At 46.2% G+C, this 55845-nt stretch carries 67 protein-coding genes (2 of these 67 running past the window's edge); 50 read left to right on the top strand and 17 right to left on the bottom strand.

Features of this window, described 5'->3' with window-relative positions:
• From MST20_RS06715 to MST20_RS06680, 8 genes are all read left to right on the top strand, one after another.
• A protein-coding gene (locus MST20_RS06715) for a conserved virulence factor C family protein (RefSeq protein WP_243940977.1) crosses the window boundary here: on the top strand, positions 1-98 show its 3' portion. The gene continues 1039 nt to the left of window position 1, outside the view; 98 of the gene's 1137 nt are visible here — the last part of the coding sequence; its start codon lies beyond the left edge, outside the window; it ends in the stop codon at positions 96-98.
• Between the two features lie 343 nt (positions 99-441).
• A complete protein-coding gene (gene ilvD / locus MST20_RS06710; RefSeq protein WP_243940975.1) occupies positions 442-2118 on the top strand; it encodes a dihydroxy-acid dehydratase in 1677 nt (558 codons plus the stop codon).
• Positions 2119-2206: 88 nt separating this feature from the next.
• Entirely contained in the window at positions 2207-2641 is a 435-nt protein-coding gene (locus MST20_RS06705) for a BrxA/BrxB family bacilliredoxin (protein WP_065643820.1), read from the top strand.
• A gap of 36 nt (positions 2642-2677) precedes the next feature.
• A complete protein-coding gene (locus MST20_RS06700; RefSeq protein WP_243940973.1) occupies positions 2678-3448 on the top strand; it encodes a class I SAM-dependent methyltransferase in 771 nt (256 codons plus the stop codon).
• A gap of 271 nt (positions 3449-3719) precedes the next feature.
• Positions 3720-4322, top strand: a complete 603-nt coding sequence (locus MST20_RS06695; RefSeq protein ID WP_243940971.1) for a YpjP family protein — start codon at positions 3720-3722, stop codon at positions 4320-4322.
• 15 nt (positions 4323-4337) lie between these two features.
• The gene (locus MST20_RS06690; RefSeq protein ID WP_243940969.1) at positions 4338-4886 is read left to right on the top strand and encodes a phosphatidylglycerophosphatase A family protein; all 549 of its coding nucleotides are present in this window, start codon (positions 4338-4340) and stop codon (positions 4884-4886) included.
• 363 nt (positions 4887-5249) lie between these two features.
• Positions 5250-5738: a dihydrofolate reductase gene (locus MST20_RS06685; RefSeq protein ID WP_075754175.1), complete on the top strand. Its 489-nt coding sequence runs from the start codon at positions 5250-5252 to the stop codon at positions 5736-5738.
• Positions 5739-5753: 15 nt separating this feature from the next.
• Positions 5754-6377: a 1-acyl-sn-glycerol-3-phosphate acyltransferase gene (locus tag MST20_RS06680; RefSeq protein WP_243940967.1), complete on the top strand. Its 624-nt coding sequence runs from the start codon at positions 5754-5756 to the stop codon at positions 6375-6377.
• Between the two features lie 40 nt (positions 6378-6417).
• On the opposite strand, the gene trhA is transcribed toward MST20_RS06680, so the two are convergent.
• Both trhA and MST20_RS06670 read right to left on the bottom strand, forming a co-directional pair.
• Positions 6418-7059, bottom strand: a complete 642-nt coding sequence (trhA, locus tag MST20_RS06675) for a PAQR family membrane homeostasis protein TrhA (RefSeq protein WP_065643827.1) — start codon at positions 7057-7059, stop codon at positions 6418-6420.
• Between the two features lie 15 nt (positions 7060-7074).
• Positions 7075-8076 carry a sigma 54-interacting transcriptional regulator gene (locus MST20_RS06670; protein ID WP_243940965.1) on the bottom strand — a complete coding sequence of 334 codons (1002 nt, stop codon included), beginning with the start codon at positions 8074-8076 and terminating at the stop codon, positions 7075-7077.
• Between the two features lie 232 nt (positions 8077-8308).
• Here MST20_RS06670 and ilvA point away from each other — a divergent pair, with 232 nt between their 5' ends.
• The 7 genes from ilvA to ypmT all read left to right on the top strand — a co-directional run bounded on the left by ilvA (position 8309) and on the right by ypmT (position 13221).
• On the top strand, positions 8309-9577 hold the full coding sequence (gene ilvA / locus MST20_RS06665) for a threonine ammonia-lyase IlvA (RefSeq protein WP_243940963.1): 1269 nt from the start codon (positions 8309-8311) through the stop codon (positions 9575-9577).
• Between the two features lie 92 nt (positions 9578-9669).
• Positions 9670-9921, top strand: coding sequence for a YpmP family protein (locus MST20_RS06660; RefSeq protein ID WP_243940961.1), 252 nt, complete (start codon positions 9670-9672; stop codon positions 9919-9921).
• Positions 9922-10070: 149 nt separating this feature from the next.
• Positions 10071-10913 (top strand): DegV family protein, encoded by an 843-nt coding sequence (locus MST20_RS06655; RefSeq protein ID WP_065643831.1) that lies wholly within the window; start codon positions 10071-10073, stop codon positions 10911-10913.
• 8 nt (positions 10914-10921) lie between these two features.
• A complete protein-coding gene (locus tag MST20_RS06650; protein ID WP_279599915.1) occupies positions 10922-11512 on the top strand; it encodes an SCO family protein in 591 nt (196 codons plus the stop codon).
• Between the two features lie 142 nt (positions 11513-11654).
• Entirely contained in the window at positions 11655-12407 is a 753-nt protein-coding gene (locus MST20_RS06645; RefSeq protein WP_243940957.1) for an SGNH/GDSL hydrolase family protein, read from the top strand.
• A 9-nt stretch (positions 12408-12416) separates the two neighbouring features.
• Positions 12417-12989 carry a YpmS family protein gene (locus MST20_RS06640; RefSeq protein WP_065643833.1) on the top strand — a complete coding sequence of 191 codons (573 nt, stop codon included), beginning with the start codon at positions 12417-12419 and terminating at the stop codon, positions 12987-12989.
• Between the two features lie 31 nt (positions 12990-13020).
• Positions 13021-13221, top strand: a complete 201-nt coding sequence (ypmT, locus tag MST20_RS06635; protein WP_020451868.1) for a protein YpmT — start codon at positions 13021-13023, stop codon at positions 13219-13221.
• 95 nt (positions 13222-13316) lie between these two features.
• Here the strand turns inward: ypmT and MST20_RS06630 are convergent, their stop codons facing one another.
• Positions 13317-14021: a DUF4397 domain-containing protein gene (locus tag MST20_RS06630; protein ID WP_243940955.1), complete on the bottom strand. Its 705-nt coding sequence runs from the start codon at positions 14019-14021 to the stop codon at positions 13317-13319.
• 96 nt (positions 14022-14117) lie between these two features.
• Between MST20_RS06630 and MST20_RS06625 the strand changes: the two genes are divergently transcribed.
• Both MST20_RS06625 and MST20_RS06620 read left to right on the top strand, forming a co-directional pair.
• Entirely contained in the window at positions 14118-15449 is a 1332-nt protein-coding gene (locus tag MST20_RS06625) for an MATE family efflux transporter (protein ID WP_243940954.1), read from the top strand.
• 120 nt (positions 15450-15569) lie between these two features.
• A complete protein-coding gene (locus MST20_RS06620) occupies positions 15570-16658 on the top strand; it encodes a GGDEF domain-containing protein (protein ID WP_243940952.1) in 1089 nt (362 codons plus the stop codon).
• 49 nt (positions 16659-16707) lie between these two features.
• Here MST20_RS06620 and MST20_RS06615 read toward each other — a convergent pair whose 3' ends face one another.
• Both MST20_RS06615 and MST20_RS06610 read right to left on the bottom strand, forming a co-directional pair.
• Positions 16708-16959, bottom strand: coding sequence for a DNA alkylation repair protein (locus MST20_RS06615; RefSeq protein WP_243940949.1), 252 nt, complete (start codon positions 16957-16959; stop codon positions 16708-16710).
• 64 nt (positions 16960-17023) lie between these two features.
• Complete coding sequence (locus tag MST20_RS06610; RefSeq protein WP_243940948.1) at positions 17024-17458, bottom strand: MarR family transcriptional regulator; 435 nt, start codon at positions 17456-17458, stop codon at positions 17024-17026.
• 356 nt (positions 17459-17814) lie between these two features.
• Here MST20_RS06610 and msrA point away from each other — a divergent pair, with 356 nt between their 5' ends.
• From msrA to MST20_RS06540, 14 genes are all read left to right on the top strand, one after another.
• Positions 17815-18351 (top strand): peptide-methionine (S)-S-oxide reductase MsrA, encoded by a 537-nt coding sequence (gene msrA, locus MST20_RS06605; protein WP_243940945.1) that lies wholly within the window; start codon positions 17815-17817, stop codon positions 18349-18351.
• On the top strand, positions 18348-18788 hold the full coding sequence (gene msrB / locus MST20_RS06600) for a peptide-methionine (R)-S-oxide reductase MsrB (protein ID WP_165427271.1): 441 nt from the start codon (positions 18348-18350) through the stop codon (positions 18786-18788). Before msrA ends, msrB begins: the two co-directional genes overlap by 4 nt.
• Positions 18789-19220: 432 nt before the next feature.
• On the top strand, positions 19221-19988 hold the full coding sequence (locus MST20_RS06595; protein ID WP_347880856.1) for a GNAT family N-acetyltransferase: 768 nt from the start codon (positions 19221-19223) through the stop codon (positions 19986-19988).
• A gap of 80 nt (positions 19989-20068) precedes the next feature.
• Positions 20069-20197, top strand: coding sequence for a YjcZ family sporulation protein (locus tag MST20_RS06590; protein WP_003182774.1), 129 nt, complete (start codon positions 20069-20071; stop codon positions 20195-20197).
• Between the two features lie 139 nt (positions 20198-20336).
• The gene (locus MST20_RS06585) at positions 20337-21572 is read left to right on the top strand and encodes an MFS transporter (RefSeq protein WP_243940944.1); all 1236 of its coding nucleotides are present in this window, start codon (positions 20337-20339) and stop codon (positions 21570-21572) included.
• Positions 21573-21738: 166 nt separating this feature from the next.
• Positions 21739-23079 (top strand): aspartate aminotransferase family protein, encoded by a 1341-nt coding sequence (locus tag MST20_RS06580; RefSeq protein ID WP_243940942.1) that lies wholly within the window; start codon positions 21739-21741, stop codon positions 23077-23079.
• Positions 23076-23768, top strand: a complete 693-nt coding sequence (locus tag MST20_RS06575) for a CoA transferase subunit A (protein ID WP_243940940.1) — start codon at positions 23076-23078, stop codon at positions 23766-23768. Before MST20_RS06580 ends, MST20_RS06575 begins: the two co-directional genes overlap by 4 nt.
• A complete protein-coding gene (locus MST20_RS06570; RefSeq protein ID WP_243940938.1) occupies positions 23750-24403 on the top strand; it encodes a 3-oxoacid CoA-transferase subunit B in 654 nt (217 codons plus the stop codon). Before MST20_RS06575 ends, MST20_RS06570 begins: the two co-directional genes overlap by 19 nt.
• A 13-nt stretch (positions 24404-24416) precedes the next feature.
• A complete protein-coding gene (locus MST20_RS06565) occupies positions 24417-25685 on the top strand; it encodes a peptidase (RefSeq protein WP_243940936.1) in 1269 nt (422 codons plus the stop codon).
• 27 nt (positions 25686-25712) lie between these two features.
• On the top strand, positions 25713-26546 hold the full coding sequence (gene ablB / locus MST20_RS06560) for a putative beta-lysine N-acetyltransferase (RefSeq protein WP_243940934.1): 834 nt from the start codon (positions 25713-25715) through the stop codon (positions 26544-26546).
• A gap of 98 nt (positions 26547-26644) precedes the next feature.
• A complete protein-coding gene (gene kamA / locus MST20_RS06555) occupies positions 26645-28054 on the top strand; it encodes a lysine 2,3-aminomutase (protein WP_243940932.1) in 1410 nt (469 codons plus the stop codon).
• The gene (locus MST20_RS06550) at positions 28051-28332 is read left to right on the top strand and encodes a YokU family protein (RefSeq protein WP_243940930.1); all 282 of its coding nucleotides are present in this window, start codon (positions 28051-28053) and stop codon (positions 28330-28332) included. The genes kamA and MST20_RS06550 overlap by 4 nt, the downstream gene beginning before the upstream one ends.
• Positions 28333-28417: 85 nt before the next feature.
• Entirely contained in the window at positions 28418-28639 is a 222-nt protein-coding gene (locus MST20_RS06545) for a YozE family protein (RefSeq protein WP_020451849.1), read from the top strand.
• Between the two features lie 164 nt (positions 28640-28803).
• Positions 28804-29484 carry a hypothetical protein gene (locus MST20_RS06540; protein WP_243940928.1) on the top strand — a complete coding sequence of 227 codons (681 nt, stop codon included), beginning with the start codon at positions 28804-28806 and terminating at the stop codon, positions 29482-29484.
• Here MST20_RS06540 and MST20_RS06535 read toward each other — a convergent pair.
• Positions 29477-29611 (bottom strand): hypothetical protein, encoded by a 135-nt coding sequence (locus MST20_RS06535; RefSeq protein WP_243940926.1) that lies wholly within the window; start codon positions 29609-29611, stop codon positions 29477-29479. The two genes, MST20_RS06540 and MST20_RS06535, sit on opposite strands and share 8 nt — an antisense overlap.
• A gap of 121 nt (positions 29612-29732) precedes the next feature.
• Between MST20_RS06535 and MST20_RS06530 the strand changes: the two genes are divergently transcribed.
• From MST20_RS06530 to MST20_RS06520, 3 genes are all read left to right on the top strand, one after another.
• Positions 29733-29903 carry a YozD family protein gene (locus MST20_RS06530; RefSeq protein ID WP_020451846.1) on the top strand — a complete coding sequence of 57 codons (171 nt, stop codon included), beginning with the start codon at positions 29733-29735 and terminating at the stop codon, positions 29901-29903.
• A 110-nt stretch (positions 29904-30013) separates the two neighbouring features.
• Positions 30014-30625 carry a phosphatase PAP2 family protein gene (locus tag MST20_RS06525; RefSeq protein ID WP_243940924.1) on the top strand — a complete coding sequence of 204 codons (612 nt, stop codon included), beginning with the start codon at positions 30014-30016 and terminating at the stop codon, positions 30623-30625.
• A gap of 63 nt (positions 30626-30688) precedes the next feature.
• Entirely contained in the window at positions 30689-31000 is a 312-nt protein-coding gene (locus tag MST20_RS06520) for a YodL domain-containing protein (RefSeq protein ID WP_243941189.1), read from the top strand.
• Between the two features lie 36 nt (positions 31001-31036).
• Here the strand turns inward: MST20_RS06520 and MST20_RS06515 are convergent, their stop codons facing one another.
• From MST20_RS06515 to MST20_RS06505, 3 genes are all read right to left on the bottom strand, one after another.
• Positions 31037-31168: a hypothetical protein gene (locus MST20_RS06515; RefSeq protein WP_023857374.1), complete on the bottom strand. Its 132-nt coding sequence runs from the start codon at positions 31166-31168 to the stop codon at positions 31037-31039.
• Between the two features lie 70 nt (positions 31169-31238).
• Positions 31239-32111, bottom strand: a complete 873-nt coding sequence (locus MST20_RS06510; RefSeq protein WP_243940922.1) for a TIGR03943 family putative permease subunit — start codon at positions 32109-32111, stop codon at positions 31239-31241.
• A gap of 16 nt (positions 32112-32127) precedes the next feature.
• Entirely contained in the window at positions 32128-33135 is a 1008-nt protein-coding gene (locus tag MST20_RS06505; protein ID WP_243940920.1) for a permease, read from the bottom strand.
• A 208-nt stretch (positions 33136-33343) separates the two neighbouring features.
• On the opposite strand from MST20_RS06505, the gene deoD reads away from it, so the two are divergent.
• Positions 33344-34042 (top strand): purine-nucleoside phosphorylase, encoded by a 699-nt coding sequence (gene deoD / locus MST20_RS06500; RefSeq protein WP_003182742.1) that lies wholly within the window; start codon positions 33344-33346, stop codon positions 34040-34042.
• A gap of 33 nt (positions 34043-34075) precedes the next feature.
• The gene (locus tag MST20_RS06495) at positions 34076-34897 is read left to right on the top strand and encodes a M15 family metallopeptidase (RefSeq protein ID WP_243940918.1); all 822 of its coding nucleotides are present in this window, start codon (positions 34076-34078) and stop codon (positions 34895-34897) included.
• A 35-nt stretch (positions 34898-34932) separates the two neighbouring features.
• On the opposite strand, the gene MST20_RS06490 is transcribed toward MST20_RS06495, so the two are convergent.
• On the bottom strand, positions 34933-35187 hold the full coding sequence (locus MST20_RS06490; protein ID WP_243940916.1) for a hypothetical protein: 255 nt from the start codon (positions 35185-35187) through the stop codon (positions 34933-34935).
• A gap of 94 nt (positions 35188-35281) precedes the next feature.
• Complete coding sequence (locus tag MST20_RS06485; RefSeq protein WP_243940915.1) at positions 35282-35992, bottom strand: class I SAM-dependent methyltransferase; 711 nt, start codon at positions 35990-35992, stop codon at positions 35282-35284.
• A 159-nt stretch (positions 35993-36151) separates the two neighbouring features.
• Here MST20_RS06485 and MST20_RS06480 point away from each other — a divergent pair, with 159 nt between their 5' ends.
• The gene (locus tag MST20_RS06480) at positions 36152-37549 is read left to right on the top strand and encodes a S41 family peptidase (protein WP_243940913.1); all 1398 of its coding nucleotides are present in this window, start codon (positions 36152-36154) and stop codon (positions 37547-37549) included.
• Between the two features lie 45 nt (positions 37550-37594).
• Here the strand turns inward: MST20_RS06480 and MST20_RS06475 are convergent, their stop codons facing one another.
• A complete protein-coding gene (locus MST20_RS06475) occupies positions 37595-39076 on the bottom strand; it encodes a sodium:solute symporter family protein (protein WP_243940911.1) in 1482 nt (493 codons plus the stop codon).
• On the bottom strand, positions 39076-39279 hold the full coding sequence (locus MST20_RS06470; RefSeq protein ID WP_020451835.1) for a DUF3311 domain-containing protein: 204 nt from the start codon (positions 39277-39279) through the stop codon (positions 39076-39078). The genes MST20_RS06475 and MST20_RS06470 overlap by 1 nt, the downstream gene beginning before the upstream one ends.
• A gap of 290 nt (positions 39280-39569) precedes the next feature.
• Here MST20_RS06470 and MST20_RS06465 point away from each other — a divergent pair, with 290 nt between their 5' ends.
• Positions 39570-40175, top strand: coding sequence for an alpha/beta hydrolase (locus tag MST20_RS06465; RefSeq protein ID WP_243940909.1), 606 nt, complete (start codon positions 39570-39572; stop codon positions 40173-40175).
• A 44-nt stretch (positions 40176-40219) separates the two neighbouring features.
• Here the strand turns inward: MST20_RS06465 and MST20_RS06460 are convergent, their stop codons facing one another.
• Positions 40220-40840: a nitroreductase family protein gene (locus tag MST20_RS06460; protein ID WP_065643847.1), complete on the bottom strand. Its 621-nt coding sequence runs from the start codon at positions 40838-40840 to the stop codon at positions 40220-40222.
• A 134-nt stretch (positions 40841-40974) separates the two neighbouring features.
• Between MST20_RS06460 and yodB the strand changes: the two genes are divergently transcribed.
• The 3 genes from yodB (at position 40975) to MST20_RS06445 (ending at position 42391) form a co-directional block, all read left to right on the top strand.
• The gene (gene yodB, locus MST20_RS06455) at positions 40975-41295 is read left to right on the top strand and encodes a transcriptional regulator YodB (RefSeq protein ID WP_243940907.1); all 321 of its coding nucleotides are present in this window, start codon (positions 40975-40977) and stop codon (positions 41293-41295) included.
• A gap of 5 nt (positions 41296-41300) precedes the next feature.
• A complete protein-coding gene (locus tag MST20_RS06450) occupies positions 41301-42047 on the top strand; it encodes an SDR family oxidoreductase (protein ID WP_243940905.1) in 747 nt (248 codons plus the stop codon).
• Between the two features lie 65 nt (positions 42048-42112).
• Entirely contained in the window at positions 42113-42391 is a 279-nt protein-coding gene (locus tag MST20_RS06445) for a hypothetical protein (RefSeq protein WP_065643850.1), read from the top strand.
• A gap of 112 nt (positions 42392-42503) precedes the next feature.
• Here MST20_RS06445 and exlX read toward each other — a convergent pair whose 3' ends face one another.
• On the bottom strand, positions 42504-43202 hold the full coding sequence (gene exlX, locus MST20_RS06440; RefSeq protein WP_243940903.1) for an expansin ExlX: 699 nt from the start codon (positions 43200-43202) through the stop codon (positions 42504-42506).
• A gap of 229 nt (positions 43203-43431) precedes the next feature.
• Positions 43432-43884, bottom strand: a complete 453-nt coding sequence (locus MST20_RS06435; protein WP_065643852.1) for a spore gernimation protein GerT — start codon at positions 43882-43884, stop codon at positions 43432-43434.
• Between the two features lie 81 nt (positions 43885-43965).
• Between MST20_RS06435 and rarD the strand changes: the two genes are divergently transcribed.
• From rarD to bshB2, 4 genes are all read left to right on the top strand, one after another.
• On the top strand, positions 43966-44898 hold the full coding sequence (rarD, locus tag MST20_RS06430; RefSeq protein WP_243940901.1) for an EamA family transporter RarD: 933 nt from the start codon (positions 43966-43968) through the stop codon (positions 44896-44898).
• 74 nt (positions 44899-44972) lie between these two features.
• The gene (locus tag MST20_RS06425; protein WP_243940899.1) at positions 44973-45248 is read left to right on the top strand and encodes a hypothetical protein; all 276 of its coding nucleotides are present in this window, start codon (positions 44973-44975) and stop codon (positions 45246-45248) included.
• 1 nt (position 45249) lies between these two features.
• Complete coding sequence (locus MST20_RS06420) at positions 45250-45600, top strand: YojF family protein (protein ID WP_020451827.1); 351 nt, start codon at positions 45250-45252, stop codon at positions 45598-45600.
• Positions 45601-45616: 16 nt separating this feature from the next.
• Positions 45617-46282 (top strand): bacillithiol biosynthesis deacetylase BshB2, encoded by a 666-nt coding sequence (gene bshB2 / locus MST20_RS06415; RefSeq protein WP_243940897.1) that lies wholly within the window; start codon positions 45617-45619, stop codon positions 46280-46282.
• A 42-nt stretch (positions 46283-46324) separates the two neighbouring features.
• Here bshB2 and MST20_RS06410 read toward each other — a convergent pair whose 3' ends face one another.
• Positions 46325-47683, bottom strand: coding sequence for an MATE family efflux transporter (locus tag MST20_RS06410; RefSeq protein ID WP_243940895.1), 1359 nt, complete (start codon positions 47681-47683; stop codon positions 46325-46327).
• A 1133-nt stretch (positions 47684-48816) separates the two neighbouring features.
• On the opposite strand from MST20_RS06410, the gene MST20_RS06405 reads away from it, so the two are divergent.
• From MST20_RS06405 to sucA, 5 genes are all read left to right on the top strand, one after another.
• Positions 48817-50130, top strand: coding sequence for a C40 family peptidase (locus MST20_RS06405; RefSeq protein WP_243940892.1), 1314 nt, complete (start codon positions 48817-48819; stop codon positions 50128-50130).
• Positions 50131-50270: 140 nt separating this feature from the next.
• Entirely contained in the window at positions 50271-50831 is a 561-nt protein-coding gene (locus tag MST20_RS06400; RefSeq protein ID WP_409365404.1) for a superoxide dismutase family protein, read from the top strand.
• Between the two features lie 94 nt (positions 50832-50925).
• Positions 50926-51816: an ATP-binding protein gene (locus MST20_RS06395; protein ID WP_243940889.1), complete on the top strand. Its 891-nt coding sequence runs from the start codon at positions 50926-50928 to the stop codon at positions 51814-51816.
• Between the two features lie 9 nt (positions 51817-51825).
• Positions 51826-53739, top strand: a complete 1914-nt coding sequence (locus MST20_RS06390; protein ID WP_243940887.1) for a nitric oxide reductase activation protein NorD — start codon at positions 51826-51828, stop codon at positions 53737-53739.
• A gap of 384 nt (positions 53740-54123) precedes the next feature.
• Positions 54124-55845 carry the 5' portion of a 2-oxoglutarate dehydrogenase E1 component gene (gene sucA, locus MST20_RS06385; protein WP_243940885.1) on the top strand. It continues 1113 nt past the right edge of the window, so 1722 of the gene's 2835 nt are visible here — the first part of the coding sequence; its start codon is at positions 54124-54126; the stop codon falls past the right edge of the window.

Raw genomic sequence — 55845 nt, 5'->3', positions numbered from 1 at the left:
TTCAAGTCAAAATGGCGATCGAACGGATCGAATACGGTGAAGAAGCGAAAGGCTCCGTATGGAAGCAAATGACGGAAAGCCGCAAAAAAGACGGCTGACAAGGACGCTGGAAACAGCGTCTCTTTTTTTGGCCTCAAGCCCTCCGCTCCGAAGCGGCGATCCATCCGGGAATTTTGAAAAAAGTCACGCATCTTGTTATAAAATATCACTTTTTCTATAAAAATATTTCGAATATTGTTGAAAAACACGCTGAAAATATATATAGTAGTTAGCAATCATATGGAATGTGGAGGTTCTGATTCATGGGGAATGATTTACAGATGAAGATCAAACCAGCCGTCATCTTGCGGATCAGTCCGGCAAGCGGTTAACAGACAGTTTTTAAAACTGAATATTCAGAAAATATACAATGCAAATACGAAGATGTTTAGGAGGATCACGATGACAGGTTTACGCAGTGACATGATTACAAAAGGGATCGACAGAGCGCCGCACCGCAGTTTGCTGCGCGCGGCAGGAGTAAAAGAAGAGGACTTCGGCAAACCGTTTATTGCCGTATGTAACTCATATATCGATATCGTACCGGGTCATGTCCATTTGCAGGAGTTCGGAAAAATCGTCAAAGAGGCGATCAGAGAGGCCGGCGGTGTTCCGTTTGAATTTAATACAATCGGGGTCGACGACGGAATTGCGATGGGGCACATCGGAATGAGATATTCTCTTCCGAGCCGCGAAATCATCGCCGATTCAGTGGAAACGGTTGTATCAGCGCACTGGTTTGACGGAATGGTGTGTATTCCAAACTGCGATAAAATCACGCCGGGCATGATCATGGCAGCAATGCGGATCAATATTCCGACCGTGTTTGTTAGCGGGGGACCGATGGAAGCGGGAAGAACAAGCGACGGACGGAAAATCTCGCTTTCCTCTGTATTTGAAGGCGTTGGCGCTTATCAATCAGGCAAGATCGATGAGAAAGGGCTTGAGGAGCTTGAACAGTTTGGCTGTCCGACATGCGGATCATGCTCGGGCATGTTCACGGCCAACTCGATGAACTGCCTTTCTGAAGCTCTTGGCATCGCCATGCCGGGTAACGGCACCATTTTGGCGACATCGCCCGACCGCAGGGAATTTGCCAAACAGTCGGCCCGCCAGCTGATGGAGCTGATCAAGTCGGATATCAAACCGCGCGACATCGTGACCGAAAAAGCGATCGACAACGCGTTCGCTTTAGACATGGCGCTCGGCGGATCGACGAATACGATCCTCCACACGCTTGCGATCGCCAATGAAGCGGGGGTAGACTACTCGCTTGAACGGATCAATGAGGTAGCGGCAAGGGTTCCGCATTTATCAAAGCTTGCGCCGGCTTCCGATGTGTTTATTGAAGATTTGCATGAAGCTGGAGGCGTATCAGCAGTCTTAAACGAGCTGTCGAAAAAAGAAGGCGCGCTTCACTTGGATACGCTGACCGTAACGGGAAAAATGCTTGGCGAAAATATTGCCGGTCGCGAAGTGACGGATTACGAGGTCATTCATCCGATCGATCAGCCGTTTTCAGAGCAAGGCGGACTAGCCGTCCTGTTCGGCAACCTGGCGCCTGACGGTGCGATCATTAAAACCGGCGGCGTCCAAGACGGGATTACCCGCCATGAAGGACCTGCGGTTGTCTTTGACTCACAGGAAGAAGCGCTTGACGGTATCATCAACCGTAAAGTAAAAGCGGGAGATGTCGTCATCATCCGCTATGAAGGTCCTAAAGGCGGACCGGGAATGCCTGAAATGCTTGCACCGACTTCGCAGATCGTCGGAATGGGCCTCGGTCCGAAAGTCGCCTTAATTACCGACGGCCGCTTTTCCGGAGCCTCCCGCGGTCTTTCGATCGGCCACGTTTCGCCAGAAGCAGCCGAAGGCGGCCCGCTTGCTTTCGTAGAAAACGGCGACCATATCATTGTCGATATCGAAAAGCGGATTTTAAACATCGAAATCTCAGATGAAGAATGGGAAAAAAGAAAAGCAAACTGGCCCGGATTTGAACCGAAAGTGAAAACCGGCTATCTCGCCCGGTATTCAAAGCTGGTGACATCTGCCAATACCGGAGGCATTATGAAAATCTAGCGGTTTTTTCGCCCGGTGTTTGAAATTCAGCCCCCGCTGTAGTATCCTTGACATCAGTAGTCAAGGTTTATAGAGGGGGCTTTTTAATATGTCAACAGCTTATGAAGAATACATGCGCCAGCTCGTTCTTCCGATGCGTCAGGAATTGGTGCAGGCCGGCTTTAAAGAGTTATCGACTGCGGAAGAAGTTGAGACTTTCATGGAAGGTGCAGAAGGCACGACTTTCGTCGTCATCAATTCAGTCTGCGGATGTGCCGCCGGACTGGCGAGACCGGCAGCCGTTCAGGCCGTCTCCGGAAGCGAAAACGGGCCTGACGAGACCGTTACAGTTTTTGCCGGACAGGACCGCGAAGCAACGGCAAAAATGCGGGAATACTTCGAAGGATATGAACCGTCTTCACCTTCAATGGCACTGCTGAAAGGCAAAGAAGTCGTTCATTTCATTCCGCGTGAACAGATTGAAGGCCGTGAAATGACGGAGATTATGAAAAACATTACAGATGCTTTTGAAAAACATTGCTAAAATGCCCTTTGAAGGGCATTTTTTACGGAGAAAAACATGATTGTCACAACAAGCTACAGACCGACTGAAAGCACGGTTTTAACGGCGGAAAAAATCAGCCGGACGCTCGGCGCCCGCTTTTCCGAACGGAGAAAACGGCCGATTCGCCAGATCCGGCAAACAGAGCAGGATGATGTTCTCGTGGTTGGAAAAGAGCGCTTTGAGCTGTATCATTCAGAGGGTGAAAAGTTCTTTTTCCATCCGAACTCTGCAATGTTCCGGGCGAAGCGCATGTTAAGGGGCGAAGCGGACCCTTTTGTCGAAGCTGCACAAGTTGAACCGGGAGACAAGCTGCTCGATTGTACGCTCGGCCTTGGATCAGACGCGATCATTGCGAGCCTTGCCGCAGGCGAACTAGGCGAGGTGTGCGGAATTGAAAAAAGCCCGCTCCTCGCTTTTCTTGTCGAGGCGGGGCTTCAATCGTGGGAGACCGGCCTTGACGCTTTGGATCAGGCGATGAAAAGGATTCGGGTTCATTCCGGCGACAGCATTGATTATCTGCTGGAACTTGATGATGCTTCAGCAGATATCGTCTACTTCGACCCGATGTTTGATGAAGGAATCAAAGAATCAGACGGCATCGCCCCTTTAAGAAAGTGGGCGCATTCCGAGTTTACGCTTGACGGTGCTTTACATGAAGCTCTTCGGGTCGCCAGAAAAAGAGTGGTCCTGAAAGACCACTGGAAAAGTCCGCGCTTTGAAAAATACGGATTTTCCGTAAAAAAACGAAAAACAGCCCTGTTTCATTACGGTGTCCTCGAAAAATGAAATCCCAAGGTATATACCTTGGGATTTTTTAATCTGCGATTTCCATGACGATAAAATAAGCGAGGGTAATGAATGAAGCGGCTATAAAAAGACCTTCAACCATGAACGATCACTCCCAGTTTTGGAATTTTCATCTTTGATTGTAAACGTTTTATCGGCAAAAGAAAAGGCGTTTTGTTTTTCTGCACTGCCACTTTATGAATGACTGAAAATTCAACCTATGATAGAATAAGAGAAAATGAGAAAGCGATCAGAAGGGGACTAATCAGTCATGAAGATGTGGATGAGAAAAGCGCTTGTCGCATTATTTACAATTGCAACATTCGGCCTTGTATCTCCTCCTGCGGCATTAATGGCGGACAAGCTGCAGGAGCATCAGAGCGTGAAAGAATCCGGGTATACAGCTGTTTATCAAAAGCAGGAAGAGCCCGAACTTGAAGGAGACAGCGAATCCAAACCTTCATTTGACACTTACAAGGACGAACTGCTCAATGAAGCGGAAGATCTGTCATTCGTAAAATTCGGCAGCAGGATATCGCCGGTCATTGAAGACGAGTACAGGGAAGAAGTGCTTCCAAAGGTCGAGGAGATCATCGTCAGCCACCTCATGACAATGCAGGACAATGACGCTTACCAGGATCTCGTCATTTCCAAAACGCCGACGGCGGGGAAGTCGGAAAGAATTTTCCACGTTTACAACCGGAAAACGGGGGAAGATGTGCTGAGATTCCATGTGCGCAGGGACAAGCCGCCGCATAAAGGGTACTGGTTTAACTTTCATTATCATACTGCCGAAGACGGCTTTCAAAAACATCACGATCTCGGAAGCATTTACTGGGACCGCAATACACCGCCTAACTGGATGAGCCACTAAAGGAGATTGATGCAGATGAAGAAGTATACGATGAATGAAATGGTGCACATAACGAAAAATATGCTGAATGAGCGCGGGGTTGCGATTGAGGATATCGCGCTGATCGTACAAAAGCTGCAGGAAAAATACCATCCTGATCTGTCGCTTGAAGTATGCGTTGAGAATGTCGAAAAGGTCTTAAACAAAAGGGAAATCGTTCATGCCGTGTTAACGGGGATAGCGCTTGACCAGCTTGCCGAGAAAAAGCTATTGCCTGAACCGCTTCAATATTTGGTCGAAACGGATGAACCCCTTTACGGAATCGACGAGATTATTCCGCTTTCCATCGTAAACGTCTACGGTTCGATCGGCTTGACGAACTTCGGCTATCTGGATAAAGAAAAGTTCGGCATCATTAAAGAACTGGACGACTGTCCGGATGATGAGGTTCACACGTTCCTTGATGATATCGTCGCTGCCTTGGCGGCAGCTGCTGCAAGCCGAATTGCCCATTCGCATCAGGATCTTGAGGATGAAGTGCAGGAAGAGAGAACAGACGGACAGAGCGTTGCGAAAAGCCGCTGAAAGATCCGGCCGTCCCCGCCATCAGGCGGGGACTTTTTTATGCCGCATATTTTAAACCTTTTCTCGAAAAATATCTTGTTTTCGAAAGGTTAAACAAGATACACTACAAAAGGATGAAAAAAATGAAACATCATGCGGATATATGCCGTCATATGTTAGAGAACCGGAATTGAACAAAACGGGGAATGACACCAATGCATTCGGGCGGCCTGATCAGAATGAAAACCTCGAAGAAAGAAAGGTTTCCTCTCATCACAGCTTTAACCTCCATCTACATGCATCATGTTCACAGATGATCACACAAAGAGATGAGCATCATCCGGCTTTATTTCGCTACAAACATCATAAGGGGGCTTTAAATTAATGATTTCATTGATTACCGCCATGGACAGAAACCGCCTGATCGGCAAAGATAATGATCTGCCATGGCATCTGCCGCAGGATTTGAAGTATTTTAAAGAGGTGACGAAAGGACACGCCGTAATCATGGGGAGAAAGACGTTTGAATCCATCGGCAGACCTTTGCCTCACCGGGAGAACATCATCGTCACATCCAATAAAGAACTGGATATCCCGAATTGTCAGGTGATGCACTCGGCAGAAGAAGCGGTGCGGTTTGCGAAAAACAAAAATGAAGAATGTTTTGTCATCGGCGGTTCAACACTGTACGCGGAGATTCTGCCTTTTGCGGACAAGCTGTATGTGACAAAAATCGATGAAACCTTTGAAGGGGACCGGTATTTCCCTGAATTCAGCGAAGCCGAATGGGAAATCGTTTCGAGGCGGAAAGGCCTGAAAGATGACAAAAATCCTTATGACTACGAATTCCTCGTTTATCAAAGAAAAGGATAGAGGAGAGGGTTTTTCATGTTTCGCTATTGTTTTTTATGGGTTTATTCAGCCTATATGTTCATCAAGCATATCAAGCTCCTGCAGGCGCTGCAGACACTTGACCCGCGCCTTTCGTATGCCAATCAGATGGAAGCTGTCTTTGATAAGCCGAAAGCTTTTTTACGGGGGTGCATCGGCTTAACCGGTTCGACCGTTTCCATCCATCAGAACGAAAGATCCCCGGCGGGGCCCGTCCTTTACGTGCATCCAAAGCTCGGCCTGTCAGAGCTCGCCGTGCTGCTCGGACACCTTGATAAAACGGCTTCGTTTTTTGCTGATCCGCGCGCCTTTCGTTATCCGCTGCTCAGCGGCTGGCTCTATAAAATGGCCGCGGTCAAAAAAAGCGCCGACAAGGAAGCATCACTTGAAAAAGTGGAAGAGATCGTCAGGAAAGGCCAAAGCTTTATTCTGTCTGAAGATGACGGGCTCGATTACAAATCTTTATCCAAAAGGCTCGGCCTTCCGATCGTTGCAGTCGAAACAGCCGGTACGGAAGACATGAAGAAAGGCAAGTTGTTCAAGAGGCTGAGACCTGCTGATATCGACTTGACGATCCACCCGGCATACGTCCTGACCGAAAACAAACAGCTTCGGGCATAAAAAAACCAGGCTCCCGTAAAGGAAGCCTGGTTTTCGCCGTTTATGATACAAACGGCACCTTTGCCACATAGAAAAGCACGCAGAAAAACATGGAGGCGCTGCCGCCGAGTACGAAAGTGTGCCAAATCGCATGATGATACGGGATCTTTCTCCATAAATAAAAGATCGTTCCGACGGAATACAATATTCCCCCTAAGAGCAGCAGGGCGAATCCTTCTCCGGTCAAGGCTGTATAAAGCGGCTTGATCGCAATAATCGCCATCCAGCCCATCACAAGATACACCAGCGTGCTGACCACGATAAATCGTTTCACAAAAAAGATTTTAAATACAACTCCGCCAATCGCAAGCCCCCAGACAACCGCAAGCATTGTATAGCCGAGCGCGCCTTTCAAAGGTCCGAGGAGCAGCGGTGTGTATGTACCCGCAATCAGTACGTAGATGGCTGAGTGATCGATGATCTCAAGAATATCTTTCGTTTTTTTGTGCTGAATGCTGTGCAGAAGGGTCGAACTTAAATACAGGAACAGCATGGAAGCGCCGAAAATCGAAAAGCTGACAACATCCACCGGACTTCCGTAGCGGATCGCAAATATCACCAAAAATACGATGGCGGGTATGGAGAGGAGAACGCCGAGTCCATGGGTTATTGCATTCGCAATTTCTTCTTTAATCGTGTACATACCAAGACACCCTTTCTAATCTTGAATAATGTGATGCTTTAAAGAGCTTAAAAAGCGGAGGCCTTCAAGCGTGATTTTTGTCCCGGCTCTTCCGCGGCCCTTTGTAATAAACTCTCTTTTTTCCAAATAATCCAATCTGCTGCGCACTTGCTGGGGGGTAAGTTCCGACTTGCCGTTTTTGCTCAGTTCAGACAGAACCCTGCGGCTGGCAGGCTCTCCTTTTTCATTTAATTGTTTGACTGCATCGAGCAAAAACGCAAACTCCTCTTTTTCCATTAAAGTCAGTGATGTTGAAGCCGTTTTTTTATCTTTTGGCTTCTTCTTTTCGATTTGTTCTCTTAACGCCGGCGGAGTGTCGTAAAGCTGAATCGTTTTCCCATCTGAGACGGTTTTCATATAATCCGTCATATTTTTGAGTTCTCTGACGTTCCCTTCAAACTCATGCTGCTCTAAAGCCTTCCAAACGACCGGTTCGACATATATGTCATGATCCCCGCTTTTTACAAAATGATGCACGAGAAGGGGGATGTCGCTTCGCCGTTCAGCAAGGGGTGGTAGCGGAAGGTCGAGCACATTGAGCCTGTAGTACAAATCCTTGCGGAATTCGCTGTTTTCAATCCGTTCACCGAGCGGCACGCTTGAGGTGGCGATCAGTCTTTTTGGCATCCCTTTTTCAATCGCTGCCAAAAGCTTGCCCTGAAGAGGCAAGGAAAGCCCCCACACTTCGTCGAGAAACAAGGTTCCGGATTCATTCATCTCTGAAAGAAAAAAGTCTTCAGCCGCTTCATCTTCATTCAGCGTGCTGCAGCTTACGTGTGTGAAGGGATCATGCTTGAAAGATGATCCGGAATGAATGGCTTTGGCGAACAGCTCTTTGCCTGTGCCTGTTTCTCCATGAATCAGGATCGGATGGGAAGAGGCTGCAAATTGTATCGCTCTGTTTTTCGTTTGCAAAAAGGAATCGCATTCCCCGATCAGTTCGGAGAACCCTACGGACGGATACGTGTGTTTAATCATGGCGGATCTCCTTTTGGTTCTAATTGGTTCTATTATAACACCCAATTAGAACAAATAAAGAGTTTTTTGAAAAAAAGTGTATTTGGCTGCACATTAACAATCGAAAAGAACGCCGTATATATTGAGAAACTGTATAATATTCTGTAAATAACAAAGAATTGCCCTTTAAATTTTGAATATTCATGATATAATGGCGTATTAAATAAAGCTTTATACAGAAAGGATCTTATACATGAAACCGTTGCTTAAAGAAAACTCTCTCATCCAAGTCAAAGACATTTTAAAAGCCCATCAAAATGTAAAAGATGTTGTCATTCATACCCCCCTCCAAAAAAATGAGAGGCTCTCCGAGAGGTACGATTGCAACGTATATTTAAAAAGAGAAGACCTGCAGGTTGTCCGCTCTTTTAAACTGAGAGGCGCCTATTATAAAATGAAGCAGCTTTCCAAAGAAACGACGAAAAACGGGGTTGTCTGCGCCAGTGCAGGAAACCATGCGCAGGGGGTCGCTTTTTCCTGTAAACATCTCGGTATTCACGGAAAGATTTTTATGCCGTCGACGACTCCGAGGCAGAAAATTTCTCAAGTTGAATTGTTCGGCAAGGAATACGTCGAGATCATCCTGACAGGCGACACGTTCGATGATGCGTATCAAAGCGCAGTCGCCTGCTGCGAGGAAGAAAAACGGGCATTTATCCACCCGTTTGATGATCCTTCCGTCATGGCCGGCCAGGGAACGGTTGCGGTCGAAATCTTAAACGATATCGAAACAGAACCCCATTATTTATTCGCAAGCGTAGGCGGAGGCGGCCTGCTTTCAGGAGTGGGAACCTACATGAAAAACGTGTCCCCGGATACAAAGCTGATCGCGGTTGAGCCCAAAGGCGCGCCGGCTCTATTTGAATCAAACAAAAAAGGCGAAGTCGTCACCCTCGAGAAAATCGATAAATTTGTAGACGGAGCCGCCGTGCAAAAAATCGGCGAGGAGACATTTAAAACGCTTGAAACCGTTGTAGATGATATTTTGCTCGTTCCCGAAGGAAAGGTATGCACCGCGATTCTTGAGCTGTACAACCAATGTGCGATTGTCGCCGAGCCTGCGGGAGCGCTGCCGATCTCCGCTTTAGACCTTTACAGGGAAGAAATTAAAGGGAAAAATGTCGTATGCATTGTGAGCGGAGGAAACAACGACATCGGCAGAATGCAGGAAATCAAAGACAGATCGATGATGTATGAAGGACTCCAGCATTATTTCATCGTGAACTTCCCGCAAAGGGCGGGAGCTTTGCGCGAATTTTTGGATGAAGTGCTCGGGCCGACCGATGATATCACCAGGTTTGAATATACGAAGAAAAATAATAAAAGCAGCGGCCCTGCGCTCGTCGGCATCGAATTGAAGCAGCGCGAAGACTACGAGCCGCTGATTGCGAGAATGGACCGTAAAGGCTTCCGCTATGTCGAAGTGAATAAAGATGAAGGGCTCTTTCATTTGCTGATTTAAGAAATTTTTTTGAAAACGAGCATAAATCACAGACAACGGCTCCTGAGATTATGTATAATAAAGAAAATATCTCATAAATGAGGATTGATAGCTTGTTACTTAAAAGCCTGGAGTTCAAACGTTCGGATGGACAGAAGGTGAAGGTGACGGAAATACCCGTGCTGAAGGAGGACGACCCGCATTTTTTTATGGCCAGTCTGAGGCTCGAAATCTTTTTAAAGAAGCTCTATTGCTCAAAGCGGAAAAAAAACGTCTACTCCTTTAGGGACTACTTAAAGAGAGCATTGAAATGGCAGGATTACCTCGCCATTTATCAAGAGGAAGAATTGAAGCATAATGCATAAGAATTGATAGCATTCTTTGCCGGCCCATGAAGACAGCCAAATCCGCTTGGAAAAGGGCGGGAGACGGCATTCGGCCGGCAAAGAATTTTTCATGCCGATTTGGCCTCACTAGGAAATTCACCATTTGAACCGACAGGATGTGAAGGGAATTGCCAAGCATTAAAATTGTAACGGACTCAACAGCTGACTTGAGCGAAGAACTGCTCAGAGAATATCATATTTCCGTTCTCCCGCTTTCGATATCAATCGACGGCATTGTTTACAGAGACAGGTTCGATATTCAGCCGGACGAATTTATTGAGAAAATGGAGAGCGCCGCAGAACTCCCGAAAAGTTCACAGCCGCCTTTAGGCGCTTTTATCGAACTGTATGAAGAGCTGACCGCTGACGGAAGCGAAGTGATCAGCATCCATCTCTCAAGCCAATTGAGCGGGACATACCAGACGGCTGTAAGCGCTTCAAATATGGTCGACGGGAACATTACGGTGATTGATTCCATGTATATTTCAAAAGGGCTCGGCTTTCAGGTCTTGCGGGCCGCCTTGCTGGCCGAAGAGGGCATGACGGCCGAAGCGATTGTAAAAGACCTGGAGAACTTGCGCGACCGGACATCCCTCTATGTGACAATTGATCATTTTGATAACTTGATCAAAGGCGGCCGCATTGGGCGAGGAAAAGCGCTGATCGGCTCATTGCTCAAGGTTAAGCCGATCGCGAGGCTCGAGGACGGAATCTATACGCCTGAAAAAAATGTCCGGAGCAGCAGTCAGCTTATCCGTTATTTGACTGGTCAATTTCTTTCCGCGGTGAAGGGAAGGACGGTGCAGGCGATCGGAATCGCCCATGCCGATGCACTCGACCTCGCCCATAGGCTGAAAGACTCTTTGCTTGAACATATCCCGGGAATCGATATTGATATTGCGTACACAACGCCGATTATCTCTGTTCATACCGGAAAAGGAGCGATCGGTTTTACCTTTTACACCGATTGAAAAAGGGGATGGAAGGATTGAAAAACGCTTTTGGCATTTTCCTTGCAGGTATTCTCACAGTGTTTCTTTCGTCCTGCGGAACTAGCAAGATTGAAAATTCTTTAAACTATGACGTACAATCTTTTTCTTTTCAAAATCACGACGGGAAAACCGTGTCTCTTGAAAGTTTAAAAGGCCAGGTGTGGGTGGCCGACTTTATATTTACGAACTGTAAAACGATCTGCCCGCCGATGACTTCACATATGGCTGAACTGCAAAAACAAATGGAAGAGGAAAACCTGCAGGCCCGCATCGTCTCATTCAGCGTTGACCCCGAAAATGATACACCCGAAAAATTGAAGAAATTTGCGGCCAACTATCCGCTCAATTTTCAAAACTGGGATTTTTTAACCGGATACTCGCAGGAGGAAATCGAAAAATTTGCGCTGAAAAGCTTTAAAGCAATCGTGAAAAAACCTGAAGATGAGGATCAGGTAATTCACCAATCGTCATTTTATCTAGTCGATCAAAACGGCAAAGTCGTCAAGGATTATGACGGTGCAAAAGAAACGCCGTACGATGAAATCATCGCCGATATTAAGACGCTGGAAAACCGTTGAAAAAACGGGCGGCCTGCCGTTAAAAGCCTGTTTCCTGACCACCGGAAAACAGGCTTTTTTTTACACCTGTCAAATCATTTTCAAAAGAATCAAAACATGGTACACTTTTTTTTAGGTTATCTAGAAGGAAGGGGCATCATCATTGAACATACGGTTTATAACAGCCATGATGGCCCTCGTCTGTCTGCTTTCAGCCTGTACGGAATGGAATGCGGGCGTTGAAAAAACATCGGTCTCCCCTAAGCGCGATATCGTGATTGCAGCAGTGGGCGATTCTCTGACAGAGGGGGTAGGCGATCAAGAAAAGAAAGGCTATGTCGGCATGGTGGCCGACGAGCTTGAAAGCCGGAGCGATGTGAAGTCCGTAACGGTCAAAAATTATGCCGTTAAAGGCTCCCGGACCGATCAGCTGCTTGAAAGATTAAAAGAAAAAGAAGTACAAGAGGGCCTGAAAGATGCAGACTACATTTTATTTACAATCGGGGGCAACGACCTGATGAAAGTCGTCCGCCAAAACTTCGCGCACTTAACGCTCCCACCTTTCCGCGCTGAACAAAAACTGTTTGAAAAGCGGTTTTCGAATATTTTAGCGGAAATCAGAGAGCAAAACGCCAGCGCTGAATTGATTTATGTCAGCATGTATAATCCATTTAAGTTTACGCTGTCTGAACTGAGAGAAATTGACCAAGTCGTAGACGAATGGAATGAAGGCGCAGAAAAAAGCCTGAAAAAGGTCTCCAATACGAAAATGGCGGATATCGCTGATATTTTTGAGGAAAACAGCGATGAAAAGAAGATTGCAAAAGATGAGTTTCATCCTAATCAATACGGGTATTCTTTAATAGCGAAACGCGTTTACGAACAAATTAAAAACGAAGACCCCTCAACAGAATAAGGTGAAAAAATGAAGAAATGGAAGAGCTTATTTTTAATTTTAGCAGCAGTCAACGTCATCATACTTGCCGGGATTTTCATTCTCGTATTCATGCCCGGCGGTCAAAAGGAACCGTCGCGGCCGACTCCGAGCGAGTACCAATTGAACGTGACGAGCACGAAAGAGTCATTGGCCGCATTCATCAACACGTATTTAGAAAAGGAGTCTTCGCCGGATCTTGACTATCAAATCGAAATCGATGATGAATTCCACATCGTCGGTGCGATCCGCGCCTTTTCCTCGACAGTCGATGCGAAGGTGTCCTTTCGGCCGACAGTGGAAAAAAACGGAGATGTGGTTCTTGACGTGACGAGATTTTCGATCGGCAAGTTAAATGTTCCGATATCGATGGTGCTGAACTACATGGATCAATTTTATGATCTTCCTGATTTTGTCCACGTTCGTTCGGACGCTAAAGAAATTCAAGTCCGTCTGTCAGAGATGCCGCTTAAAAACGGAATGTATGTGAAAGCAAAAGACATTGATTTAGAAAAAGATCAAATCGAATTTGTTTATTATCAGCCTGCACAAACAGATTCATAGATCGTGCAGCGGGATTTACAGGGGTGAACATATGGAACGTATCTACACATATTTCAGCTTGCTGTCTATGTTGTTTTCGCTGTACTTCGGCGGTCTCGCCGCCTTCAGTTTCATCGATGAAAACATGGACAAGATGTATTTGAACATCGGGTATTGTGCGTTGTTTTTAAGCATTATGATCTTTACCCTAGATGCTAAAAAACATAAAAAAACTGACCATCACAATCAATAATTGCCGGCAAAATCCTAAAACATGAGACCGTTTTAGGATTTTGTTGTCCATGCTTCAGCAGACTGTAAAAGAGACATCAGGTCTCTTTTTTTTCGCTATGAAGGCGGAGCTTTGGCAGGAAACGGCGCCGCTTTTATGGTGAGAGAAGGGGAGCCGTTGACGAAACCGAGGCCATACAACGTTGCGGATTCCCCCGCGTGAAGCGTGATTTTCGGGACCTTCAGCAAGACCGCTGTTGAACCGGCGGCCTTTAGCTCCATGTCGATTTTCTGTGAACGCACCTCGATGTACCTGGTGACCGTTTGAAAGGGGACACCGGAAAACAGGACAGGTCCGTTTTGCACTGCAAAGTCAAGAGCGGGAGAGTCCGGCGATAAATGGACACATCGGATGCTGCGGCTTTCCGGATCAGCCGCAGGCCGGTCATACATTCCGACGGGAACGAGCTTTGCGGCTGTGCCAGTAACGGCAACCGTGCAGTACCCGCCGTGGATCAGGTGATACTGTACCGTCAGCATCGGACCGTGCGCCCTGCCTCTTTGGAAAACATCGATTTGAATACGGCCGGCAGGAAACCGGACATAAGAAGATAAATCTGTATAGGAGATGTTTTGAAAAACGGAGATTCCGTTTACGAATACGTCGAGATTGTCGGTGTGAGGAGCCGCATGGAGCAGTCTGATCATCGCTGCTTTTCCGCTGTTTCGAAAATAAAAGGGCGCCTCTGCAGGCGGAAGATGGCAGCAGTTCCACCGAAAACCTTCCGCCATTTGACGGGCATCATGATCTGTAGAGAACATCTTGTCACGCCCCTTTGCATGCTTTCTGACATCATATGAGGCTCTGAAGCCATCGGTCACATCGCGATCAAGATGACAGATGAAAAGGAGTAAACAATGAAAACGGATTTTACATACGGAAATGTGTTTAAACAGCTGGTCTTTTTTTCCGGCCCGATCATTTTAGCCAATCTTTTGCAGATTTCATTTCAATTCGTTGACAGCTTGTGGGTCGGAAATCTGCTCGGAGCAAAAGCTCTCGGTGCTGCGGCCGTCTCAGGGACGGTTTTCTTTACGGTGTTATCGTTCGTATTAGGCGTCAACAATGCGGCACTGACGATTCTTGCGCAGCAAAAAGGAAAAGGGGATAAGAAGGGACTTGCTTCATATGTCAACGCGTTTGTCGTTCTGATGACGGCGATGAGCGTATTGCTCGGAGTTATCGGCTATTTTTTCACAGAGCCTCTGCTTTCGCTTCTTCAAACGCCCGGCAATATGATGGATTTGGCTGTAAGCTATTTGAGCATTCATTTTATCGGGATTATATTTTTATTCGGCTATAATTTCATCAGTACCGTGTTAAGAGCGGTCGGCGACAGTCAAACACCTTTGCGTTTCGTCCTCTTGGCCGTCATCCTGAATCTGTTTATGGATCCGCTGTTTATCTCGGTATTCAACCTCGGAATTTCCGGAGCAGCCTATGCAACCGTCGTTTCCCAAGGGATTGCTTTCGTTTACGGTGTGGTCTATACGGTGAGAAAGCGGCTTGTTCCATTTTCAAAGCCGGCGCTTCCGTCGCTGGAAGAGACGTCCGTCATTTTGAAGCTCGGAGTGCCTGCCGGCTTGCAAATGATGGTGATTTCAGGCGGCTCGATGGCGATTATGAGCGTTGTCAATTCATTTGGAGAACGTGTCGTGTCAGGGTTTGGCGCGGTACAGCGGCTTGACAGCCTGCTGATTCTCCCGGCGATGGCCATCGGCACGGCTGTCAACAGTATGGCTGGCCAAACCGTCGGCAGCGGCGATATGGAGCGTACGAAAAAAATCGCTCATGACGGCGTCATTTATGTCCTGCTATTTATGGCTGCTGTCAGCACCGCGATATTTCTGACAGGCTATCATGCGGTCAGGCTGTTTATTTCGGAAGCCGATTCAGCCGGATTCGGGGAAGAGTATTTAAGAACGATTGCTTTTTTCTATCCGTTTATCGGGATTAACTTTGTGTTAAACGGTGTTGTAAGGGCAGCCGGCGCGATGGTTCAAATTTTGGTGCTGAACGTGATTTCTTTTTGGGCTTTGCGCTATCCGTTTACATACTTATTTTCAAAGTGGCTTGGCGAAAACGGCATAGCGCTTGGCATCGGAATGAGCTTTATGCTGAGCAGCCTGACCGCGTTTTTATATTACCGCTACGGGAAGTGGAAGCACCTTGTTTTATTTGAAAAATGAAAGCAAGCCCCGGAAGCGCCTCCCGCCGGGCATCTGAAGCAAACAAACAAAAATACTTTTAACGTCTTAATAATTGACGATATATACAATATAAAATGAGTTTGGTGTTGGGGGCTTGTCATGTTTTTAATCGATTTATTTTTGAATTTGTGCATTTTAATCACTTCGCTCTTTATTTACACTCAGCTAAAGTGGAATATTTTTTCCCGAAAAGCGACTAATAAACAACTTGATTGGATTGACGGCGTCATGGGAGGGTTGCTCGGAAATGTGCTCATGTTCTTTTCGATCCAGGCAACCGATGAGACGCTCGTTGATTTGCGTTATGTGCCTGTCATGATTTTGTTTTTATTTACGGGCGCCTTTCCGGCCTTTATTTGTTCTCTGCTGATTATAGGAGGAAGATTTGTTTACGGGGGGAATACATCATCGATTACGGCGCTCACAGGAATGATCGTTATATTCATAGGATATTATCTCATCCTCCGGGTCATGGATAAAGACGCTGATACTTATCGAAAGACATTTGCTTTAGTCATTTTTTCCAATGTGGCGATTTCAATCGTGATCTTGATGCTCCTCCATGATTTCCATTTAGTGAAAATTTTATTGATATGGTTCTGGATTTTATCTACTATCGGCGGATTTACATCAGTATACGTTGTATCATATTTGAAAAAATCTCATTTTCTGTTAAAAAAATATGAAGAGGAATCGTCGCTTGATTATTTAACGGGATTAAATAATGTCCGCCATTTTGATGCGATATGGAATGCTCAAATTTCAAACGCAATGGAGAAGAACGAGAAACTGTCTTTGCTTATGATCGATATCGATTATTTCAAAACGATCAATGATACATACGGACATTCAAACGGAGACGTGATTTTAAAAGAATTGGGAACGATTTTAAAAAAGACAACACGTGCGGAAGATATCGTATCAAGAAACGGCGGAGAAGAGTTTTCGGTCATATTGCCGAACAGTTCTCATTCGCAGGCCGCAGAGATCGCTGAAAGGATACGCAAGGAAGTGGAGACACACACTTTTTCAATTTCTCATTCTAAAAAGATTCATATTACCGTTTCGATAGGGGTTGCAGCATTTCCGGAGGTCAATCGCAGTACGGACGAGTTGATTGAAAAAGCCGACCAATGTTTGTACAAGGCTAAACACCTTGGGAGAAACCGGGTGTGCACATCACTTTGAGCTGAACGAAAAAGGATAGATGAAACGATGTTCATCTATCCTGTCTTTGTTAGGTACGTTTATCGAATTCCGCAAGTTTGATAAAAGTCTTTTCATCTTCAATTAATCCGCACGCGCCGCACTGCACTTTTATGGCAGGGCCGCTGTACGGCAGGTGAAATGGAGAAATCTCTTCATCTGAATACGTTTCCATGATCTCCCCTGTTGCCGGATCAATCTTGACGGATATCGGGGATTGTTCGATTAAGTTAAACCGTGTTCGGTTTGTTTTGCAGTTTGGACAAAGATAAGGAGCTGTCATAAGTCAGTACACCTCTTTTTTAATTTAAGGTGCACAGATTCGGGCCAATTTATGTAAAACCCGATTAGCGCTGTTCCTTTTTTTTGTCCAGTTTGCTGAACAGTTCAATCAGCGTTTTCAGCTCTTCATCACTGAAGCTGCTGAACCGCTTGAAATAATATTCCGTTTTCTTTTCTTCAAAATATCTGATAATCTCTTTTCCCGCGTCTGTCAGATGGATTTTGATGATCCGTCTGTCTTCTTTTGACCGGACTCTCGTGATCCAGCCTTTTTCAACCAACGCATCGGTTACAGCTGTGATATGGCTCGCAGAAACGCCTAAAATCGTTGCAAACTCCGTGACTTTCTTCGGACCTTGCTCGCTCAGCAGGCGTAGAATCATGAATTCATTGCGGGACATCTCTTTTTCGAGCAGCTCATTTATCTCATCACGTATCTGTTTAAATACTGTGCGAAGCAGTGCTTCCATATCATACATCATTTGTTCTCTAACTTTCAAAATTTCGCCCCTCCATATAAGTAGCAAATTTCAGCTTTTTTTAAAAAGGAATGACCGAATCAGCATGAATATTATTTTTCATGAACATGATATCACTATGATACCATAATTTTCGTTTTTCAAGTGTATGTTTCAGAAGATTTTTAGTTCATTTGACCATCAATTGAACAACGGTCCATGACAATGATAGATGAATACTGCTGTTTCTTAAAATATGGTGATGGCAATGACATATTATTGTCATTTTTTCTTTTTAGGCAGCGGCTGATTTTATGATGAGCGGGAGAGGGCTTAAAAATGAGCATGCTGTGATATAATGGTTCCCAACAAAAGTTGAAGAGAAGGAGGCAGAACAGATGGCTGAAAAACGAGAACTCGCCACATTTGCCGGAGGCTGCTTTTGGTGTATGGTCAAGCCTTTTGACGAACAGCCGGGCATTATAAAAGTCGAATCCGGCTATACTGGCGGCCATACGGAAAATCCGACCTATGAAGAGGTTTGCAGCAATACAACGGGACATAGGGAAGCGGTGCAAATCACGTTTGATCCCGATGTGTTTCCATACGAAAAACTGCTGGAACTCTACTGGCAGCAAATCGATCCTACTGACAGCGGAGGACAATTCGCAGACCGCGGCGAGTCTTACCGGACAGCGATTTTTTACCACAATAACAAGCAGCGGAAACTCGCTGAGGAATCGAAGAAAAAGCTTGAAGAAAGCGGCATCTTTAAAGATCCGATCGCGACCGACATTCTGGAAGCCGGGCCATTTTATCCGGCTGAAGAATATCATCAGGACTATCATAAAAAGCATCCTGAACGCTACACACAGTACCGGATCGGAAGCGGAAGAGAAGGATTTTTACAACAGCATTGGGGGCGGAAAGCATGACGAACAATAAAGAAGAACGGCTGAAGCAGCTGACCCGGATGCAGTATGAAGTGACGCAGAAAAACGGGACGGAGCCTCCATTCCAAAACGAATACTGGGATCTGCGCGAAGACGGAATCTATGTCGATATCGTGTCGGGAAAACCGCTGTTTTCATCGCTTGACAAATTTGACGCACACTGCGGCTGGCCAAGCTTTACAAAACCGGTCGATACCGGGGAGATCGAAGAAAAACTTGACACTTCACACGGCATGGTTCGGACTGAGGTGAGAAGCAAGTCTGCCGATTCCCATCTTGGACACGTGTTTCCGGACGGCCCCGGACCGGACGGCCTGCGCTATTGCATCAATTCAGCAGCCCTCCGGTTTGTGCCGAAGGATGACCTTGAAAAAGAAGGGTACGGCGAATATGTCAAGCTGTTTGAACGTGAAAAATAGGTCTTAAAGGCGCTCGTCGTGCATCTTAGTATAATAAATAACCAATGGTTTGCCCTCTTTGCTCTCACAAAGCAAAGAGGGCTTTTTCATCTCCGAATTTAGAATTGCATACTCCGAACTAAAAAGTCGAGTAGTTTCTATTGATAAAGTAAAGCGGCATGAAGACTACCGCGAGGATACCCAGCATACAATAAAAATTTGAAACATGTTACGAAAAATCCGTTAACATCCCACGAAAGACAAACAAGGAAATTGTTAATTTAAAGCGGTTTATGAACTTCCATATCATGTGGAAGAAACTCGTCTATGAAAGAATGAAAGGAATCCGGAGAAGATAATCCTTTCTTTCAAAGAGTCATCTTTTTAGAGGATTTTCTGCTCTGAAAGCGAAAAACATAATGATAGAACATCTTGAGAAAAGAGGCAGCCGTTGTGACATCCATTTCAATCACAGAAGACCGTTACTTAATGCTGACATGCAGCAAAAAAATTGAGCCGTATTATCATATATACACAGATGACCAGATCCCGCAAATGTTTTCATCTCATTTTCTGCAGCTGCAGGACGAATTTCCGCTGACAGAGCTGTACTCCCTGCTCGTTCGTGTACCCGATATTTTAAAGCGAAATTATATTCATGTGAAAAGCTCTTTTAACCGCGATCTCCCTTTCACAATGAAAAAGTCGCTCTTTGATCTTGGATACATTCTTGATGAAGAATTGTTTTATTCGATCCGGCTTGCAGATTGGAAAGGAGTTTCTCCTGTACGGGCAGAATGGGGGACGAAGAAATCGCTCATTGACGGCTGCCGCATCATGCAGGCTTATGATTCGTTATCGATCAATGAAGCGTTTGCGAAAGAAAAGCTGCTGCGCAAATATCCTTTTTACGAGGAAGGCATCATTCAGCTGTGTGTCTGCTACTCGGAAGAAGGTGAACCGATTGGATGTGCCGAGCTTTATCTCGATCAGGATGAAAACGTTGCTAAAATCGAAGAAGTCGCTATTTTGGAGCCTTACCAGCGGAAAGGCTATGGATCGGGCCTTATCAAGCAGATGCTCGCCGCTGCCAAACAATCTGGCATTGAATCGTGCTATCTTGTGACTTCGGGAAGCGATCAGGTGAAAACGTTTTATGAAAAGATGGGTTTTCAGCAGGAGGAAAAGCTCACAACGATATTTAAATATTTGTTTGAATAAAGTAGGCAGGTGCACATACCAATTGGGACTTGGCCTGCATAGGCTGGGGTGTAGACTTTATACGAAAGGATGATAAGCCTGTGCATTACTCCCATTATTGCTGTCCTACTGGAGGATACGGCTACGGGTTTCACGGCAGAAACACATTTGTGCTCATCGTTGTCCTCTTTATTTTGCTCATCATTGTCGGTGCGGCTTTCATTTGCTAGCTAAAAGCCCAACACCCGGTCGCTTGACATGCTCACAAAGCCTTCCATCCGGAAGGTTTTTTGTTTTCTGTTGTAAAATTTTACATATATATGTAATATAATTACGAGATGAAAATATCGGACAAACGGGGGAGTAACTTTGAAATATGCTTGGGTCATAAAAGGGGACTTTTTCAGACTGTGGTCTGGAACATTTTTATCGCTCTTTAGTTCGGTTCTTTTCTATTTTTCATTGGTATGGTGGTCTCTATCTGAAACCGGAAGCGCCCTTTCGGGAAGCGTCGTGATCGGCATCGGGCTGACTGTCTCAATTTTGATATCGCCGTTTACAGGCTGGCTTTCCGACAGGTTTCACAGGGGGAAATTGATTGCGGCTTCAGATATGATCATTTCAGCTGTATTTTTAATGATCGGATTTTTGGCGCTGTCAGGCATGAGTTCAGTGATGTTACTGGCGGTTGCAAGGATGATTGTATCAGCATGTTTGACTGCAATCGAACCTGCGGCAAGATCGCTCTTGCCGGATACACTGAGAAAAGAACAAATTGAAAAAGGAATCGCATTTCAAGAAGTGATCACACAGCTCATCCAAGTGATCGTTCCGCTTGTCACAGGGGTTCTGTTTTCCTTTCTGCATTTCGGCTGGTTATGGGTACTGTGCGGAAGCCTCTCCTTTCTGTCCATCTTTTTGGAGTGGAGAATCAAAGATAAAAGGGGCAGCCAAAAGCGTATTCCTTTTACAAACAAACAGTTGTTCAGCGGTTTTACAAGCTTGTTTCAAAATAAGCCGCTCAAGTATTTGTTGTATGGGACGAGCATACAGCAGCTTGTATTCAGCGGTTTTCCAATATATATCGTCATTTGGACTTCGCTATTATTAAAAGATCAGGCTTGGCTGGGCGGCGCTTTTCAATCATTTTGGGCGTGCGGGACGCTGTCTGCGGCGCTTTTCTTGTCCTTTATCGCAAAACCGGAGCACGCAAAAGCGGCTGTGCCCGCTTTAATGCTGATTTTCGGCCTGCTTTTGTCGCCTCTCGGCTGGATTGATCATGTCGTGCTCGGCGCCGCGATTTTGATCGTCATCGGAATGATCAGCGGCGTGGTCAACATCTATATTGAAGGTTACTTGCAAAGGGTAACGGAAGGTGAAAACAGAGGCAGGTCGCTGGGCGCTTTTTTTGCGGTCAACAGCTCTTTTATGCCGCTCGGCTATGCGGCCGCGGGGATGTTGTCGGATGCCGTCAGTCCCGAATATTTATTCCTCATCGTCGCACTGCCTGCGCCGTTTGCTGCGTTTTCGATGATGAGATCATTTTATTTATGGGAAAAACAGACGAAGGAAACAGTTTCTTTGCAGGACAAAACGTCAATGTGAATAAGCGCGTCTGGAAAAATAAAAGGACATGTCCTTTTATTTTTTTGTTTACAACTAACGGCGATCGCTCCGAAATCAACCATTTCCGCTTGAAAAGAGAATGCCGCCTTTTCCCCATTCATATAATGTAAAGAAAAACCTCTCATTGGGGAAGGGGGGAGTTTTTATGTCGTTTTTGATTAAGCCGGATTTGCATGGAAGTTATCCGGTCGTTCAGTATGCAAAAGGAAGCTGGATTGTCGACAATTCCGGAAAGCGGTACCTTGACGGTTGTTCAGGGGCTGTTACCTGCAATCTCGGGCACGGTGTACAAGAAGTGATTGCGACTCTCAAAGAACAGCTTGATGCCGTTTCATTTGTCTACCGTTCACAGTTTACGAGTGAACCGGCTGAACAGCTTGCCGAACTCCTCGCTGAATGGCTGCCGGGTGATCTGAATTGGTCTTTTTTTGTCAACAGCGGGTCGGAAGCTGTTGAAACCGCCATGAAAATCGCAGTTCAATACTGGCAGGAAAAAGGACAAAACGACAAAACGATTTTCCTTTCAAGATGGAACAGCTATCACGGAATTACAAACGGAGCCCTGTCGCTGTCGGGGTTTTATGAGCGCCGCTACAGGTTTACGCACATGCTGCACAAGTATCCCGCCGCTTCCGCGCCAAATTGCTACAGGTGCCGGCTTTCTCATCCCGAATGCCAGGAAGCGTGCGTGAAAGAAATCGAGCTCGCCGTTAAACGGATCGGCAAGCAATTCATCGCGGGCTTCGTGGCCGAACCCGTCATCGGGGCTGCTGGAGCAGCCATAACAGCGCCTGATGGTTATTACAAAAAAGTAAAAGAGATTTGCGAAGAAAATGAAATTCTTTTTATCGCGGATGAAGTCATGAGCGGGATGGGAAGAACCGGCCGGTTGCTGGCGATTGAACATTGGGGTGTGACCCCGGATATTGCTGTACTTGGCAAAGGGATGAGCGCAGGGTATTCACCGATTGCCGCAGCGGTCATATCCGATGACATCATGGAAACGGTCAAAAACGGCTCAGGAGTCATCATGAGCGGACATACGTACAGCGGGAACCCTTTTTCAGCCCGTGCGGCGCTCGCCGTTCTCCGCTACATGTTGAAGCACGATCTTGTCAAACAAGCCCGGATAAAAGGGGAAAAGCTGAAAAAGATGCTGAAAGAAGTCATGAAACAGTCGAGCATCATTGGCGACGTTCGGGGCAAGGGGCTTCTTCTCGGGATTGAATTTGTCGCCGATCGAAAAAGCAAAAAGACATTTCCTTCATCAATGCCGGTGTCGGCTCTCGTCATTTCCGAAGCGAAAAAAAGAGGCCTGCTTCTTTATCCGTCCCAGGCGGGTATTGACGGCGGCGGGGGAGATGCGGTCATCATTGCACCGCCCCTTACGATATCGGATCAAGAGCTGGAAGAGCTCATTCATATATTTAAACATGCCGTACACGAGACTGAAAAACAAGCAGAAAAGGTGATACGCGAAAGATGACGGTGCTGAACAAACGTATTGCTGTTGAAGATGCGATTGCTGATTTGAAAGACGAAGCGACCGTCATGTTTGGCGGATTTGGGGGAGTCGGTTCACCGCCTTCTTTCATCAGTGCGATTTTGAAAAAAGGCGTAAAAAATTTAACGGTCATATGCAATGATGCAGGCTTTCCCGGCATCGGCATCGGTCCATTAATCGTCAATAACCGCGTAAGGCGGCTGATCGCTTCCCATATCGGATCAAATCCTGTTGCGGGAAAACAAATGACTGACGGTTTTCTCGCCGTTGAATTTTCACCGCAAGGGACGCTCGCGGAAAGAATCCGTGCGGGCGGCACAGGTCTTGGCGGCATATTGACCGATATTGGGATCGATAATGACATGGTGCGTCAAGGAAAGAAGATTGTTTCTTTGAATGGTCGCGCATACCTTGCCGAAGAAGCGCTGAGTGCGGAATACGCTTTTATTTATGGGAAAACCGCCGATGAATTCGGCAATATCATTTACGACAAAACGGCGCGTAACATGAACCCGCTTATGGCAATGGCTGCTGATCGGACATTTGCCGAAGTAGAGCGGATCGTTCCCCTTGGGGATCTCGATGAAGAAGAAATTGTAACACCCGGTGTTTTTGTCGAAGGTGTCGCTGAAACGGAAGGGGTGAACTGGAAATGGGTTTGGGAGTCATAGAGCGGGAGAGAATTGCAAAACGGGCGGCCCGCGAAATCAAAAGCGGAATGATTGTCAACCTGGGCATCGGCATTCCGTCTTTAGTTCCCAACTTTTTAGACCCGGGCACTTCCGTTATGATCCAATCTGAAAACGGGCTTCTCGGCATCGGCGAGTCGCCTGAAAAAGGAAGGGAAGATGAGAATCTTTGCAATGCGGCAGGCTGGCCTGTCACCGTAGTAAAAGGCGCTTCTTATTTTGATTCAGCTCTGTCGTTCGGCATGATCAGAAAGGGCGCGATTGATGTCACGATTCTTGGTTCTCTGCAGGTCAGCCAGTCAGGGGACCTAGCCAACTGGATCGTCCCCGGCAAAAAGGTTCCTGGAATGGGAGGGGCGATGGAGCTTGCCCAAAAGGCGAAAAAAGTCATTGTCGTGATGAGCCATACCGATAAAAACGGCGCACCCAAACTTGTCGCCGACTGCACTCTGCCACTGACAGCAAAAGGCTGCGTTGACATGGTGATTACAGAAAAAGCCGTGATCACCATTGACAGCGGCGGCTTTGTATTAAAAGAGCTGATGAATGAAGAGGATCTTGATGATGTGCTGCGGCTGACGGATGGAAATGTCCGGATCGAACTGCCGCTTTCGTAAGAGGAGGAATTGGATGGAGAACATAGAGAGAAAGGTGTGCGATTGGATCGATTCGCACGAGAAAAAAGCGGTTCGCCTTTTGAAAAAACTTGTCGGAGAAAAAAGCACAATGGGCAGTGAATTTACCGCCCAAGCTGTCGTCCTGGAGAAACTGAGGCAATTCGAAGCTGAAATCGATGTCTGGGAGCCGAGCATGAAGCAATTGGAACAGCACCCGCTGTTTAAATCAGACAGAACAAGCTTTAAAGAAAGCCCGAATATTGCGGCTGTCAAAAGAGGAAAGGGCGGCGGGAAATCGCTGATCTTAAACGGACATATCGATGTCGTACCTGAAGGAAACAGAAAAGACTGGGAGACGGAGCCGTTTCAGCCGGTCATGAAGCAAGGACGGATATACGGCCGAGGCACAACTGACATGAAAGGCGGCAATACGGCTCTTTTAATCGCGATGGAAGCGCTGGAGCAATGCGGGGTTCAATTAAAAGGAGACCTGATGTTTCAAAGTGTCGTAGACGAGGAGTGTGGCGGAGCCGGGACGCTGGCGGCCGTCATGAGGGGCTACAAGGCGGACGGCGCTTTGATTCCCGAGCCGACAAATATGAAAATGTTTATTAAGCAGCAGGGATCGATGTGGTTCAGAATCACGGTCAAAGGGCTTTCTGCACACGGCGGCACAAGATATGAAGGTGTCAGCGCCATTGAAAAAAGCATGCTTGTCATCCAGTCGCTCCGCCAGCTTGAACAGGTCAGGAATAAGAGAATAACAGATTCTTTGTATGACAATATCCCGATTCCGGTTCCGATTAACATCGGCACGATCAACGGAGGCGCATGGCCTTCATCGGTCGCCGACACGGTGACACTGGAAGGAAGGTGCGGAATCGCTCCGAACGAATCTCCTGAAGCCGTCCAGTCCGAGTTTGAAAACTGGCTCAATGATCTTCAATACCATGATGAATGGTTTAAACACTACCCTGTTGACATAGAATGGTTCGGCGCCATGTGGCTCCCAAACGATTTGGCTGAAGACCATGAACTGACGAAAGTACTGAAATCCGCCTATCAAACCATCACGGCAAAAGATCCTCTAATCGAAGCTTCCCCGTGGGCGACAGACGGCGGAATATTGTCACACGCCGGAGGCACCCCTGTCATCGTCTTCGGACCGGGAGAAACGAAAATGGCTCACCAGGCAAATGAATACATTGAAAAAGAAGCTCTGATCCAGTCAGCCAAAATCATCAGCTTGTTTATTATGAATTGGTGTGATTATGAACGATGAAAAGATCAGCTGTTGTGGAGGTTAAATATGGTGGAAAAATGGAGCAATGACAGCTGTACGCTTGAAGTGGATGTCGACTTGTTCAGTAAAAGAATCAGAATCATCAATTATGAAGGCGATGTCTGTTCATTTTTTCCCGCCATATTGAAAGAAGCAAAAAAACACGGCATAGGGAAAATGATCGTTTTTACCAAAACGACTGACAGAAACGCTTTGCTTGAGCGGACGTTTGAACCGGAAGGAAAAATTGACGGATACTTTAACGGGCATGATGCTGACGTGTTCGTAAAATATGTGAAAGAAGACAGGCGAAAAACCGCTGACTGGCTTGCGCAGGATCAAATGCTGACAGAGCTGTTCAGCACTCCTCGCATCGCGGAGGCCCAAAACGCTTCCTTTCAAATCAGGCGGGCCGCCTCCAGTGATGCGCCTGGTCTCGCCGATCTCTACAACTGCGTCTTTCCTGTATACCCCGCGCCTGTTTCAGATCCGGCATATCTTAAGGAAGCGATGGGGAAAGGGGCCGTTTACTATCTCGCTTTTGACGGGGAAAAAGTGATTGCATCAGCAGGTGCAGACGTGAATCCCGTTTTGGGGAATGCGGAAATAACCGACTGCGCCGTCCTGCCGGAATACAGGGGCTTTTCATTGACGAGGCGGCTGATTGCCGCGCTCGAAACCGATTTGCAACAAGCGGGTATCTTTTACGTTTTTTCAATCGCAAGAGCGGTTTCTTTCGGGATGAACGCCAGTCTTTATCATTTATCATACTCATACAGGGGCCGGCTATTGAACAACTGCCTCATTTATCAAAGCATGGAGAACATGAACATCTGGTGCAAAAATTTAAGCCGCTCTTAAAAAGCGGTCTTCCGCCGGTTTTACATTTGAAGAGACACTTTTCATACCGGTCACATAACCTGAAAAGTATAGGGAAAATGCTGATAGGGGGATGAAAGATGGAAAACGGTCTGTTTCAGCCGAAAAGGCACTGGAAAGATATTGAGCTTTGGAAAGATGTTCCCGAAGAAAAATGGAACGACTGGATCTGGCAGCTAACCAACACCGTCAGAACGCTTGACGATTTGAAAAAAGTCGTCAATCTGACGAAAGAGGAAGAAGAAGGGGTGCGAATCTCTACAAAGACGATCCCTTTAAATATTACGCCGTATTACGCTTCACTGATGGATCCGGATGATCCGCGCTGTCCGATCAGAATGCAGTCGGTGCCGCTCGCAGAAGAAATGCACAAAACAAAATACGATCTTGAAGATCCCCTTCATGAGGATGAAGATTCGCCTGTCCCGGGCTTAACCCACCGCTATCCGGACCGGGTTTTGTTTCTCGTCACTAATCAATGCTCGATGTACTGCAGATACTGTACAAGGCGGCGTTTTTCCGGACAAATCGGCATGGGCGTGCCGAAAAAGCAGCTCGATCAGGCGATCGCATATATCCGGGATACGCCCGATGTCAGGGATGTCCTGATTTCAGGAGGGGACGGCCTTCTCATTAACGATCAAATTCTTGAATATATTTTGAAAAACCTTCGCGCCATCCCGCACGTGGAAATCATCCGGATCGGCACGAGAGCCCCGGTCGTCTTCCCGCAGCGGATTACCGACAAGCTTTGCAGCATTTTGAAAAAGTATCATCCCGTTTGGCTGAATACGCATTTCAACACGAGCATCGAAATCACGAAGGAAGCGAAGGAAGCCTGTGAGAAGCTGGTCAACGCCGGGGTGCCGGTCGGCAATCAGGCCGTGATTTTGGCCGGTATAAATGACAGCGTTCCCATTATGAAAAAGCTGATGCATGATTTGGTGAAAATCAGAGTCCGTCCGTATTATATTTATCAATGCGATTTGTCTGAAGGAATCGGCCATTTCAGAGCGCCTGTCTCCAAAGGTCTTGAAATCATTGAAGGCTTGCGCGGACACACGAGCGGCTATGCAGTGCCGACCTTTGTCGTTGACGCGCCGGGCGGGGGCGGAAAAATCGCCATACAGCCGAATTACTTGATTTCGCAAAGCCCCGATAAAGTCGTGCTCCGCAATTTTGAAGGCGTCATTACGTCTTATCCTGAGCCTGAAAACTACATTCCGGGAAGAGCGGACGACTATTTTGCCGAGATCTTCCCTGATGTAATGAAGGAAAAAGAGGAGATCGGCATATCGGCAATCTATGCAGATCAAGCTCTTTCATACACACCGGACGGCTTAAAACGGCTTGAAAGAAGGGAGAGCTATTCCGCAAGCCCCGATCATGAAACATTGAAAAGCCGCCGGGCAAAGCGCGATGAATTGAAAGAAAAGAAATTCCTTGCCCAGCAAAAAAAAGAAGGCGAAGCTGAGGGACGTGTGCAATGAAGAGGTGTGAATGGTGCAGCGAAGAAAAAGCCGGGGAAGCCCGCACGGCGGTTTATTGGGAGCTTCCTGATGGGACGAAAGCGATCGAAATCACCGATACACCTGCGGTGGAATGCAAAGGCTGCGGCATGGTCTATCAGGAGGACAATGTCACTTGGGAAATTGAAAATCAGCTGCTCTTGATCGATACAAAAAAACTGCCTTCGTCCGTTTCGTATGATGCGCTGATGAAAACAGAGCGCATATTGAAGCGCAATTACTTTGATTTTTCTTCATGAAGCCGGCTTTTTGCCGGTTTTTTTGTTTGTATTTTTTCAGACGCCCTGTATAATAGAACATCAAAAGAGGACAGGAGGGGAGACCGTGAAGTCTTTTTACCATTATTTAATGAAATACCGCCATCCGAAACCGAAGGACGCGATCAGTGAATTTGCGAACCACGCTTATCTTGATCACGGATTTCCCAAGACATCAACTCATTACGATGAAATCAGCTCTTACCTTGAGCTTAATGGGGATTATTTATCGTCAATGACGACATTTGATGAGGCTTGGGAGCAATATATTTCGGAAACAAAGCGATAAAAAATCCGCAGTTATTCAGAACTGCGGATTTTTTGCGTTCTCCCGGGCCGGCTGGGCTTTTCGGAAAACTCATCGGGCATTGGAACCTTAGCCCATGCGAATTAACAGCACTCAGCATACGATAAGCGTAACACGGAAGCTTTAAGGCAAGGGGGAATCCAAATATGAAGTCAAACGCGCCTAAATTCAAAGTCGGGGATGTTGTCGTTGTCGTGATGTACGGGACGGTCGGAACGATTACAAAAGTTCATAAAATCGATAAGCATTTTTTGTATGAAGTCAATCATAATGAAGTGCTTTATTTTGAGACTTCTCTTCAGCTCTACAAAGATTATGACGGGGTCATTGTCGATACGGAAAAGCTTGACATCGAATATGAATTTTTAATCGGGGATGTCGTCTATGTAAAAGATTACGGTAAAGAATTGTTTAAAATCACCGGGCACAGAACGGAAATTTGGAGATATGTGGAGGATGGCTGGGAAGATATCATTTACGAGCTGACCCGTTTGAAAGACGGGGAATGGCTTGAAACCGAAGAAGAAGATTTAACGCTCGTCCTCAGAACTTACGAAATGGACCAGTTCGTCCATCAGCTTCTGTTTGTTCATTATGTCGGCGAATCCGGACAAGAGCTTGATGAACCGATATCTGAAAAGGTGTTTCTGCCATTTGCGGGGGATCCCGAGGAGCAGGAACATGAGCGCAACATGGCTGTTGCTGTCGTGGATGAGCTGCTTGATATTTACAATGACTATAAAGTATTGTATGAAATGTTTCAGGATGCGGAATATAAAGAAATGATGGAGTTTGTGTTAAGCAGCCTGAAAGAATATTTCAAATGATAAACAACAAATATAAAAAGTAAGGAAAACAGCCGAACACAATCAGGCCGAACATGGCTTTCAAGACCTTCCCCAACACCAGGTCAAACCCTTCTCCGTCAATTGCTTCAAGCGTTTTTTGGATCATTTTCTTTCCCCTTCCGGCTTTTGTCTTGTTACGACATGTATATGACAGAGGACAAACATTATGACAAACCGGTTATAAAAGCGGATGCCAGCTCATACATCAGAATAAGGAGGCGATCACAATGAAAGAAATTGAACTAATGATAGATACAGAAGAAATCGCTGATTTTTTTTATCTAGAGCTGACAAGAAGAGGCTACATACCGAGCGAGGACGAACTGTTCGAAATTGCCGATATCACCTTTGATTATCTGATTGCAAAATGTATGATAGATGAGCATATAGAGGATTGAAAAAAAGGGGACCGGGGCGCAAATACCCGGTTTTTCTTATATATTTGCCCGGCGGGGGAGCCGGGTGTAAAATGTTTAAAAACAATGACAAGGAGGCACTGATTTTTTCAATGTATAAAGCACTATTTTCAGCCGCTGTCTTTGCAATCATGGCCATTCTTATCCGCATCCCGGCGGTTCAATCGTTTGATGTGAGCGTGATACAAGCTCTAGAATCTGTCAGACACCCGGTCCTCACAGCGTTTTTTAAGGCGGTGACAGAGCTTGGATCAAGCGGCTTCATGCTGCCGCTGATGCTTGCTTTAACTTTGGTACTTGCCGTCTATAAAAAAGCAGCGGCATCACTGTATCTTTATTTATTATTTTTTGTTGAGAGAACGGCCAATGAAGCTTTAAAAGGCTCGATTGCCAGAGAGCGCCCTGAGATAAACCCGCTCGTGCACGAACCGTCACACAGCTTTCCGAGCGGCCATTCAATGAATGCGGCGAGCATATATCCGTCTATCGCATATCTCCTTTTACTCTGCATTCCTTTTTTTCAACAACGCAGCCGCACACTTTACATGTGGACAGGCCTTATCGTCGGACTCATCGGTATTAGCCGCATGTATCTCGGCGTTCATTATATGACAGATGTCATCTCAGGATTTTCTCTCGGTCTGGCGCTGTTTTTCATCTTCAAAAAAATTGGCGAAAAGTACCCGCTTGTTCGACAAAAGTAGTCAAAGGGATTGAGCCGCGAAACGCCAATTGTATAAAAAAAGGAGGGATCTGTATTGCCGTTAATGTTTCAACTGTTTAAAAAGAAGCTGACACTTTATGATGTGACGATTTTTCAAACGCCTTGCTTTGGTGAAGATAAGGGATATGAAATGGTTTACAGAACGGAAATAAACGGCAGAACCCATGAAGATGTGCTGGAGCGGACATTTTCCACTTTCAATGTTTATGACACGGTGCCGAATGATTATAAGGCGAGATTCCTTGCAACAGGCGACATCGTTTTAATCGATGAAGGAAGAAAGGGAAAAACCTATTATAAACTGCTGTCTACGGGATGGAGCAAAATCAACCGCATTTTGCTGCAGTCATCGTAAGCCAGAAAAACTGCGGAAGCGCTGTCCGCAGTTTTTTTATGTTGTATTCTTTCGTTTTCTGGCGCTGAATTCCTTTTCGTGTGCATCCTCTGCCGCAATGACGTCCTTTGTCGGGATGTGGTTGTTCTTTTTCAGTCCGGTGACTCTGTTTCGCTGTTTTTTGCCCATCATTTATGACCTCCTTCCTCAAAAATAGGATGACTAAACGCCCCGCTATTTATCCAGGAGAAAGTCGTCTTTATTCTGTCATATTGATTGCGGCCGGGTAGACATACGGCTGCTCCGGCTCGCTGATCTCCTTCCATCGTTTCGTGCGGATGATCGGGATGACAGCGCCGTTATAAGATGCTTTGCCGAGCGTACCTTCCAATTCAATCCATGTATCAGGCTGCAATTGTTCTGCGCCGTTCCATTCGGCGAGAAACCCGATCAGGCTGGCGTCTGCGATGCAGTGCGTGATCATAAATCGGGACAGCACGAGCTGGCGTGCGCTCAGCCCCGCTTCCTTATGGACGAAGCCTTTGACCGTGATCTCCTTTCCAATGTAATGATCAAGACGGCTTGTCACTTCATCATAATAGTCTGCAAACATATCGTCATTCATGACAATTCGCTTTTCATGCTTAAATTGCTCCATCTTCCGGTCATACGCCGACTTCGGCATTGCTGAATCGGCGAGCCCCTGCTGAATCTCCGGTGTCATGACATGTTCCTTTTCGCCTTCGGTTTGAGGGGCGATCTCCGTTTTGGTGAGCATCGTCCCTTTATTGGCGGCGACAGACGAATTCAGTACAGCTGGGGCAAGGGTGAATCCGGTGATAAGGGGAAGAGCGATTATGCCATTATGCATCAGTCTGATGAAAAAAGGTTTTGACTCGCCATGATCATGTCCGCAGCCGCAATCTCCAGTGTGGTCATCCTTCACCGTCCAGATCCTTGTCAGCTGAATGATAAACAGAAACGCAAACACACCTGCGGCGATGAGGCTTGTGTAATCGTATTTCGGATTGATCAGCTTATCAATTTCCCCTGTGTAATGGAGCTTGAAAATCAAGACGGAAAAAGCCGCCAACACGAGGGCGCGCAAAAATTGCCGAGGCTGAAAAACCATTGGTAAAACCTCCTTTCTACAGCAAACTGACAAATTTGATACAACCATAGACAACAACTGTGATCAGAACAGACAAACAAATGACGAACTTCGGCTTAAACGCATGCAGCATCATGACCGTATTTTTTAAATCGAGCATCGGTCCGTATACGAGAAAAGCAAGGATTGATGAGGATGGAAACAAATTGGTAAAGGAAGCGCCGATAAATGCATCCGCTTCAGAGCACAGTGATAAAAAGTAAGCCAGTCCCATCATGACCAATGCCGAGTCGAGCATGCCCCCTCCGAACAGAAACAGCGATTTTAACGGGAGGTAGGTTTGCACAAGTGCGGCAACTAAAGCGCCGATAATCAGAAACCTCCCCATATCAAAGAATTCGTCAACAGCATGTTTTAGCATATCAAATAGCTTTTCCGTAAAAAGGGATTGTCTGCCGGGATGGGTGCAGTGTGCAGCTGTCTTGCGGCTTTCCGTTTTCAGCTGGCTGGAGCGGAACATCATGCTGATCGCAAAAGCGATGATGACCGCTGCGGCAAAACCGACAGCAACCCTTAAAACGGCCATTCGCAAATCATTGCCAAATGCCATATAAGTGGATAAGATGACAATCGGATTGATCAGCGGACCTGTCAACAGAAAGCCGACACCGGCGTAGATGGGAACGCCTTTTGAGACGAGCCTTCTCACGATCGGGACAATTCCGCATTCGCAAGCCGGAAAACAAGCGCCCAGCAAACAGCTGACAATGACTCCTGAAAACCTGTTTTTCGGAAAAAGCGAGCGAATGTGCTCTTCAGTCACAAAGATCTGGATGAAACCGGCGATCAATACCCCGATTAACACAAAGGGAAGAGCTTCGATTAAAATGCTGATGAAAATCGTATTCAGCTGCTGAACGGAAGCAGGAATCTGGAAGGGGAGGCCTGCGGCGAACGATCCGCCGGCTGTTACAAGGCATATCAAAACACCAATGACGACAAGCCCGGTAAAGTCGATTAAATAACTGTTAAGTGAACGAAACATCGCTTATCCTCCATCCTGAAATAGCTAATCGTAATGATTCTTTTTTAAAGGTATGCCTGTCCTTTTTTAAACATGACAACAAAAGAATGATGCCGAAGCGGAGCAGGGCTTTATTTTCTTTTTCCGCGATGTTGGTTTATAATACATATGCGAGTGGATGCTGCAATCATCATCACCAATCAGCTTTAAAAAGGCAGGAGGAATATTCATGAGCGTACATATTGGCGCAGAAAAAGGACAAATTGCAGAAACGGTGCTGCTGCCGGGGGACCCGCTGCGTGCAAAATATATCGCTGATACATACTTGGAAAACGTTGAATGTTATAACGAAGTACGGGGAATGTACGGCTTTACGGGCACTTATAAAGGAAAGCGCGTTTCCGTACAGGGGACGGGCATGGGTGTGCCGTCTATTTCAATTTATGTTAATGAACTGATCAGAAGCTATGATGTGAAAAACCTGATCCGCGTCGGCTCGTGCGGTGCGATCAGAAAAGACGTTAATGTAAGAGATGTCATTCTGGCAATGACTTCATCAACCGATTCGCAAATCAACAGAGTGGCATTCGGTTCGATCGATTTTGCGCCTTGCGCAGACTTCGGCCTGTTAAAAGCTGCTTATGACGCTGCAAGTGAGCGGAACATCCCGGTTACGGCAGGGAACGTGTTTACGGCGGATCAATTCTATAATGACGACAGCCAAATTGAGAAGCTTGCCAAACACGGAGTGCTAGCGGTCGAGATGGAAACGACGGCACTTTATACATTAGCTGCGAAATTCGGCCGAAAAGCCCTCTCCATTTTAACGGTCAGCGATCACGTTATTACCGGCGAAGAAACAACGGCGGAAGAAAGACAGACGACCTTTAATGATATGATTCTGCTGGCTCTGGATACCGCTTTGTAACCAGATACATGCACTGAAAAAGGATGGATTCGAATGAACGGAAAGTACAAATACGTGACGATTGCTTCATTGCTGAGTGCAGCGGTCCTGCTTGGCACAGGATGTACCATGACCGAACAGAAGCAAAATGACACGGCTAAAACACAGAACACTGCAAATGCAAGCAAAGATGCAAAAGACCAAAAGGCTGACAGCAACCTGGAAGATCAGGACTTCATACTCGAAAGCAAGTACTTTAATCAAATAAAAGATGTAGACGGGCTGCCGACGATTCAAAATCCGGAAAACATACTGGCGCTCGTCAATAAAGAGTACGCGCTTCCCGGCAACTATGCACCGAGCGACCTGACAGTGCCTGATGTCGCGTTTTCTTTTACCGAGGATATCGACAAGCGGTATATCAGAAAAGAAGCCGCCAAAGCACTTGAAGAGATGTTCAGCGCCGCTAAGAAAGAAGGCTATGAACTGGCTGCGGTGTCCGGCTACAGATCCTATGACAGACAAAAAGCGATCTATAACAACGAAGTCAGCCAAAAGGGAGAAGAAAAGGCGAAAGAAGCTGTGGCATATCCGGGTCAAAGCGAGCATCAGACAGGACTTGCGATGGATATTTCCAGCAAAAGCAACGGCTTCGCCTTATCAGAGGACTTCGGCAATACGAAAGACGGACAATGGGTCGAGAAGAACGCCTACAAATACGGCTATATCATCCGTTATCCGAAAAACAAAGAAGACATTACGAAATATAAGTACGAACCTTGGCATCTGCGCTATGTAGGCAAAAAAGCGGCTAAAGTCATCCAAGAACACGACTTGACGCTTGAAGAGTATTTTAAACAGGTGAAAAAGATATAAAAGGGAAAGGGCCGATATCTATCGGCCTTTTCATGTTACCAAAAAAACAAGCCTGCAAGAGCTACACCGGCAATTAGACCGAGGCCAAGTCCGTATGCAGGCCCCCAACCCCATCCGCCTCCGTAATATCCGTAGGCGAATCCGCGGCCTCCCCGTCTGATCATCGGGGCGATATACACTTTGCTTGGTGATACACGGACGATTCTTCCGACATGGACGCGGCCTCTTTTGTCGGTGATTCTCGCAACTCTGCCAACATTTTGGTGGCAAAACCTATAATATCGGTCCACTTGAATGCTCCTTCCATCTTCTAATCTATTCCTAGTCAGCTTATGACGGATTCAATAGAAAAGGTTGGACGAAAGAAGGAGGGCAAATGATGGTTTATAGATGTGATATCAAAATAATATGATCAAGAGAATCCCGGTATTTTTCCAGGTAATGCAGGTGTTTTTCCATTGTTTCATAGTTTTTGTCGGAAATCGAAGGCGATAGATCCATTTCAACGGCGTCATCGGGATCTGCTGCGTCTTCCAATAGGACAGGGATGATGTTAACCTTTGAAAATCCTTCTTCCCGCAGAACATTGACCCATTCATCCTCGGCATATAAAGCGGTGAATCCGTAAAAGTCCGTGATTTCTTTTTTTGCTTCGTCTGTCAGAGCGTTGCCTTCCTTAAGGCAGACTTCGATCGCGATCAGCGTCCCTCCGGGTTTTAAAATCCGCCGGATTTCCTGTAAAGCGGACCGGATATTTGTGAAGCTCAGTACAGATTCAGATAATACACAGGCAAAGCTTTCAGACTGAAACGGCATTTCCTCGAGGGGAGAGTGGACAACCGGAATGGATAGCTGTTCTTTTTTAAAACGCTGTCGGGCTTTATCGATCATGACCGGGTCGGCGTCAAGGGCAGTGACAGGAAACAGCAGCTGCCCCAAATAAGCGGCGGTCTGGCCGGTTCCGCAGCCTGCATCAAGAATCGGCTGCTCAGGGTCGAGGCCTGCTTTGGCGAGCACTGCCTTTGACAGGGACATCCCGCCGGGATGAGCGGATGAGACGCCGAAGCTGGCGAGCATGTCTAAATAATCGCTCAAATTGAAATCCCTCCTTTTTTGTATGCATATGCAAAAGCGGAATAATGGTTGAAAAACGATCGAATGCCAGCAGCCCGGAAAATCGGATCCTGAGTGATTCGAGTTGACGAATAAAGATTCGTCCATGATAATATGGTAAGAAGAAAAGGTGGTGTTCGTTTGAAACAGCAGTTAAAACTCTTTTTGGCTGTATTGATTACGGCTGTCGCCGCCTCCGCACTGACGCTTTATCTGGTGGGCAAAGGCAGCGGCGGTTCAGTATATTCCGCTTCAGACTCCGAGAAATTCGAAAAGCTGATGGCGGCGTACGACAAAATCAAGAGTGACTATTATCAAAATGCAGACGATGAAAAGCTGACTGACGGGGCGATTAAAGGGATGCTTGGAGCTTTGGATGATCCATATTCAACATACATGGATAAGAAAGAAGCTAAAAGCTTTGAAGAAAGCATTACCTCTTCTTTTGAAGGAATCGGCGCCCAAGTAGAAGAAAAAAATGGACAAATTCTAATCGTCGCGCCTATTAAAGGATCTCCCGCAGAAAAAGCCGGCTTAAAGCCGCATGATGAAATTCAGAAAGTGGACGGCAAAAGCGTAAAAGGCAAGACCGTCAACGAAGCGACAGCAATGATCCGCGGCAAAAAAGGCACGAATGTCAAGCTTGTTCTCAACAGGGGAGGCGTCGGCCAAATCGATGTTACGATTAAGCGGGATACGATTCCGATCGAAACCGTTTACTCCAAAATGATCGACGGTAACATCGGTGAAATCCAAATTACGTCTTTCTCTGAAAATACCGCAAAGGAACTGACGAAAGCCATTGATGACTTGACTGAAAAAGGTGCGGAACGATTCGTGCTTGACCTCAGAGGCAATCCCGGCGGCCTGATGGACCAAGCGATTATGATGAGCAACCTGTTTGTTGATAAAGGCAAAACCATTATGCAGGTTGAATCCAAAAACGGGAAAAAAGAAGTGTACAAAGCTGAGAAGGAACGAAAAGTGAACAAGCCGACCGTCGTTCTCGTCAACGGAGGAACGGCAAGCGCCGCTGAGATCATGGCCGCAGCACTTCACCAGTCTTCAGGCATCCCGATTGTGGGTGAAAATACGTTTGGAAAAGGAACGGTTCAAAATGCGGAGAGCTTCTCCGACGGATCGACCGTCAAGCTGACGATTGCCAAGTGGCTGACGCCAAATGGGGACTGGATTCACGAAAAAGGAATCAAACCTCAATATAAAGCGGAGCTCCCAAGCTATGCCAAACTGCCGTACCTGGATTCCAAAAAAGAGTATAAGGCAGGCAGCACCGGAGACGAAGTGAAAGCCGCCCAGCAAATGCTCCAAGCGCTCGGCTATAAGCTGAATGCAACAGGGGCATTCGACGCACAGACAGAGGCTGCCGTTAAGGCTTATCAAAAAGATCAAAAGCTGAAAACGACAGGCATCCTAACGGGCGAGACGACAATCAGTATGACAAGCAAGCTGCAAGATAAGCTTGCCGACAATGATACGCAGCTGGATAAAGCGATTGAGATCTTAAAAAAAGAGAAATAAAAGAAGCCCTTACGTTCACACGGAGCGTAAGGGTTTTTTTAGTGATCAAGCGCTTTTTTGCACATCCTTCTTAGCATGGAACAAATAGTTGATCACAGAATTGTGTTTTACATTTTTCACAAAAAACGGATTCAACAAGACAACAGTCAAAAGGTTGGCGGCAAGGCCCCAGAAGCCTTCGTAAATGCCGAAAGTGGCTCCTGTTAAATAAACGGTAAATGTAACGGCAAGGCCGACGAGAAGACCGATGATCGTCGCTTCCTTCGTCTGGTTTTTCCAGAACAGGCTGATGACGATGGCAGGGAATATCTGCACCATGCCTGATACACCGAGAAGCTGAAGCGTTACAAGCGCTGCCGGGAACAGCATTCCGAATAAAAGGGCCAGGCCGATGACAACGAATACCATCGAGCGGGTGATGATCGTCAGTCTTTGTCCGGAAACGCGGGGGTTGATCAAATCGCGGTATAAATTGTTAGCGAACAGGTTGGACGCCCCAATCGCCATAATCGAACACGGGATCAGACTTGCCAGGGCAATCGTTGAATAGGCGAATCCTTGCGTGACGCCGCCGTATGAACTTTGAATTAAATACAGCAATGCAAATCTCGGATTAATGTCATCAGGAAGTACGAGAAATGCGATAAAGCCTAAGAAAATGACTAAAATCAATACAATATTGTACAGCGGCAGAAACATACTGTTCTTTCTGAGTGCATCCGCGCTGTTCGCCGTGAAAACGCCTGTCGCCGCATGGGCCCACATGAACAGAGCCAACGCGGAAACGATCGATGCCGTGATGAACCAGGCGATTCCGCGAGGTCCGTCAGAAGGGATTGTCAGCATATGCGGCGCTTCATTTGCCAGCTTGTCAATCATCGGCGTCCAGCCGTTAAAATGGATGAGCGGCAGCGAAACGACCATAAACAGCATCATCACCCAAACTAAAATGTCTTTAATAATGGCGGTATATGTAGGACCTTTGATGCCGCTGAAAAACGTATAAAGCGCGACAAGGACGAACGAAATGATGACGACGACATTGACGTTAATAAACCCTGTACCCGCGACTTGAAGCGTATCCTGAATTCCGCTGAGCTGCAGGCAGATATACGGGATCAGCATTAAGACGCCGACAATCGCAACAAGCGAAGACAGGAGCTTGCTGCTGAAGCGTTCCCTTGCGTAATCAGCCAGCGTTGTGAGCTGGTGCACTTTCGCAACCTTCCAAATCTTCGGCAGAAAAAAGTAGGCGATGAAATAGGCCAAAACAGAATAAGGAATCGCGAAAAAAGCGACGCTTCCGCTTGTAAAAGCGGTGCTTGTCAAGCCTAAAAACGTGTAAGCCGTATACAAGTCGGCACCCACAAGAAACCAGACGAGCAGCCCTCCGAACCGCCTTCCGCCGACGGACCACTCTTCAACCGATTTCCGCGACTGCTTATTGCTGCCGGCGATAAACCCGATACAGACCACGGTCAAAATAATGCCGGCGGTGATGAGGAGCGCTGTTAAATTTCCCTGCATCACTCATAACCTCCGTTTCTTTTCTCAAATCTGTAAATCGCAAATGTGATCATCGGTGTCAGCACAATCCACAGCACCAGCCAAAAATGAAAAAATGGAAGTCCGAAAACGATCGGATCTATCCGGTTTACAAATGGCAGCAAGGCAAGCTGCCCGATAAAAGGGATGATGAACAGAACCCATTTAAAAAGCTGTTGATTCACCTTTTTTCCTCCTTTAGCGATTTTAATGTTCATAATCATAGCAGTTGTCAGATTTAATCACAAGATAATTATTAGAAAAAAGTGATTTTTTAAATTATTTAAACAGGCGTTCTGGCTTGCATATTCGAAAGTATAACTTTACAATAATTAATATCTTGAATTCGAGATAAAACAGAATGAAGGGGATCACCATACAGGAGAGGCGAACGGGGGCTTTTTGATTGATGAACCGCTGGAAAGACTGGCGCAATGACATCGCGGAAACAAAATGGGAAAAGGAGTGAAAGGAAATGAATCATATATACGAGAAAGGGAATTCTGATACGACCCTTTTGTTATTGCATGGAACAGGGGGAAACGAACACGATCTTCTGCCGATCGGCAGGATGATTGATTCCGATGCGAATTTGCTCGGAGTCAGGGGAAATGTGCTGGAAAACGGAATGCCACGGTTTTTCAGGCGTTTGAGAGAAGGGGTATTTGACGAGAAAGATTTGATCGACCGGACGGATGAATTAAAAACGTTTTTAGATGAAGCCGCAAATGAATTTCACTTTGACAGGAGTCGGGTGGTCGCAATCGGCTATTCAAACGGCGCCAATATCGCGGGAAGTCTCCTGTTCCGCCATGAACGTGTACTGAAAGGGGCAATTTTGCATCATCCGATGGTTCCGTTTAGAAATCGCAAGCTCCCTGATATGACAGGCCTGCCCGTGTTCATCGGAGCAGGCAAAACAGACCCACTCTGTCCGCCGCATGAATCAAGCGAACTTGCCGACTATTTCACAAACGCCGGCGCCCAAGTGCTCCTTCACTGGGAAAGCGGCGGCCATCAGCTGACACACAGCGAGATCGACCAGGCGAAAATCTGGTATGAAAAGCATATAAAAGCATAAAAATAAACCTTAGTCCTTTTTGGGGACTAAGGTTTTTAGCATATTTACAGCCATGTAGATACGTCAGACACATCAAAACGATTGCTTTTGTGTGCAGGTTTGACCGGTTTTCCGATCGAAATCAGCATGACCGGTACATAGCGTTCATCGATGTTGAATTCTTTCACGAACGCTTGCTTGTCAAAGCCGCCCATCGCGCATGTGTCATAGCCCATTGCTTTAGCCGCGATCATCAGCTGCATGGCCGCGAGCGATGCGTTTGTAAAGGCGGCGTCTCTTGCAAATCCGCTGTTTTGATAAGCGCCGTTGATTTGTCCGAGCAGCGTGTTTTTAATGTCTTCGGTCATATAACCTGCTTCTGTCAGAGGGCCGTATACGGCTTCACCGTTCAGGTTCGCTTGTAAGTCTCCAAGCACAGCTACAACCGCAGATGCCTGGCTGACTTGTTTTTGGTTGAACGCGATCGGAAGGAGCTTATCTTTTGATTCCTGACTGTGGAAGACTGTAAAATGCCAGTGCTGCAGATTCCAGGCTGACGGAGCCTTTGTTGTGACGCTCAGCAGCTTTGTCAGCTCCTCTTTGGAAATGGAAACGCTTGTGTCATATTCTTTAATCGAAGTACGCTCTTCCAGAATGTTGAGAGCGGTGTTTTCTTGTGAAGACATGTGACTTCCTCCTTTGGGCTAAACATGTTATGATAGAGTCAGACAAAAAGTTAGAAACTTACTTTTTGTAACTTTAATGAGTATTTTAATAGCACACATTATATTTGTCAACTGGATATGGAGGGGTGAGAGAATTGGGGTTTACAATGTGTCCTAGAATGGAAGCCGCCTTTTCTTTACTCGGCAAACGATGGAATGGATTGATCATCCATGTATTATTGGATGGGCCTAAACGGTTTAAAGACTTGACCGAAATGATACCGATGATTAGCCAAAAAATGCTGGCTGAACGTTTAAAAGAGCTCGAACACTGCAAAATAATCGAGCGCCAAGTGCTGCCGGAAACGCCGGTAAAAGTCATCTATCAATTGACAGACAAGGGAACGGCCCTGAAGCCTGTCCTCAAAGAGATACAAACCTGGGCTGAACATCATTGCGATCCGGAAGGGAGCTGACCGGATTGACTAGTAAAGAAACAGTCGTCATTACAGGCGGGGCCAAAGGCATCGGGAGAGACCTGGTGGCCGCCTATGCTCAAAAAGGTTTTATCGTCGTATTTGCCGATGTACTGAAAGAAGAGGGTGAACAGCTTGAAAAAGAGCTGACCGCTTCCGGAGCGCGCGTTCAGTTTGCAGTTTGTGATGTAGGATCTGAAGAAGATGTGAAACGGCTGATGCGGGAAGCTTCCCGAAACGGCCGTTCGATATCGGCGCTCATTAATAACGCGGGCAGATCAGTTTGGAAGTCCCCTTATGACTTGACGGCGGAAGAATGGGACGATGTTCTGAATACCAATTTGAAAGGCGCGTTTCTTTGCGCAAGAGCAGCCGCCAAACAAATGAAAGAAGCGAAAACAGGCGGAGCCATCGTTAATATCGCTTCGACAAGGGCGTTTATGTCCGAGCCGGACTCGGAAGCCTATGCCGCGTCAAAAGGGGGCTTAATTGCTTTGACTCACGCATTGGCCGCGTCTTTAAGTAAAGATTCGATCGTCGTCAACAGCATTTCCCCGGGATGGATCGAAACCGGGGATGATACTGCCCTGCGGCCTATTGACCACGGGCAGCATTTGTCAAACAGGGTCGGCCGCCCTCAGGATATCGTCAAAGCATGCTTTTATTTGACCGATCCGGACAATCGCTTTGTCACCGGTACAAACGTGACGGTGGACGGCGGAATGACAAAAAAAATGATTTATGAAGAATAGCCCAAACGTTTCCCGACTTTATGAATACCTTTACTATAGGCAGACATAAAGGAGGATAAAAGCCAATGAACCCTCATATGCTTTACTCGAGATCAGGTCCTGCCGGATACCCGGCCAGATTCCCGTTATTCTGGGGTTTTGGAGCGCCGCTTGTCGGCGGTTTGCTGGGCGGATTTCTCGGAAGCGCGATTTTTAACTACCCAAGGCCTTACGCTTACCCGCCGCCATACCCGGGACCTTACGGCGGCGCGCCTTATTACGGCTACGGGGCAGCTCCTGGGGCCGTTCCGTACGGAGGTGTTCCGGGCGCAGCTCCATACAGAGGGGCGGGACCGGGCTATTGATCAATAAGCCGATTGTTGCTGGCATCTAAATGCCGGATGTCCAATATGAAGCGGCGGCCAAAGCTTGCGAATCTTTTCGCCTTTGGCCGCCGTCTCATTCTTTCCGGATCGATCAGTCAGGAAACTGTACTTTTCCAGGTACGGTATATGCGCTTGACGTCCCGTTTTCCGGCAGTTTTTTTATCGTGTCTTTTACGACTTTTCCTCGGATATCTGTAATTCTGACTTTAAGCGGACTTGTCCCGAGATTGGTGCTGACGAAATGGTTGTAGTCCGTTTTCTCCATATTGATCCACTTTCCGCCTTTGTAATATTCCATTTTCATGACGGGATATTTGTGATTTCTGACTTGGATCGCCGCCCACCACTGGCTGCTGCCTTCTTTGATCCGGTAAGTGAAATTGCCGGTAATCGGCGCTTTGACTACACGCCATTTAATGTTGATTTTGCCGTCTTTCATATCGCCGATCTCGCGAAAAGCGTTCGGTGAAAGGTCAAGAGCTCCCGGCGCGCCTTCAGGATACAGATCGGTCACATAGACGGTCGTTTTTCCTTTCGGCCCTTCAACCCGCAGATAGGCGCCGGCAAGAGCTGCTTTCACTCCGCGGTAATTCATATCTGTCGGATTTAAAGCGGTGATCTTCATATTGGACGGAATCGGATCCAAAAGCAATGCACCGCCGGAGTAACCTGACCCAGTATAAGTGGCGTAGCCCTTATGCAGTGAGTTGTATGCTGCAGAAGCTTGAGGTGAAAAACAAAGGATCGTCAAAAACATCGCTGTTATCAATAGGCTGATTTTCTTTTTCATATTCATCCTCCTGTTTTATAAATTGAGAACCATTATCATTATAAGGACTAACTGACAGCAGCCGAAAGAGGAAATAGTTACAGGGACTTTTTAAGGAATAATGACTAGCGATGTCGAAATGTAAAGGCACAGCCAAATGTCAGGCAAATGAGATGATCATCCATGAGGACTAGTGTTAAGATGGTACAGGAAGAAAAAAAAACAGCCTGCTTCTCCAAGCTGGCCGTTTTCAAAACGTGATGTCGATTTCAGACAGGTTAAAGTCCTCATTTTTTAAGAACATCACTTCCAAAATGCCGTCTTTAAATATTGCTTTCGTACCCTTTCTGCGTACTAGAGAGGGGAGAACGACTTTTTCCTGCCGCCCTTTTTCAGGGTAGTTTTCTATGATCAGGGTTTGTGAAGTATGTTTAATTTTCAGAAGGTTAAGCTGTTCTTTGGTGAGCGGTACTTTAACAAATACATGGCTTGTCGTTTCAAAAATATCAATCGGATCAGATTCATCTGCCGCCGGTGTTTCTTTTGAGAGAGGGTCACGAAAAGGAAATTGAACTGCATACCCCGGTCCGAAAACGCTTTTCATCATGTGGTGGATATATTGCTCCACATCTTTCGGGTCAGCGTTTTTTAATCCGTCCTTAGAAAACTGCTGAAATGGAAAAAAGCGTTGCCAATCAAACACGATCACACTTCCTTTCACATAGACGGTACAGTATATGCAAAAAAGTGCGGAAAGTGATGAGAAGAAAGGAAAGAAACAGACATGAATCATTCATCTCAAACGAAAGGAATCATTTACACAGCGCTTTCTTATTTGCTGTGGGGGCTCCTTCCTTTATATTGGAAAGTACTTGATCAGACGGCTGCACTCGATATACTGGCGCACCGGATTATCTGGTCATTTGTTTTCATGTGCGGCGTGCTTCTCGTTTTGCGGCAGTGGAAAAACGGAGTCAAAGCATTTCGCGCGCTTTCGGGAAACCGAAAGGAATTTGTACCGCTCATTTTGTCGTCCGTTCTGATTTCGATCAATTGGTATGTCTACATATGGGCTGTCAGCAACGGCTATATTCTTGAAGCGAGCCTGGGCTACTACATCAATCCGCTCGTATCGATCGTGCTCGGAATTGTCTTTTTAAAGGAAAAGCTGACACGGATGCAGGGAGCGGCAGTTCTTCTCGCTGCTTTCGGGGTGCTTATTTCCGCTTTCCAGTACGGTTCCGTGCCGTACATCGCCCTGATACTTGCATTCAGCTTCGGGCTCTACGGACTGGCGAAAAAGCGGACATCGCTCTCAAGCGCCATAGGGCTTACCCTGGAAACGATGATGATCGCTCCGGTTGCAGCGATCTACCTGCTGTTCTTCAGCCATCCGGAAAAGGCTCAAGCCGCTTCAGGGAGCATCGGCATGATGGTGCTGCTGTTTTTGGCAGGAGTGTTGACCGCGATTCCGCTGCTTTTATTTGCGGAAGGTGCGAAAAAACTTCCGCTTTATCAAGTCGGCATTTTGCAATATATCGCTCCGACCATTACATTATGCTTAGGCGTTTTCGTCTATCATGAACCGTTCAGCAGCAGTAAGGTCTTTACATTTACCTGCATATGGGCGGCGCTGATTTTGTTTACACTTTCGCAATTTCAATGGAAGAAACCGGAGAAGGTATTTTTAAAAAGGAAAAATTCCTTTCATCCGTAAGTCCTTTTTCTTTTCAATAAGCCCTGTTTATGTATAATTAAACATTATTGAAGCAATTCGGAGGTTATTCCGTCATGGCAGACGAATTAGAGCTTTTGCGGGCGTATAAAACCCTTTGGAAAAACCGGACGATAGACGGAGAAGACAGACAGGCGCTTCATCGGGCGATTGATGATGAGTTGAACGACCTCCGTACCCATCCAAGGCTCAGAAAGACGAAGCACGAAAAATACTATCAATCAATCCGGCGCATTGTGAATTCACAATTGGAACCAGATATGAAGCTCAAGCTGATTGAATGGCATACGGAACGATTGGAGTTATTAACAAACGAAGAAAGCAGGGAGTAACATGAAAGCAATAATAAAAGAAGATGTGCAGGCTTCTTTGGAAACATTTTTAAACCAGCCTGTTTACATTCATTTGGAGACGACAACCGGATCGTATTCCGCGCATAAAGATGAGCAGAACATGACCGTGGTGGCGTATATCAGAAACGCGAAGGTGACCTGCTCCCGGGCAAAAATCACGGGCGAGGGGCCATTTCGCGCCGGTTTGAAAATCGAAGACGGCTGGATCTACGCCGAAGGCCTGACGGATTATACGGTTGATGATGAAGGGAGATTGCTTCTCGCCGGCTATTTGCCGGGCGGCAAACTTGCCATTTCGCTTCAAATCAGCAAAAAGCCATTTGCAGTCTAAAAAGAAGGTGTTATAGATGAAAAAACATTTACTCGTGATCTTGCCGCATCCTGACGATGAATCTTTCGGAGTCGCCGGCTTGATCGCCTTAAACCGAAAAGAAGATATACCTGTCACATACGCGTGCCTGACGCTGGGCGAGATGGGAAGAAATATGGGAGACCCGCTTTTTGCCAACAGGGAAACCCTTCCGCTGCTCAGAAAGCAAGAGCTGATCGACGCCTGCAAGGAAATGGATGTACAGGACTTGCGCATGCTCGGATACCGCGACAAAACGCTCGAATTCGAGGATGAAGAAAAACTGGCCGATCGAATAGAGGCTGTCATCGATGATGTAAACCCGAGCCTTGTCGTGACGTTTTATCCGGGACACGGCGTTCATCCTGACCATGATGCGTGCGGTGCCGCGGTCATCAGGGCATTATCGCGGAAAAAGAAAGAAGACCGGCCGCGCGTCTTATGCATGGCCATCACCCACCACAGGGAAGAGGTTCTTGGCAAGCCTGACGTCGTTCTTGATATCAAAGAAGCCGCAGATATTAAAATGAACGCGCTCAAAGCGCATAAATCTCAAACAGGCGGCTTTATGAAAGAAATAGAGCAAAAACTCGCCAATGGCGAGCCGGTTGTTGAGACATGGTTTGAAAAAGAAACATTTTGGACCTATCAATGGAATGATTAAAATGGTCAAAAAAGGTGTCGGGCATATGAGCCCGGCACCTTTTTATACGCTCTGAGTGTGAATATAGCGGTTTTGAATGCGTTTGAGCCTGAAGAACAGCCCGACTGCACCGGCTGCGAGCCCCGTAATCAGTCCGATCCAGTACCCGAAAGCTCCGAATGAAGTATACGTTCCGATCACAAAACCGACCGGAAGCCCGATAATCCAATACGAGACGAGAGCGGTAACAAGCGTGTAGTTGACATCTTTATATCCTCTGAGCGCTCCTTGAATCGGCGCGGCGATGGCATCTGACAGCTGAAAAAACAACGCATACAGCAAGAAGTCCTTTGTCAGAAGCAGCACATCCCGGTCAGCCGCGTACAAACCGGCGATTTGCTCTCTGAACAGTAAAATGATGAGTGCGGTGAATAATGAAAAACCGACCGCTATTGAAATGCCGAGATAGCTGTAGGTTCTTGAGTCTTTAAACCGTTTTGCTCCGGCCTCAAAGCCGACGACAATTGTCAGCGTCATCGATACGCTCAATGGAAGCATGTAAAGAAGCGAAGCGAAATTCATTGCCGCCTGATGGGAAGCGATCGTGACCGTGTCAAAATGGCTCATCAGCAAAGTGACAGCTGCGAATATACTCGTCTCAAAGAAGATGGCGAAACCGATCGGAATCCCGATCTTCAGCAGTTTCATACTTTCAGCAAAAGAAAATGAATAGAAAGTTCCAAAAATCCTAAACTGGTGAAACGGCGTTTTTTTGTGGACGATGTATAAAGAGATCAGACAAATGCACCAATATGTGATGGCGGAAGCCATACCGGCTCCTGCTCCTCCAAGCTTTGGAAAGCCGAAGTTCCCGAAAATGAACAAATAATTCAAAACAAAATTAATGGGCAGAGAACAGAGCGTAATCAGCATCGTCACCCGCGTTTTTCCGAGTGAATCAATAAAGCAGCGCATCACATTGTAAACAAACAGCGGCAATATGCCGAGCCCGATGCAGATTAAATATTGTTTTGCGATGACCGCTACCTTCTGTTCAAGATCGAGGTTCTCAAGCACCGGATCAATCAGTAAGTATCCGGAAACGATGACAGCAATGCTGATGATCCCGGCCACATAAACCGATTGAATAACAGTATAAGGGACATCCTTTTGCCGCTTGGCCCCCATCAGCTGGGCGACCATCGGTGTTACAGCCGTCAAAATGCCGGCAAGCCCTGTATAAACGGGGGTCCACAAACTCGAGCCGATTGCGACGCCGGCGAGGTCTGCGGCACTGACTTTGCCTGACATCACCGTGTCGAGAACCGTAATGAGCGACAGTCCCGCTTGCGTAACCAAAATCGGAATCAAAATCGTTAAAAACTGTCTTGTTTTCTCCCGCAAATCCTTTGTTTCCCTCATATCAGTTCCCCGTTTCTTTTGGATAACGAGAGAAATTATAACACGTTATGTATAAAATGCAATAAATGTCTGTTCAATCTTTTTTCGTCTGTTTTGTTTTTTTAAACATTTGCACATAAATAAAGGAAAGAGAAAGGATTCCTAAACACGTACATAAATATTGACATATTTTTTGAATGGCCAAGAAGATTCACCTCCATGTCTTAAAATGCGCCATAAAGATGGAAACATGCATGAAAGCGGCGGTAATAAATCAGAAGCTTTTTCATCTGTTTTCTAATAGTCTATTAAGACTATTAATATACAAAAATGAATGAGTATTAAGTTTTGTGTTTCTATTTATCGTTATATTAAGATAGGAAAAAAGAATCTATAAATGAAATAGTAAAACGCCGTTCGATCTAAATAAAAGATACTCCCAATTCCGGATGTTGGCAAAAAAAATGTATGATATAGTCAATTTATGGTTTCTTGGAGGAATTTGTGCTGAAATGTAGAAATGTATGAGTGATCCTGATCTTTGCTTTTCGATTAGGCAATAGATGAGGATTGATCGGCGATTTCCGGTAAACAAATGAATATGAATACACGGTTTTTACATCCTCAACTTGAACGCTGGCTTGTCCATCTGTTGACCGTTTGATCCGAGAGAAAAAGAAAGCGGCTGTAAAACGGTACGGAAATCCGCATGTTACGGCGTCTATTCGGGCTGTTTCGGCACATGCAGCATATCCAGTTAACTCCTTCTCGCTGTTTTTCACCATGAACCTCTGATTTTAAAACAACTGATCATCGTATTTCCGAAAAATTGAAACGCAAACCTTTGCCAAAAAAAGCATCCGACATTTCGAGCGCGCGAAAAAAGTATTGATTTTTGTCAATATGTCTATCAGTCTGTATTTTTAATGAGAAATTTGTAAAAAAACAAAAAGACTATTAAAAAAATATAAAATAGACCGATACAAATCGTGAATTGCATTTTTTGCTTAAGAATATAAAAGGGGGCTTTCGGCCAAAGGTCATACATATGGTGATCAGATCACCTGTCTGATCGGCCGGATAAAGTCTTAAGCAATAGCAAATGTAATGGCATACATAGAGAGAACGAAAATGAAACGGGAGGTTAAGAGGTTATGAAGAAGAAGATAGCAGTAGGTTTGGCGGCCTCTGCGGTAGTTGGAACTTCATTGGCGGCATCACCGGTAGAAGCCCAAACCATCAAGGTGAAAAGCGGAGACTCACTGTGGAAGCTTTCAGCTGAGTACAATACCAGTGTTTCGGCACTTCAATCAGCCAACAATCTTTCATCTACAGTTATTTATGTTGGACAAACTTTAAAAGTACCGGACGGCAAGTCAAAAAGCAGCTCACAGACAAAATCCGCTAGTTCCAGCTCAAGCTCAAGCACTGCCAAGTCAACTTACACGGTAAAATTAGGAGATTCCTTGTGGCTGATTGCCAAAGACTACAAAACAACCGTAAAAGAGATCAAAAACTTAAACGGGCTGAGCAGCGATATGATTTACCCGGGACAAAAGCTGGTCATTAAAGGAAGCGCGAAAAGCACCGGTTCCAGCTCCGGCTCGAGTTCCAGTTCGAAATCATCCAGCTCATCCTCAAGTTCGCAAAGTGCAAGCAGTTCAAGCAGCACATACAAAGTCAAATTGGGCGACTCTTTATGGAAAATTGCAAATAATTTGAATATGACAGTCGCCGAAATCAAAACGCTGAACAACTTGAAGTCGGACACGATCTACCCGAACCAGGTTCTTAAAGTGAAAGGAACGGTTTCCAGCGGAAGCAAACCATCTTCTGGTTCGTCTTCAAGTTCTTCATCAAGTAAAACGAACACAAGCAGCAGTTCAAAAACGACCACTTACACGGTTAAACCAGGCGATTCTCTGTGGAAAATTGCAAATTCGATGAAGGTGACGGTACAGAGCATCAGAGAGGCTAATCAATTAAAAACAGATGTTTTGCAAGTCGGCCAGAAGCTTAAAATTTCCGGTGCATCGACTTCCGGCTCATCTGGCAGCCCATCTTCCAGCTCGCCGAACTCTTCAGTTTCAACCGGCACTTCGACAAGTGCAAAGGTCGAACGGATGATTGCGGAAGCAGAAAAGCATATCGGCGTGCCTTACAGGTGGGGAGGCAACAACCCTTCAGGCTTTGACTGCAGCGGATTCATCTATTACACGTTGAACAAAGTTACATCTGTCTCAAGGCTGAGCGCAGCCGGATACTGGAACATCATGTCGCCAGTCAGCCAGCCTTCAAGAGGAGATTTCGTTTTCTTCCAAACATATAAAGCGGGCCCTTCACACGTCGGCATTTATTTAGGAAACAACAAGTTTATCAATGCCAACGATTCCGGTGTCACCGTCAGCGACATGAACAATTCCTACTGGAAACAGCGCTATCTCGGCGCAAAACGGTATTCATTTTAAAAAAGCCATTTTATATGGCTTTTTTTCGTGATTTCAGGATGGTAAGGACAGGTTTAATGCCCCTCTTCGTTGTCTAAACTGAAAAGAAAAGCGAAGGGGGAAGCCGTTTGAGAACATTACAATACATATTGCTCACATGTATGGCTGTTTGTTTGGCAGCTGCATGCACACAGCAGAAAGAAATCGAGCAAAAAAATGCCGAACAGGAACATAAAGAAACTTTTGAAGCGATGACACAGCCATTAAAAATACCGCTGATCAAACGCGACGGTACGGAGACCGGTTTTATAGAAGTGTCTGAATCTGCTGCAGAAGGCCTTGATATCAGAGTCAGCGCCCATGATCTGCCGCCGGGAATGCTTGCTTTTCATATTCATGAAACAGGCGTGTGTAAAAAGCCTGATTTTGAAAGTGCGGGTGCTCATTTCAATCCTGACCAAAAGGAGCACGGCTTTCACAATCCGAAAGGACCGCATGCCGGTGATTTGCCGAATATTGAAGTCGGAGCCGACGGCAAAGTCGACGTCATCGTAAATGCGCCGGACGTCACCCTCGATCAGAAAAGCAAGTTCAGTCTGCTTGATCATGATGGAAGTGCTTTCATCATTCATGAGCATCAGGATGATGATTTGACAAATCCATCCGGAAACTCCGGAGCCCGGATGGTTTGCGGAGCGCTGACGAACACCGGAAAAAAGTGAATCGCCGCATGGAAGCCGTTTATATTGAGGGCAGCGCATCTTTTCTAGTATACTTACATACAGAAGACGCTTTGAGAAAGGAATTTTACAACACATGAAATATGATCTGCATGAACTAGAGCTGCCTGAAAAAATAAAAGAGCGGCTGATTCAGTCTGCCACCAAACCTGTTGCCGCGGAATACCAATCATTGATTGGAACGCCCGGTTATGAAGCGGAAGACAGCGCCATTCTCTATGACGCGATGATCGCGCTGTCACTCGGAAAAAACGTTTTGTTAAAAGGCCCGACAGGCTCCGGAAAAACAAAACTTGCCGAAACGCTCTCCGCTTATTTTCAAAAACCTATGCACAGTGTCAACTGTTCTGTGGACCTTGATGCAGAGGCGCTTGTCGGTTACAAAACGATTGAAAACACCGACGGGAACGCCTCTATTGAATTTATCGAAGGTCCAGTGACAAAAGCGATGAACAACGGCCATTTCCTATATATTGACGAAATCAACATGGCGAAACCGGAAACGCTGCCGATCTTAAACGGGGTGCTCGATTACCGGAAAATGATGACCAATCCGTTTACGGGGGACGTCATCAAAGCGAAAGAGGGATTCGGCGTGATTGCAGCGATAAACGAAGGTTATGTCGGAACGGTCCCGTTGAATGAAGCGCTGAAAAACCGGTTTGTCATTATCGACGTGCCATACATTAAAGGTGACCTGCTGAAACGGGTGCTTGAAACACAATCCGAACTAAGAAATCAGAAGCTGCTGAACCGGTTTGTCACCCTGTCATCGGACTTAATGACGCAAGCTCATAATGGACAGGTTTCTGAAGAGGCCGCTTCCATCAGAGCACTTCTCGATACTTGCGACCTGTCAACGTATATTCCGCCGCTGCGAGCGATCGAACGGGGCATCGTTGAAAAGCTTGATGATGAACGCGAAAAAGCGGCGGTCCGAAATATTGCCCAAACTTTGTTCGAATGAGGGTTTTTTATGAAGTTTATTAAATTCAATGACAGCAAGATTGACTCTCTGCTTTTTATGGAGCTGACAGATCTGGCGAAAACGCTCGCGAAAAGCGATCAGGTTGAAGTGGAATACGGGGTTCAATCTTATTACAATCCTTTTGAGAAAAAAATCTACATGAGCCATTTTTGGAAAGACCGGAACCACCGGGATATGGTAGACGGTTTGAAAAGCGATGTCTACTTGCGGTCAATCGGCTCCCGCTACAGCTCGATGAAAGGCTTTTCCCGCATGCTTGACGCGGCTCGGAAATATCAGTTTAAGAGTTTGGCAAAACAGTTGTTTATGCTTTTTGAAGACATCAGAATCGAAGAGTCCATCAAGAGGGAGCGCCCCGGCACAAAACCGGTATTTTCGAGCCGGAAATCAATGTACCGGAAACACTTTGCGACCCAGTTGACGCTGAATTTGGAGCGGAGCATTTTTACGGATGCTTTGTTTTGCGCTGTATATCTTAAGCTGACCGCGGAATCGCCGCTTGATGAGATACCGGCTATCCATGAATCGGTCGATCCGATGAAGGGATTTATAGAAGCCGAGCTCGCCCGCGTATTCGAAGCGCGTTCAACTGCTGACATCGTCTCGATTGTAACAGGGCTGATGGAAGGTTTCGAAGAGGTGCTCGAAAAGGATATGCTGAATACGTACTTCTTTTTTCCGGAACTGGAATACGAACAAGTTGACGAAGAAGAGCTTTTTCAAGATTTGAAAGCAAAACCGAAGCTGAGCGAGGATCTGACGCTTGAAGAGAAAAGTACGGGTGACGAGGAAGTTCATGAAGAAGAAATGCCGACTTGGCACAGAGAAACAGAAGCTCCGGCGAAAAGCTTTCTCCAGTTTGATTTGGAGCACGGCGCAAAAACCGATATTTCCGGCGGCGCTTTAAGAGAAGGAGAAGACGGCGACCAAGCGCTCGGGTCTGTTCAGGGAACGGCGAAGCAGACGAAAAGAAAAGACTATTCAAAACTTGAATCACTTGAATCTGTTCAAGATGAGCCGAACGGCGGCGCCGCACCAGCCGGCAAAGAAAACCGCTATGCGTTTTCAGTAATGAAGCCTCCGGAAAAACCTTCTAACGAAGACATATTAGACTACCAGGCTCAAGCCAAAACAATCGAATCGTATCAAAAACGGCTCAAACAGATGATTCAAAAAACGCTCGAGCATAAAAAAACGCTCCCGAGAACCGATTTGCATGCAGGCAGATTGAACAATAAACTGCTCCGTTACTTTACAGAGCGCAATCCGCGCCTGTTCTATAAAAAGCAAGAACCGTCAACAGAGATCGACGCCGTTTTTACATTGCTCGTCGACTGTTCAGCAAGCATGCATGACAAAATGGCGGAGACGAAACGGGGCATTGTCCTGTTTCACGAAGCGCTTAAATCTGTTGCTGTCCCTCACCAAATCGTCGGTTTTTGGGAAGATACGAACGATGCGACAGAGACGAGCCAGCCCAATTACTTTCATACGGTCGTCTCTTTTGCGGATTCCTTAAAAGCAGGCGCCGGACCGCATGTCTTGCAGCTTGAACCGGAGGAAGACAACCGGGACGGATATGCAATCAGACAGATGACGAAGATGCTTGTTCAAAGAAGCGAAGCTCAAAAGTTCCTGATCGTCTTTTCAGATGGAGAGCCGGCTGCATTCGATTATGAACAAAACGGGATTGTCGATACACATGAAGCCGTTATGGAAGCGAGGAAACGAAATATCGAAGTCATCAATGTATTTTTATCAAACAGCGAAATCGAAGAATCGCAAATGAAGACGATACAGGATATGTACGGAAAGTACAGCCTTTTCGTCCCGGACGTCGATCAGCTTCCCGATGTTCTGTACCCGCTTTTAAAAAAGCTGTTGAACAAAAGTATACGATAGATATGACAGATGGCAGCAATACTCGCGGCCATCTGTTTTTTATCGTAGAAACACAGTGAAATATTGAAATTTTTATTATTTTTATCAACTTAATTTTTTGTGGAGCACATCGGGATGTTAAAAAATAGACGGTCAGGGGAAATATGTGAATAAATAATGAGCCGATTTAAGAGAATCCGGTCTGAAAGTTCAAAATTATAAAATTTTTTATTTTTCAAGATGATTTTTTAATTTTATTTGAACAATCTGTGTAGAAACAAATGAGAAACAGTGGTAAAATGTACGTGGAAGCGTTTTTATTACATATTTCTGGGCGCAAGGTTCAGAAGATATATTAAGATAGTGAATCATTCACTTGATTATTAGGTTGGGGGTAATGTTCAAATGTTTCAAAATAGTATGAAACAAAGAATGACTTGGGAAGAATTTCACGGTCCGAACCTCGGCTATGTGCTGGAGCTTTACGATCAATACGTCAAGGATCCAGAAAGCTTGGATGCTGATTTAAAAGAGATGTTTGACGAACTTGGAGCTCCCCCGGGCGATATAAGGGCCGCCTCTCTAAAAAACGAAGAGGCAGATTTCACGGCTGGATCTATTCAAAAAATCGCATCAGCGATAAAACTCGCAGAAGATATTAGAACCTATGGCCATTTAAACGCTTCCGTCAATCCACTGAGAAAAACACAAGAGAAACAGGAGCTTTTTCCTCTTGCTGAGTACGGGTTAACTGAGCAGGATGTGAAAAAAATTCCGGCGTCTGTCATATGCAAAGATGCCCCTAAAGAAGTAACAAACGGTTTAGAAGCCATTCAGTACTTGAGAAACACATACAAAAAATCGATTTCTTTTGAATTTGACCATGTGCACATTTTTGAAGAGCGCAACTGGCTGATGAAAAAGATCGAATCAGGGCAATTATTCGCCCCGAAATCGAAAGAAAAGCTGGTGGAAGTTTTAAGAAGGCTGACAGAAGTTGAAAGCCTTGAACAGTTTCTCCACAAAACCTTTGTCGGGCAAAAACGCTTTTCAATAGAAGGACTTGATGCGCTTGTTCCCATGCTGGATGATATTATCGCCAAGTCCGTTTCGGCAGGTACGACAAACGTTAATATCGGTATGGCGCACAGGGGCCGCTTGAACGTTCTTGCGCATGTGCTCGGAAAACCTTATGAAATCATTTTTTCTGAATTCCAGCATGCGCCGAACAAAGACCTCGTTCCGTCGGAAGGTTCGACAGGGATCAATTACGGCTGGACGGGTGACGTAAAATATCACCTCGGCGCCAACCGTCAGATTCAGGATGAGCATACGAAAACGGCTCGCATTGCGCTCGCGAACAATCCGAGCCACCTGGAGTTCATCGATCCGATCGTTGAGGGTTCGACAAGAGCCGCCCAGGAAACGAGAACGGAGAGCGGCTACCCGGATCAAGACGTTAAAAAATCGCTGGCGATTTTGATTCACGGCGATGCGGCATTCCCAGGGGAAGGCATTGTCGCGGAAACGCTGAATTTAAGCCAGCTTAAAGGTTATCAGGTGGGCGGAGCGATTCACATTATCGCCAATAACATGATCGGCTTTACGACGGAAAGCAATGAGTCAAGATCGACGAAATATGCAAGCGACCTTGCAAAAGGTTTTGAAATTCCGATCGTCCACGTCAATGCGGATGATCCTGAAGCATGCCTTTCAGCGGTTCAGCTCGCTGTTGAATACCGCATGACTTTCAACAAAGACTTTTTGATCGATCTGATCGGCTACCGCCGTTTCGGCCACAATGAAATGGATGAGCCGTCTGCAACGCAGCCGATGCTGTATGATGCGGTCAGAAAGCACCCGACTGTCAAGAACATCTTTGCTGAAAAGCTGATTCATAACGGGATCGTCGATAAAGAAACCGTCGACAAAATCGGGGACGCTGTCATGAAGCGTTTAGAAGATGCCTATCGCAAAGTGCCGGCCAAGAAGGAAGACATGACGCATGAAATCGTTCTTCCCGAGCCTGTTTCCAACGGTTTTCCTGATGTTGACACGTCGGTTGATGTTGAAACTTTGCGCAAAATCAATCAGGAGCTTGTTTCATGGCCTGAAAACTTCAACGTT

Source organism: Bacillus sp. B19-2 (assembly GCF_022832475.1).
Lineage (GTDB): Bacteria > Bacillota > Bacilli > Bacillales > Bacillaceae > Bacillus > Bacillus paralicheniformis.
This window is presented reverse-complemented; position numbering and strand designations above follow the sequence as displayed.

Bases quoted from the DNA above. Each gene is read 5' to 3' on its own strand.
- ilvD (WP_243940975.1), top strand. From the start codon at position 442: ATGACAGGTTTACGCAGTGACATGATTACAAAAGGGATCGACAGAGCG.
- MST20_RS06705 (WP_065643820.1), top strand. From the start codon at position 2,207: ATGTCAACAGCTTATGAAGAATACATGCGCCAGCTCGTTCTTCCGATG.
- MST20_RS06700 (WP_243940973.1), top strand. From the start codon at position 2,678: ATGATTGTCACAACAAGCTACAGACCGACTGAAAGCACGGTTTTAACG.
- MST20_RS06695 (WP_243940971.1), top strand. From the start codon at position 3,720: ATGAAGATGTGGATGAGAAAAGCGCTTGTCGCATTATTTACAATTGCA.
- MST20_RS06690 (WP_243940969.1), top strand. From the start codon at position 4,338: ATGAAGAAGTATACGATGAATGAAATGGTGCACATAACGAAAAATATG.
- MST20_RS06685 (WP_075754175.1), top strand. From the start codon at position 5,250: ATGATTTCATTGATTACCGCCATGGACAGAAACCGCCTGATCGGCAAA.
- MST20_RS06680 (WP_243940967.1), top strand. From the start codon at position 5,754: ATGTTTCGCTATTGTTTTTTATGGGTTTATTCAGCCTATATGTTCATC.
- trhA (WP_065643827.1), bottom strand. From the start codon at position 7,059: ATGTACACGATTAAAGAAGAAATTGCGAATGCAATAACCCATGGACTC.
- MST20_RS06670 (WP_243940965.1), bottom strand. From the start codon at position 8,076: ATGATTAAACACACGTATCCGTCCGTAGGGTTCTCCGAACTGATCGGG.
- ilvA (WP_243940963.1), top strand. From the start codon at position 8,309: ATGAAACCGTTGCTTAAAGAAAACTCTCTCATCCAAGTCAAAGACATT.
- MST20_RS06650 (WP_279599915.1), top strand. From the start codon at position 10,922: ATGGAAGGATTGAAAAACGCTTTTGGCATTTTCCTTGCAGGTATTCTC.
- MST20_RS06640 (WP_065643833.1), top strand. From the start codon at position 12,417: ATGAAGAAATGGAAGAGCTTATTTTTAATTTTAGCAGCAGTCAACGTC.
- ypmT (WP_020451868.1), top strand. From the start codon at position 13,021: ATGGAACGTATCTACACATATTTCAGCTTGCTGTCTATGTTGTTTTCG.
- MST20_RS06630 (WP_243940955.1), bottom strand. From the start codon at position 14,021: ATGTTCTCTACAGATCATGATGCCCGTCAAATGGCGGAAGGTTTTCGG.
- MST20_RS06625 (WP_243940954.1), top strand. From the start codon at position 14,118: ATGAAAACGGATTTTACATACGGAAATGTGTTTAAACAGCTGGTCTTT.
- MST20_RS06620 (WP_243940952.1), top strand. From the start codon at position 15,570: ATGTTTTTAATCGATTTATTTTTGAATTTGTGCATTTTAATCACTTCG.
- MST20_RS06615 (WP_243940949.1), bottom strand. From the start codon at position 16,959: ATGACAGCTCCTTATCTTTGTCCAAACTGCAAAACAAACCGAACACGG.
- msrA (WP_243940945.1), top strand. From the start codon at position 17,815: ATGGCTGAAAAACGAGAACTCGCCACATTTGCCGGAGGCTGCTTTTGG.
- msrB (WP_165427271.1), top strand. From the start codon at position 18,348: ATGACGAACAATAAAGAAGAACGGCTGAAGCAGCTGACCCGGATGCAG.
- MST20_RS06580 (WP_243940942.1), top strand. From the start codon at position 21,739: ATGTCGTTTTTGATTAAGCCGGATTTGCATGGAAGTTATCCGGTCGTT.
- MST20_RS06575 (WP_243940940.1), top strand. From the start codon at position 23,076: ATGACGGTGCTGAACAAACGTATTGCTGTTGAAGATGCGATTGCTGAT.
- MST20_RS06570 (WP_243940938.1), top strand. From the start codon at position 23,750: ATGGGTTTGGGAGTCATAGAGCGGGAGAGAATTGCAAAACGGGCGGCC.
- MST20_RS06565 (WP_243940936.1), top strand. From the start codon at position 24,417: ATGGAGAACATAGAGAGAAAGGTGTGCGATTGGATCGATTCGCACGAG.
- ablB (WP_243940934.1), top strand. From the start codon at position 25,713: ATGGTGGAAAAATGGAGCAATGACAGCTGTACGCTTGAAGTGGATGTC.
- kamA (WP_243940932.1), top strand. From the start codon at position 26,645: ATGGAAAACGGTCTGTTTCAGCCGAAAAGGCACTGGAAAGATATTGAG.
- MST20_RS06550 (WP_243940930.1), top strand. From the start codon at position 28,051: ATGAAGAGGTGTGAATGGTGCAGCGAAGAAAAAGCCGGGGAAGCCCGC.
- MST20_RS06540 (WP_243940928.1), top strand. From the start codon at position 28,804: ATGAAGTCAAACGCGCCTAAATTCAAAGTCGGGGATGTTGTCGTTGTC.
- MST20_RS06535 (WP_243940926.1), bottom strand. From the start codon at position 29,611: ATGATCCAAAAAACGCTTGAAGCAATTGACGGAGAAGGGTTTGACCTG.
- MST20_RS06530 (WP_020451846.1), top strand. From the start codon at position 29,733: ATGAAAGAAATTGAACTAATGATAGATACAGAAGAAATCGCTGATTTT.
- MST20_RS06525 (WP_243940924.1), top strand. From the start codon at position 30,014: ATGTATAAAGCACTATTTTCAGCCGCTGTCTTTGCAATCATGGCCATT.
- MST20_RS06520 (WP_243941189.1), top strand. From the start codon at position 30,689: ATGTTTCAACTGTTTAAAAAGAAGCTGACACTTTATGATGTGACGATT.
- MST20_RS06515 (WP_023857374.1), bottom strand. From the start codon at position 31,168: ATGGGCAAAAAACAGCGAAACAGAGTCACCGGACTGAAAAAGAACAAC.
- MST20_RS06510 (WP_243940922.1), bottom strand. From the start codon at position 32,111: ATGGTTTTTCAGCCTCGGCAATTTTTGCGCGCCCTCGTGTTGGCGGCT.
- MST20_RS06505 (WP_243940920.1), bottom strand. From the start codon at position 33,135: ATGTTTCGTTCACTTAACAGTTATTTAATCGACTTTACCGGGCTTGTC.
- deoD (WP_003182742.1), top strand. From the start codon at position 33,344: ATGAGCGTACATATTGGCGCAGAAAAAGGACAAATTGCAGAAACGGTG.
- MST20_RS06495 (WP_243940918.1), top strand. From the start codon at position 34,076: ATGAACGGAAAGTACAAATACGTGACGATTGCTTCATTGCTGAGTGCA.
- MST20_RS06475 (WP_243940911.1), bottom strand. From the start codon at position 39,076: ATGCAGGGAAATTTAACAGCGCTCCTCATCACCGCCGGCATTATTTTG.
- MST20_RS06465 (WP_243940909.1), top strand. From the start codon at position 39,570: ATGAATCATATATACGAGAAAGGGAATTCTGATACGACCCTTTTGTTA.
- MST20_RS06460 (WP_065643847.1), bottom strand. From the start codon at position 40,840: ATGTCTTCACAAGAAAACACCGCTCTCAACATTCTGGAAGAGCGTACT.
- MST20_RS06445 (WP_065643850.1), top strand. From the start codon at position 42,113: ATGAACCCTCATATGCTTTACTCGAGATCAGGTCCTGCCGGATACCCG.
- exlX (WP_243940903.1), bottom strand. From the start codon at position 43,202: ATGAAAAAGAAAATCAGCCTATTGATAACAGCGATGTTTTTGACGATC.
- rarD (WP_243940901.1), top strand. From the start codon at position 43,966: ATGAATCATTCATCTCAAACGAAAGGAATCATTTACACAGCGCTTTCT.
- MST20_RS06425 (WP_243940899.1), top strand. From the start codon at position 44,973: ATGGCAGACGAATTAGAGCTTTTGCGGGCGTATAAAACCCTTTGGAAA.
- MST20_RS06420 (WP_020451827.1), top strand. From the start codon at position 45,250: ATGAAAGCAATAATAAAAGAAGATGTGCAGGCTTCTTTGGAAACATTT.
- bshB2 (WP_243940897.1), top strand. From the start codon at position 45,617: ATGAAAAAACATTTACTCGTGATCTTGCCGCATCCTGACGATGAATCT.
- MST20_RS06410 (WP_243940895.1), bottom strand. From the start codon at position 47,683: ATGAGGGAAACAAAGGATTTGCGGGAGAAAACAAGACAGTTTTTAACG.
- MST20_RS06405 (WP_243940892.1), top strand. From the start codon at position 48,817: ATGAAGAAGAAGATAGCAGTAGGTTTGGCGGCCTCTGCGGTAGTTGGA.
- MST20_RS06400 (WP_409365404.1), top strand. From the start codon at position 50,271: ATGGCTGTTTGTTTGGCAGCTGCATGCACACAGCAGAAAGAAATCGAG.
- MST20_RS06395 (WP_243940889.1), top strand. From the start codon at position 50,926: ATGAAATATGATCTGCATGAACTAGAGCTGCCTGAAAAAATAAAAGAG.
- MST20_RS06390 (WP_243940887.1), top strand. From the start codon at position 51,826: ATGAAGTTTATTAAATTCAATGACAGCAAGATTGACTCTCTGCTTTTT.